The sequence below is a fragment of the Cohnella sp. genome, assembly GCF_041641335.1.
Classification (GTDB): domain Bacteria; phylum Bacillota; class Bacilli; order Paenibacillales; family Paenibacillaceae; genus Cohnella.
This window is the reverse complement of the sequence record NZ_JBEPYQ010000005.1, coordinates 51,246-108,916: the sequence shown is the minus strand read 5'-3', so window position 1 is coordinate 108,916 and position 57,671 is coordinate 51,246. Positions and strand designations below refer to the sequence as shown.

Here is a 57,671-nt window from a genome sequence, read left to right as displayed (position 1 = left end):
TCAATTCCCGGCACCCGGTGCCGAAAGGGGCGAAGCTGCCCGACGTCGTTAATCTGTTCGAACGGCCGGATTTAATGGAAGGAATCGGCGTGTTGGACAACAGCGTCGAGCTGCCGCCGGATCTGCTGCGCAAGTTCGCCGCGATGATCGAGGCGGCCAGAGCGGACGGCGTCGATCAGTTTCTGATTACGAGCGGCTACAGAGACGAGGAGAAACAAGCCGAGCTGTACGAGAGGATGGGGGCGGACTACGCCAATCCGCCGGGCTACAGCGAGCATAATCTGGGGCTGTCGCTCGACGTCGGTTCTTCGCTCGGGCTGATGAAGGACGCCCCGGAGGGCAAGTGGCTGGAGAAGAACGCCTGGAAGCACGGCTTCGTGCTGCGTTATCCGGAGGATAAGACGGAAATAACGGGCGTTAAGCACGAGCCTTGGCATTTTCGCTACGTCGGGCTCCCGCACAGCGCGATCATGCAGAAGCAGGGCGTGGTGTTGGAAGAGTATTTGGACTACTTAAAAGAACAAGGACGGATTCAGGCGGAAGTGAACGGAACGGCGTATACCGTGTCCTACTACTCCGTGAAGGCGGGGAAGCCGCTCTCCATTCCGATCGAAGGCAGCTACGAGCTTTCTGGGGACAACATGGGCGGGGTTATCGTCACGACTTGCGAGGCCGGCTCGCCGGGCGCGAAGGAGGCCGGACCTTCATGAAACTGCGAATCGTCGTGCTGCAAGCGGTTCTCGCCATTTATTTGTACATTTTAGTCAAAATTATTCTGTTCAAGGGCCATTCCGCCAATGTCGCCTATATGACGGAGCAGTTGAAGATCAGCTTCCAGGAACCGGCGCGCATCCTGATGAGGATCAAGCAGGGAAACCTGATCCCAATGCATGAAATAACGAGCGCGTTGAACGCCGGCACGGGACACAGCTCGGTGAACTTATATGGCAATTTCGCGATTTTCGTGCCGCTTGGGCTGCTGCTGTCAGCGCTCGGAGCCCGCAAGGGAGCGAGGGCCGCCAACGTTTGGGCGATCTCATTCTTTCTCAGCTTGGCGCTGGAAATGTCCCAGGCGATTTTCTCCATAGGCAACTTTGACGTGGACGATCTGATTTTGAATACGGCGGGTGGAATGGCTGGCAACGCGCTGTACGTTCTGTTTGCCAAAGCAGGGAGGAAAAAAGCCGGTGAACCGGATTACGATACTGATCGCGGACGACGACGCGGAAATCGCCGACCTGGTGGAGCTGCATCTGGTCAAGCAGGGCTACCGCTGCATCAAGGCGAGGGATGGCCGGGAGGCAGTGGACGCGCTATTGAAATATCCGGTCGAGCTGGCGATTCTCGATATTATGATGCCGAAGCTCGACGGGTACGAAGCGACTCGGCAAATCAGGGACAAGCACCGTATGCCGATCATTTTTCTGAGCGCGAAGAGCTCCGACCTCGATAAAATCACAGGTCTGATCCAGGGAGCCGACGACTACATGACCAAACCGTTTAACCCAATGGAACTGGTCGCCCGGGTGAATGCCCAACTCAGGCGTTCCCTGCAGTTCAACCGTTCCGCCGGGACGGACAAGATGACGATCGAAGCCGGGGGGCTTGTCATCTATCCGGAGGATCGGACGGTCCTCGTCGACGGTCAGCCCGTGAGCTTGACTCCCAAGGAATTCGATATTTTGCATCTGTTGGCCGCTCATCCCAAGAAGGTGTTCAGCACGGAAAATATTTTCCGGCGCGTATGGGAGGAGACGTATTATGCGGGCAACAATACGGTGATGGTTCACATCCGTACGCTGCGCAAAAAACTCGGCGAAGATCTGAACAAGAATAAGCGGATCAAAACCGTATGGGGAGTCGGGTATTCCTTCGATGGCTAATCTATTCCGAAGCTTCAGATTCAACATGGTCGCACTGTTCGGTCTCAGCATGCTGCTTGCCGCCGCGGTTACGTTCGGCCTGTACAAAGCCGCCCAAGCGTACTACTACACGACCAAGCTGGAGGATCCGTCGACGCAGGTTCGCCATTTCATCAGACAGATCGGGGACGTCAACTTTTTTCTTATCTTTTTTATTCCGCTGGCCGTCTGGATCTTTTTCCTGCTTACGAAGCGGTATGCCCGGTATTTCCGCGACATCTCGGACGGGATCAACCAGCTTGCCTCCGGCCATTTTGATACGAGGATCGACATAACGTCCCGCGACGAATTCGGCGATATTGCCCGAGACATCCGCTTGGCCGGCGAGAAGCTGCGCCAGGCGTTGGAAAGAGGCGATTTCGCCGAGAACAGCAAGGAGCAGCTGATGCTGAACCTGGCGCACGATCTTCGCACGCCGCTGACTTCGGTCATCGGTTATTTGGATTTTATTCTGAAGAACGAACCGCTGCCTCCGGAGCAGGCCAAGCATTACACGGCCATTGCCTATACGAAGTCGAGGCGCCTGGAACGGCTGATCGACGAATTGTTCGACGTGGCCCGGATGAATTACGGGAGGCAGAAAATCGACCTCATGCCGGTCGATGTTAGCGAGCTGCTGGTGCAGCTAAACGAAGAACTGTATCCGATGCTCGAAGCCCGGCATTTGACCTCCCGAATGCACGTCACCCCGTCTGTGACGGTACGAGGAGATGGGGAGCAGTTGGCCCGCGTGTTCGAAAATTTGTTCGGCAACGCGGCACGTTACGGCAGCGACGGCGAGTTTATCGACATCCATTGTCTGCCCGACGGCGACCAGGCGATTGTCCGCATCGTCAATTACGGGGACAGCATTCCTCCTGAGGATCTCCCGCATATCTTCGATATATTCTACACCGGGGACAAAGCCCGCACCTACCAGGAGGGCGGCACGGGACTAGGCTTGTTCATCGCCAAAAATATCGTGGAGCGGCATCGGGGCTCCATCTCCGCCCAAAGCGACGTCGTTCGCACCGTTTTCGAGGTTCGCCTGCCCCGTGAAATCTCTCCCGGAGCGGCAGAGTGAACGGTTGGGCGGGCGGCAAACCGGTAGAAGATCTTAAAAAAGGAGCATAAGACGCTTAAAAAGCCGCATACCCCATCCGCGTCATATGCTCTAGAATGGACACACAACCTTGCGGTCCGATGGCCATTCAAGTCAAGATCGACTGTTGTTTCGCTCGCATTTTGTCGACTAACCGGACGGGACGCATTATACTTGGTATATCAACGAGAAAGACATTGCAGGATATTGAATAATGGGAGCTGGAACGGGGGCACGAGAACATTCGCGTCCCTGTTTTGGCGTTACGGACGAGACGATCCGGAAAAAGGGGGCGCGACCGCATGAAAATAACCGTAGTGCTCGCCGACGACGAACCGATTATTTTGAAGGGGCTGGGCAAGCTGATTCCGTGGGACGAGTACGGACTCGAAATCGTCGGTTACGCCTATGACGGGAAGGAGCTGCTGGAGACGATCGAGGCGCTCCAGCCCGATATCGTCATTAGCGACATCAGCATGCCTCACTATAGCGGCATCGACATCATTAAAGAAATCAAGAGGCGCGAGCTGCCGATCAAAACCGTGTTTATTAGCGCCTATCAGGAATTTTCATACGCGAGGGACGCCGTCGCCTTCGGGGCCGTCGATTGTTTGGTCAAGCCCGTCAAGAAGTCGGAGCTCGAAGCGGTCATTGCCAAGACGTTGTCCCTGATCCATGAGGAAAACGAAGAGGATCGCCGCAGACGCAAGCTGGATCAGCTCGAGAGGAAAAACCGCGACGGCGAGGTGGACGTGTGGCTGGAGCAGTTGGCGGAGGGGACGTTGCCGGAGAATTCCGAAGGCTACGCGCACCTTCGGAATAAGCTTGCCGGACCTCTGTATGCGGCAGGCATTGTCGGGATCGATCCGGAGGGCAACGATAACGAACGCTGGCCCGCGCCTACGCAGAAGCTGGTCGAGTTCGCCGTCCGCAATATCGTGCAAGAGAGCGTCGAAGCTTTCGGCAGAGGGTATTCGTTCGTTCGTGCGGGAAATCATGTTTTCGTACTGAGTTGCGAGGAACCGGACATGCCGCTGGAGCTGGCGACGGCGATCAGGGACAACATCCTTAACTTCCTCAAGCTGAAGGTGTCCGTCGGAGTCGGCGACCCGGTCAACGTCCTGTCCGGATTGCCCGTCTCGCGCGAACAAGCGGAACAGGCCCTGGAAATGACCTATTTTACCGGACTGAATCGGGCCATCGCTTATCGCGTTCGCGAACAGCGCAAAGACAGCGAGAACGAATGGTTTACGCTCCAATCCGAAATTATTAGAGGACTGACCGAAGGCGCCTGGGATAACGCGCTGTCCACGATGAAGGCGCTGCTGCAGGTCATCCAAGCCGCGACGATCGGCAATCGCCAACTGGCCGTGTCCACCTGCTTCTCCTCGCTTCTGTACATCGTGCAGGAAGTGAAGAAGTCCGACGTGCCGATGTCCGATTGGGGCTTCGACATTCAGCATCTGCAAAGCCGCTTGAGGCAGTACGAGACGTACGAAGCGATGTGCGACGGCATTGTCGACATGCTTCAGGAGCTGTTCAACCGGATCGGGGACAAGCCGGCCGGCAAGGAACAAACCTTGGTCGAGCGCATCGTTCGGTATATCGAAGCTCATTACGCGGAGGACATTTCGCTGGAATCGGTCGCCGCGATCGCTTTTATGAACCCTTATTATTTCAGCAGCTTCTTCAAGAAGCATACGAAGCGCAATTTCAAGCAGTACGTCACCGACTTGCGAATGGAGCAGGCCGTTCTGCTGCTCAAGACGACCGACCTGATGGTGTACGAGATCGCGGAGAAGGTCGGCTACAATAATGCCAGGCATTTCAGCGACATGTTCAAGAAGCACACGGGCAAGCTGCCGCAGGAATTCAAGCAATCTCTCAAGGCCTGAGCAAGAGGGATAGCGGAACGACCGCTTGTCACCCAGATTGTCGGAGGGGACGCCATGTCTTTCGTTCGAAAATGGTGGAACAGCGTATTCGTCAAATTTTCGGCCGCGTTTTTGCTGGTTGGCCTGATTCCGCTCATCGCGCTGAGCGTCTTTTCTTTGCAAGCGTTCACAGGTCACGTCCAGCAGTTTACGGTTAATAATTTGAAGCAGATGTCGCTTTATTTGAGCTACAACGTTAACAACTTCTTTTCCGACTACGACGAAATCACCCGCCTGATGTATACGGGAAGATACGAGGGCTATTCGCATACGATCTCCGTCAACCAGACCGCCAACGTCAACGAGTACGAGCAGATCAACAGCATTCCGATCGCCGCTTTTTTAAGAACGGTGCTCTACAGCGATAAGCACATCCGCAGCGTCTATTTCGTTCGCTCGATGGACGGCAAGCTGTATTTTCAAACGAGGCAGAGCAAGCCGCTGCAGGAGGAGCGGCTGCCTGTCGCCGATTGGCTGCAGCCGCTCGCGGAGAAACCGAATCATCTGTCGATCTATCCGACCCACGGCGAACACTACTACAATTCCCTCGAAAGAAACGTCATTACGTTCGGACGCAACTTGATCGACATCTCCGGCACGTTGACGGCGGAGCCGAAAGTGGTGGGCAGCCTGTTTATCGACGTCGACGCGGGGGTGCTGGACAGCTTCTTCCAGGAGATGAATCTGAACAAGGACGACGAGCTGTACGTGCTGGACGGAGCCAATCGGATTTACTACAGCAATCGAACCGAGGAAAAAGCGAACGCGGAGTCGTCCGAGGCGGCGTTCGACCGCTTCGACGACGATGGCTATCTGGTGTTCAGCGACGAGATTCCCTACTTGTCGGGGCGCGTGCTCCTGCGCGTGTCCGAGCGAAATCTGTTCGCCCAGCTGACCTCCACGCAATCGGCCGTCTATATCGCCATCGTCGTCTGCGCGATCGCGCTGCTGGCGATGGGCACGCTGCTGTCCAAGCGGCTGGCATCCCCGATCCGGGATGTGCTGCAGCATATGAACAAAGTCGAGATGGGCAATCTGGATACGCAGATCCATTCTTACGGCAAGGACGAACTGGGCCGTCTGGCGTTCGGCTTCAACCGGATGGTGGAGCGGCTCAAAATTTTCATCAACGACGCTTACGTCGCGGAAATCAAACAAAAGCAAGCGGAGCTGAACGCGCTGAAAAGCCAGATCCGCCCGCATTATTTGTACAACACGCTGGAAGTGATTCGCATGAACGCGGTCTACAACGACGACGGCGAAGTGGCCGACATGATTCTTGCCTTATCCAATCAGTTGAAGTACGTCATCGATTACGGCGAGGACTGGGTGTCCATTCGGGAGGAACTCGATCATCTGAACGATTATTTTCATATTATCCGCGTCCGCTACGAGAATCGGATCGATTTTCGGTTGAACGTCGCCGACGACGTACGCATGGACTATCCGATCTTGAAGCTGTCGCTGCAGCCGGTCGTAGAGAATGCGATCCAGCACGGCATTCGGCCCAAAGGCGGCAAGGGCAGCGTGCTCGTCACGATCGAGCGGACCGGCGATACGTTGTCCGCGACCGTATACGACGACGGCGTCGGCATGGGCGAAGTTCAGCTGCAGCTGTTGAAGGACCAGCTCGCGGAGCCGAATGCCCCAGCCAAAAACGTAGGCCTGAAAAACGTATACGACCGGATCAAAACGGTATGCGGCGACGGCTACGGGCTGGAGATCAGCAGCATGGAGCATGTCGGCACATCCGTCCGTCTGAGCTTCCCGATCGTCGACAAACCTCTTAAATAACCGCATATGCCGCTAAAAAAACTTCATTTATCGCGAGGTGGAGCGATGTTAACCTTGTAACAAGGACAACGAACATCCTTACGCAAGCGCAGCACACCTAATAGGGAGGTTAACAAACAGATGACTCCAAAATCGCTATTCAAGCTGTCTTCCGCCGTATTGGCGGCGTCGCTGGTCTTAACGGCCTGCGGCGGAAACAACGGCAATTCCGGTTCGCCGAGCAGCGCTCCGTCCGGTTCGCCGGCAGGCTCAGCTTCGGCGGACAACAAGCCGAATCCGGTAACGATCTCGATCGCCTACGCGACAGGGGACCCGGCGACGAAGCAGGCGATCGAGACGACGATCGACGCCTTCACGCAAGCCCACCCGCACATTACGATCAAAAACATCAGCGAAACGACAAGCGATTCCTACCTCGATTGGCTGAAGACGAAAGACGCCGTCGGCGAGTTCCCGGATCTGGTGGAGATGCGCGACACGAAGGTGTTCGCGGACGCGGGCAAGCTGGCCGAGCTGCCGGCGGAGCTGCACGACCTGTTCACCTTCCTGCCGGAGTATCAAGGAAAAATTTATAACGCTCCGCTGACGGGCAACGCGCCCAACGGCATCATGTACAGCAAAAAAGCGTACGCCGACGCGGGCGTCACGGAGCTGCCGAAGACGTACGACGAATTTATCGCGATCCAGGAGAAGCTGCTCGCAAGCGGCATTTCGCCGATCGTGGCCGGCGGCAAAGACTTGTTCCATATGGGCTTCTGGGTGAACTACTTCCTGATCAACAACGTGTACAAGGACGATCCGGACTGGAACTCCAAGCGCACGGCGCAAACGGCCAGCTTCACGGACGCAAGCATGGTGCAGGCGATTACGGACTACAAGGAGCTGTTCACGAAATACGTGGACAAGGGCTGGCTGAGCACGGCGGACAACCAAACGGCGTCGATGCTCGTCACGGGCAAGGCGGCGCAGCTCTACTCCGGTCCTTGGATGTTCGGCCAGATTACCGAAGCCGATCCGAGCTTCGAATACGGCTTCTACGCGCTGCCGAACCGCGACGGCTCGATCGTCGTCAACGGCTTGCCAACGCTCGCCGGATGGGCTCTGTCGGCGGAAGCGGCCAAAGATCCGAACAAGGTGGAAGCGGTTAAGGAGTTCGTGAAGTTTTTCTTCGATCCGGCCCAATACAGCCCTTATCTCGCGACGGTTAACGGCATTCCGACGACCAAAGCCGAAGCGAGCTACGAGACGAACGAGCAGATGAAGGAAGTGCTCCGGCTGATGGCCGACTCCTCGATTCCGAAGTCGATGATGATCAATCAATGGTTTGGCGACAACGCGATTCCGCCGCAATTCCGCAACTGGTTCTACAAGCTTCTGCAGGAGCTTGTCGTGGGCAACGGAGACGTGACCGATTACATGAAGCAATCCGATACCGAGTACGACAACAACGTGAAGGCGAACCAGCAGTAAGGCAGGCCGATTCAGGCATACGACCGCGGGACGGGGCTGTCCCATAAGCCAGGGCAACCAAAATGATCGCAAAAAGAATGGGCTTGTCCCGTAAGCCGGGGTAACTAAAATGATCGAAAAAGAATGGGGATATATCTCCTGGAGAGCAAAGAGTCTGCCTCATACGATCATGAAATTACCCTGTTACGGGTTACGGGACCCTCCTGTTCACGAACCGATCATTTTATATCGTTGGCCCATTAATGACTTATGGGACAGCCCTGTCTTGCATCAGAGGCAGGAGGTACGAACATGAACGCCACGGCGACGGGAAGAAAAAAGAAATCAGGGTGGCGCGGTTATGCGATTTGGTTTATTTTGCCGGCCTTCCTGCTGTACAGCTTGTTTGTCATGACGCCCACTCTGAGCAGCATTTATCTCAGCTTCACCTCGTGGGACGGCATCAGCGAAAATATCCGCTACATCGGTTGGGACAATTTCAAAGAAATCGGGGAAAGCCCCCGGGTTCATAACGCCTTGAAAAATACGATTCTAGTGGCGATCGCGCTCGTGCTGCTGGAGAACGTCGTCGCGCTGGCGCTGGCGATCTTGGTCGATCAGGTGCGCTGGTTTCGCAACTTGTTTCGGAGCATCTTCTATTTTCCGGTGCTAATGAGCGGCATCATTATGGGCTTTATTTGGATGATTATTTTGAACTACAACTTCGGGGTCGTTAATCAACTGCTCGATACCGTCGGTTTAAGCTCCTTGAAGACGGACTGGCTCGGAAATCCGGATTACGCGCTGCTATCGATTATATTGTCAACGGTTTGGAAGGCGTCGGGCTACTATATGATCATCTATCTGGCCGGTCTGCAAGGGATTCCGCAAGAGCTGCTCGAAGCGGCGAGCATCGACGGGGCAGGGAAATGGAAGCAATTCCGGCACGTGACGTTCCCGCTGCTGGCAGGCGCGACGACCGTATGCGTCATGCTGTCGATGATCAATTCCTTGAAGCTGTTCGACCAGATCGCCGTCATGACGAACGGCGGGCCGGGCTTTGCGACCGAAACGTTGACTTACATTATATACAGGGTAGCGTTCGGCGAAGGCCGTCAAGGCTTCGGAACCGCGCTCGCGATGGTGCTGTTCGCGCTGATCCTGATCATCTCGCTCGTTCAGATTCGGTTGCTTCGCAAGAGGGAGGTGCAGATGTAAGATGGGCAAAACCGCCAAAAAGCCGGTTACGACCGGCAACGTCGTCCTGTTCGCGATCACGCTGGCCATCGCGCTCGTATTCGTATTTCCGATTGCATTCAACATGATGTCCGCCTTCAAGTCCAACGCGGAAATTTTGCGCGACGCGATCGCGCTGCCGAGCGGGTTCTATACGGAGAGCTTTAAGTATTTGCTCACGAAGACCGACTATCCCAGGGCGATGCTTAACAGCGGAATTCTGACCGTCGGCTCGATCGCCGCGATGGTCGTCGTCATTCCGATGGCGGCGTACGCGATCGAACGGACGAACCGGAAATGGACGAACGCGATCTATATTTATTTCCTGTTCGGAATGATGGTGCCGTTCCAGGTGTACATGATCCCGCTGTTCAAGCAACTGAACATGATGGGCTTGTTCGGGAATTTGCTCGGGCCGATTATGATTTACATTGCCGGATCGGTAGGCTTCGGCGTCCTGCTGTACACGAGCTTTCTGAAGGGCGTGCCGCGCGAGATCGAGGAATCGGCGGAGATCGACGGCAGTACGCGATTGAGAATGTTCTGGACGATCGTCTTTCCGCTGCTCGGGCCCGTGACGGCCAGCATGGTCGTGCTGCAGGGGCTTGGCATCTGGAACGACTTTCTGATGCCGATGCTCGTGCTGCCGTCGGGGGAGACGAAGACGATGATCGTCGAGCTGTTCTATTACGTCGGCGAATTCTCGTCGCGGTGGGACATGATTTTCGCGGGTACGACGATGTCGCTTGTTCCGGTGCTGATCGCGTTCCTGTCGCTGCAAAAGTATTTCGTCAAAGGCGTGTCGTCGGGAGCGATCAAAGGTTGATTCAACAAGCCGTGAGGCTGATTCGATAGGCGAAGAGGCCGGGTCAACAAACGGAGAGGCTGATTCAACTAGTGGAGAGGCCGGTTTAGCAAACGGAGAGAGGGTTTATTCATGGCGCTGATAACGGGTGAGAACAGGGGTTGGCTTGACGGCGTAATCGGGAAAATCACGCAAAAAATGGATGGGGTCAGCGAAAAATCGCGGCACAAAATTCCTTACACGACGATAGACGGAACTTACGACGATCGCTCCTCCAGCAACCCGTCCGGCGACGTCGCGGACGGCATCTGCTGGTGGACGAACGGCTTCTGGGGCGGGATGATGTGGCTGATGCATCACGAGACCGGCAAGGAGAAGTACAAAGAAATCGCCCAAATCTCCGAGGTCAAGCTGGACCGCTGCTTTCAGGAGTTCTACGGCCTGCATCACGACGTCGGCTTTATGTGGCTGCCGACCAGCGTGGCCAACTATCGGGTCACGAAAAATCCGGAGTCGCGAAAGCGCGCGCTGCATGCCGCCAACTTGCTGGCCGGCCGGTTTAACCTGGCCGGAGGCTTCATCCGCGCGTGGAACGACCTGGAGGACAAGGATACGCGGGGCTGGGCGATCATCGACTGCATGCTCAACATTCCGCTCCTGTACTGGGCCTCGGAGGAGACAGGCGATCCGCGCTTTAAGCAAATCGCCATGAAGCACGCCGATACGTCGAGGGAAGCTTTCGTCCGGCCGGACGGCTCGGTCAATCATATCGTCGAGTTCGATCCGCATCACGGCGGCGTGGTGAAAACGTACGGCGGACAGGGCTACGAGGAGGGATCGTCCTGGACGAGAGGACAGACGTGGGCGCTGTACGGCTTTATGATGAGCTATATTCATACCGGCAAAGCGGACTACCTGCATACGGCGAAGCGGATCGCGCATTATTTCATCGCCAACATTCCGGACAGCGGCGTCATTCCGGTCGACTTCCGGCAGCCGGCGGAGCCTAGGCGCGAAGACGACACGGCCGCGGCGATCGCGGCGTGCGGTCTGATCGAAATCGCCAAAGCCGTCGGCCCCTACGAGAAGGACGTCTACCTGAACGCGGCGCTTAAGCTGCTGCGAACTTTGGACGAGTCTCGCAGCGACTGGTCGGAGAGCTCCGACGCCATCCTGCAGAACGGCTCCGGGGCCTATCACGCCTCCTCGCATCATCATGCCATCATTTACGGCGACTATTACTTTATGGAAGCCGTCTTCAAATTGAAAGGCGACGATCTTTATTTGTGGTAGACAAGAGCCCGAGGAACGGATGAAGCCCATGTGCCTTGCTTTAACCGATCATTCCCGCCAAGCGCGATTAGCGGGGCTCTGCTCCCTTCGGTCCCTGGCCGGAGGCTTGCCGTACATCCGGGCGTATTCCCGGCTGAACTGGGACGGACTTTCATAGCCGACCCGGAAGGCGGCGTCGGAGGCGGGGACGGCCTCCGACAGCATCAGTCTTCTGGCCTCCTGAAGGCGCACCGTTTTCTGGTATTGCAGCGGACTCATCGCCGTGGTGCGCTTGAAATGCTTATGGAAGGCGGAAGAGCTCATATTCGCCGTTTTGGCCAAGTGCTCCACCGACAGCGGCCGATCGAACTGTCGGTTGATCAGACGGATCGCTTGCGCGATGCCGTGCGCATGGCTGCCGATCGCCGTAAACGGGTAAAGGATCGCACCTTGATCGTCCTGGAAAGTGCGGTAGACGATCTCGCGAAGAATCAGCGGCGCCATAAACGGAATTTCCCCGGGAGCGTCGAGCAGCCGCATCAGCCGAACCAGCGCTTCTAGCAAGTCCGGGGACGTCCGGTTTACAGCGATGCCGCGACCTGCCGGGGGAGCGCCGACGGGGGGCATGTCGGCGTGCTTCGCGACTTCCAGAACGAGGTCGGCTTCGAAGCCAAGCTTAAGGCTTAAGTACGGAACCTCGCGGGAGGCCTCGACGATGCTGCCGAAGACGGGCAGCTCCACGCCTGTCACCAGGTAGGTCGAAGGATCGTAGCGATACGTCTCGCCGGCTGCGGTTGCCGTTTTGGCGCCCTGCGCCACGACGCAAATCGAGGGCTTATATACGGAGTCCAGCCGCTGGGTCGAATCGATGGCGCGCAGCAGGGCAAGGGACGGAACGTCAGTCGGATGCGTTCCGTTCGAGGGGGCGTGACGGCCGATCAGATCGGCCAATTGCCGCAATGCTTTTTCCGTGCGTATAGATTCGTTCGGGTTGTCCATCCAGAGAGTCTCCGTTTCCGAAAAAGTAGTTCCATTATAGAAAGAAAGAAGAGGATTAGGCAAGAACGGGAAAGGATCGATCTAACTGGCCGGCTGACGTTCGCGTTAAAATGAGACCGTAAGGTTCAAACTAATGCGGCAAGCCGTAAAGGAGAGAGATTGATGAGCATGCAAGGAAAAGCAGCGATCGTTACGGGAGCCTCGCGCGGGATCGGCAGGCAGGTCGCCTTGCAATTGGCGGCGTCCGGCGTCATGGTTGCGATTAACTATTCCTCGAATCCCGACAAAGCGCACGAGGCCGTACGGATGATCGAGCAAGCCGGAGGGCAGGCAGCGGCGATTCGCGCCGACATCGGCAACACCAAGGAGATCGAGAGCTTGTTCGAGGCGACGCTGGAACGTTTCGGAAAAATCGACATTCTCGTCAACAATGCGGGAATCATGGTGACGGAAGCGATAGATGATGTAACGGAGGAGACGTTCGACCGCCTTTTCGCGATCAACGTCAAAGGAACCTACTTCGCCTGCCAGCAAGCGATGATGCATATGGAGCGGGGAGGCACCATTGTTAACTTCTCGACATCGGTTTCGGGAGCGATGCTGCCGGCCTACAGCGTGTACGCCGCGACTAAGGGGGCGGTCGAACAGATGACCCGCCAGCTGGCCAAGGAATTCGGTCCCCGGGACATCACGATTAACTGCATCGCTCCCGGGCAGGTGGCTACGGACCTGTTCTTGAACGGCAAGTCGCCGGAGCTGGTCGATTCCTTCCGCAGGATGAACGCCTTCGGCCGACTCGGAGAACCGGATGACATCGCCAATGCCGTGGAGCTGCTGGTCAGCGGCAAAGCCCGCTGGATCACGGGACAGACGATCAGGGTCAATGGGGGCTTCAACTAAGCTATCTAAATCGTGCTCACCGACCGACGAACGATCATGTCGGCGGGGAGCACGATTTTTTTCCATGGCAGGCCGGTAACGTCGCGCTCCTGGATGCGATCGATGAGCATTTGCGTGCCGAGATAGCCGAATTGATACGCCTGCTGGGCGATGACGGTCAGGAACGGGTCGATCTCGGAATACGGACCGAGATCGTCGAAGCAGACGACCGATACCTGCTCCGGAACCCGGATGCCCCGCGCGTGCAGGGTACGGATGACCTCGACGGCGAGCACGTTATTGCCGGCGACGATGGCGGTCGGAGGCGGGGACATGCGGTCGAACCAGCTCTCGATCTCGCTCAGGTCGCTTCTAGGCTCGAACGCGGTTTCCAATACGTCGTTCTGATCGAAGGGGATATCGTTCAGCTTCAGCGCTTCCCGGTAGCCTTCCAGCCGAAGCCGGGCGCTTGAAATAAGCGGAGAGCCGTTGATGAGCGCGATTCGCCGATGACCGCGCGACGTCAGATGGTCGACCAGCTTGCGCGCGCCTTCCTTGCTGTCGCCGAGCACGACGTCGCTGTCCATGCCCGGCACCTCGCGGTCGAGCAGCACGAACGGAACGCGGTGCCTTCTCAGCGTCTCCAAGTGCGGCAGCGACAGATCGCCGGTCGGGGCGACGAGCACGCCGTCCGCTCTTGTAGCCAGAATGGTGTCGATATAATCCTTTTCCTTCTCGACGCTCTCGTCCGAGTTACCAAACAGCAGGCGGTAGCCGTGCTTCTTGGCCGCATCCTCCGCGCCTCTCGCGACCGTCGTATAGAAGGGGTTTGTAATGTCCGTAATGAGCAGGAACAGCACGTTGCTCTGCTGCAGCACCAGACTGCGGGCCATATGGTTGGGAACGTAGTTCAGCTCCTCCATGACGCGGCGAACTTTGTTCCGGGTTTTGTCGCTGATTTTGCCAGTGTTATTGATAACCCTGGACACGGTCATCGCGGAAACTCCGGCTTTGGCGGCGATATCGTAGATCGTAACCATGGAGATAAGCTCCTTGTCGTCATTATGTTCTTTTATCTTACAAAATTAAAGAATTGACAGCAAGCGTTTTCCTTGGTAACTTGAGGTTATCGGTAACATTATTTAATTCCATTGGAGGCTAATCACATGGCAGACCAACAGTTCAGGTGGAAAGGCGAATTCCCGAAGATCGGCATTCGTCCGACGATTGACGGCCGGCGCAGAGGCGTCCGCGAGTCTCTGGAAGAGCAGACGATGAACATGGCCAAAGGCGTTGCCAAGCTTCTCTCCGATCATCTTCGCTATCCGGACGGCACGCCGGTCGAGTGCGTGATCGCCGACTCGACGATCGGCGGAGTCGCGGAATCCGCGGCCGCGGCGAGCAAGTTCGCCAAGGAAAACGTCGGCGTCTCGATCACGGTTACGCCTTGCTGGTGTTACGGCACGGAGACGATGGACATGGACCCGGCCATCCCGAAGGCGGTATGGGGCTTTAACGGCACGGAGCGTCCGGGCGCGGTCTACTTGGCGGCCGTATTGTCGGCTTACGCGCAAAAAGGGCTGCCGGCATTCGGCATCTACGGCAACGACGTTCAAGACGCAGGCTCGACGGACATCCCGGAGGACGTGAAAGGCAAGCTGCTCGGCTTTGCGAAAGCTGGATTGGCGGTCGCGCTGATGAAGGGCAAGTCGTATCTGTCGATGGGCTCCGTATCGATGGGAATTGCGGGCTCGATCGTCAACGACGCCTTCTTCCAGGAGTACCTCGGCCTGCGCACGGAATACGTCGACATGAGCGAATTCGTGCGCCGCTTCGACGAGAAGATCTACGATCCGGTCGAGTTCGAGAAAGCGCTTGCCTGGGTGAAGGAGAACTGCATCGAAGGCCCGGACAACAATCCGCCTCACCTGCAAACTTCCCGCGAACAGAAGGACAAGGATTGGGAGACGGTCGTCAAAATGACGCTGATCGCGCGCGATCTGATGGTCGGCAACCCGCGTCTGGCCGAGCTCGGCTTCGGCGAAGAGGCGCAGGGCCACAACGCGATCGTGGGCGGCTTCCAAGGCCAGCGCCATTGGACGGACCACTTCCCGAACGGCGACTTCCTGGAGACGATTCTGAACTCTTCGTTCGACTGGAACGGCATTCGCGCTCCGTACATGATAGCGACCGAGAACGACAGCTTGAATGGCGCGGTGATGCTGTTCGGCAACCTGCTGACGAACACGGCGCAAATTTTCGCGGACGTCCGCACGTACTGGAGCCCCGATTCCGTCGAGCGCGTAACGGGCCACAAGCTGTCCGGCGCGGCCGAGGGCGGCATCCTGCACTTGATCAACTCCGGCTCGGCGACGATGGACGGCACGGGCGAGCAGACGAAGGACGGCAAGCCAGTCATGAAGCCGTTCTGGGAAATTACGGAAGAGGAAGCGCAGAAATGTCTCGACGCCACTTCCTGGCGTCCGGCGTCGGTCGAATATTTCCGCGGGGGCGGCTATTCCTCGGACTTCCTGACTCGCGGAGGCATGCCGATGACGATGTCGCGCTTGAACATGGTCAAAGGCATCGGACCGGTGCTCCAGATCGCGGAAGGCTATTCGGTCGATCTGCCGCCGGAAGTGCACGACGCTCTGGACAAGCGGACCGACCCGACATGGCCAACGACCTGGTTCGCCCCGATTTTGACGGGCAAGGGCTCGTTCAAGAACGTGTACGACGTTATGGACAACTGGGGCGCGAACCACGGATCGATCAGCTATGGCCACATCGGCGCCGACCTGATCACGCTCGCGTCGATGCTGCGCATTCCGGTCAGCATGCATAACGTCCCGGATGAGAAAGTTTTCCGTCCGCGGGCATGGGGCCTGTTCGGAACCGACAACCCGGAGAGCGCCGACTACCGCGCGTGCGGCAACTTCGGACCGCTGTACAAATAATAAATCCGACGACGCTGTCGCTTGCTCCTTTCGGAGACAGGCGGCAGCCGTTTGTCCGTAGAATGGAGCCAAGCGATTATGAGCAGCCAGGAAATTCGCCAAGAGTTATGCAAATACGCGCAGAAGACGGTCGCCAACAAGCTGGTCGTCGGACCGGGGGGCAATCTCAGCGCGCGCTACGAAGGCAAAATGTATTTGTCCCCGAGCGGCTTCGCTCTGGATGAAATCCAGCCGGAGCAATGGGTGGAGGTCGACATCGAGACCGGCGATATAACCGATATCGGACTTCGCCCGTCCTCGGAAGTTCTGATGCACTTGTACGCTTATCGCCAAAACCCGAACATCGGCGCGATGGTGCATACGCATCCGCCATACTGCATCGCTTTTACGCTCGTGGAGAAGGATCTGCCGATCATGTTCCCGGACCAGGCCGCGCTCGTCGGCAAAACGGTGTACGTCGATTACGTGCTGCCGACAACCGATCGGCTTGCCGACGCGGTCGTGGAGAAAATCGAGCACTCGTCGATTCTGCTCGGCAACCACGGTCTCGTGACGACCGGACGCAACCTGCGCGAGGCGTACTACCGGACGGAAGTCGTCGAGGAGAGCGCGAAAATTTTCCTGATCGCCAAAGCGATCAAGGAGCCTAAAGTGTTGACGAAGGAAGAGTTCGAAGAAATCGCCTCCCTGGAGAGCGAGGCTTACCGGATTCAACTGCTGCAGAAAATGAAATAAGGCGGACGCCGCGAGAAGAGAAGGAGTGAACCGCGATGACCAAAGGAGCTGCCGTGCTGGCGTTCGACATGGGCGCGAGCAGCGGCCGCGCGCTTGTCGGGCGGCTGACGGAAGGGGATAACGGCAGAAGCAGGCTGGAAGTGACGGAAGTTCATCGTTTTCCCAATCACGCGATCCAGGTCGGCAAGCATCTGCATTGGGATACGCTCCGGCTGCTGCACGAGATGAAGAAGAGCATCCGCTTCGCCTTCCAGAAGGGCTATGAGCCGGCGACGTTCGGCATCGATACGTGGGGCGTCGACTTCGGGCTGCTTGACGCCAACGGAGAGCTGCTCGGCAATCCCTACCACTATCGCGATCCGCATACGGAGGGGCTCATCGAGGAGGTGAGCGGCCTGGTCGGCCAGCGCGCGCTGTTCGAACAGAGCGGCTTGCAGTTTATGCCGTTCAACACGCTGTACCAGCTCTACGCGATGGTGAAGGCCGCTTCTCCGAAACTGGAGGTCGCCAAGACGCTGCTCTTGACGCCCGACTTGCTGGCGTACCTGCTGACCGGAGTCAAGTCGTGCGAATTCACGATGGCGACGACGACGCAGCTGTTCGATCCGGGCAAGCAAGCTTGGAACGTCGAGCTGATGGATCGGCTCGGCATTCCGTCCCATCTGTTCCTGGAGCCGGTTCAGCCCGGCACGATCGTTGGTCCGCTCTCCCCGGAAGTGCAGGAGGAGCTTGGCGTGCCCGCGATCCGGGCGGTGGCGGTCGGCACGCACGACACCGAATCGGCGATCGCCGCCGTTCCGGCCGGCGACGAGCCGTTCGCCTTCCTCGTGTGCGGAACGTGGTCGCTGCTCGGAACCGAGATGGACGGACCGCTGCTCAGCCCGGAGACGATGAAACTGGAATTCTCCAACGAAGGCGGAGTGGGCGGCACGTACCAGTTGCTGAAAAACATCATGGGCCTGTGGCTGCTGCAGGAGTGCAAGCGGGAATGGGACGAACAGGGCAAGGAGATCGGCTTCCCGGAATTGGTTCGTCTGGCCAGGCAAGCCGCGCCGTTCCGCAGTCTCGTCCATCCCGACGATCCGCGGTTTTTCTCTCCCGGCGGCATGGCCGACAAGATCCGCTCGTTCTGCGCGGAGACGAATCAGCCGATTCCGCAGAGCGAAGGCGAGATCGTCCGCTGCATCCTCGAAAGCTTGGCGCTGCGTTACCGCCAGGCGCTGGAACAGGCGGAGCAGCTCACCGGGCGCGTCTACGGCGGCCTTCATATGGTCGGAGGCGGCATCCAGAACGAGCTGCTGTGCGGGTTTACCGCTAACGCGATCGGCAAGCCGGTATGGGCCGGCCCGGTCGAGGCGAGCGCGATCGGCAACATGCTGATGCAGCTCGTCGCGCTCGGAGAGTGCAAGGACCTGAAGGAGGCGCGTGAGCTCGTCGCCGCGTCGTTCCCAGTGGACGTCTACGAGCCGGAGGCGGATGCCGGATGGGCAGAAGCTTACGGGACGTTCCTGGGCTTCGGACGAGTATGATCGAGTCGAGAGGGGTTGGCTTCGGATGTTAAAAGGGATATCGAGCCTGATTTCGCCGGAATTGCTGAAAATATTGATGGAGATGGGCCACAGCGACGAGATCGTGCTGGCGGACGGCAATTTTCCGGCGGCCAGCCATGCGCAGCGTCTCGTTCGCGCCGACGGGCATGGCGCGCCGGAGCTGCTGGACGCGATCCTGCGGCTGTTCCCGTTAGACCAATATGTAGACAAACCTGTCGCGCTAATGCAAGTCATGCCGGGAGACCCGGTCGAGACGCCGATCTGGAACACGTACGGAGAGATTATCGAGGCCCGGACCGGTCTTGCCGCGCCGTTCGAGGAAGTCGAACGGTTCGCCTTCTACGAGCGCGCCAAGAAAGCTTATGCGATCGTCGCTACGGGAGAGAGCGCGCTGTACGCCAACCTGATCCTCAAGAAGGGCGTTATCGCGGAATAGCCGGAATAGTCGGCGGCGCTCTCGACCGGAGAAGCCGAATGAGCGAGGCGCCAAGCGAGATTATAAAGCCGGGAAGCAAGTTCCGCTTGCAATTCCGGCTTTTTTTCGTTAAGATACTGAATAAATGTTCAGTATTGTAGGCGGTGATCGGATCGGGATGAACAAGAAGAAGCTGCAAAGCGAGCAGACGAAGAAGAAGGTAGCCGACGCGGCGAAAGCGTTGTTCGTTCAGAAAGGGTACAAAGCAACGTCAATCGAGGATATCGTGAACGCGACCGGCAGCAGCGCGGGCAACATCTATTATCATTTCAAGAGCAAGGAAGGGCTCTTCCTGTACCTGCTGCAGGAATGGGACCGCGAGTGGGAGAGTCGCTGGGCCGAGAAGGAACGGCTTTACTCGACGACGAAGGAGAGGCTCTTCGGAATGGCCGAGCAGCTTGTGCTTGAAAATTTGAACCACCCGCTGACGAAAGCTTCGGACGAGTTCTACAACAATTCGGAAAAGGCGAGCGACGTCGAAGAGCGAATCGCGGAGATGATCGCAGGGTATGTTAGCTTTAACCGCAAATTGCTTCAGGAAGGGATCGATAGCGGAGAGTTCGAGCCGTTCGATGCCGACCGGCTGGCCATCGTATTGGATAGTCTGGTATACGGACTGAGCCAGCATTCGCGAAGATTGAACCAACAGGAGGCGCTCTCCCTGTATCGCTTGGCGATGGAGACGTTTCTCTATGGGATTGCCAAGCGGGAAGGGTGAAGCGGGCGGAGTCGCCCTTTTTTTACGTCATTATCTAGAATGAATATTCAGTATAAATGTTGGAGGATTTTTCATCATGGAACTGCTTCTTAGGAAAAGAGGGGCTATCCTGCTCCTTATGTTAAACCTGTTTCTTATTTTCATGGGGATCGGACTTGTCATTCCGGTTATGCCGAAGTATATGACGCTGCTGGACATCAGCGGCAGCGTCGTAGGGTTGCTGGTAGCGGCTTTCTCGCTGACCCAGCTGCTGTTCTCGCCCCTCGCGGGCCGCTTGTCCGATTCGCTGGGACGGAAGAAGATCATCGTCGCCGGCATGCTCGTGTTCGCCTTGTCGGAATGGTTGTTCGGAATCGCGAACTCGACCGTACTGCTCTTCGCGGCCCGTTTTCTCGGCGGGCTGGGCGCGGCGCTGATCATGCCCGCGGTCATGGCGTATACGGCGGACATGACGACGAACGAGGAACGGGCGCGGGGCATGGGGCTCATTAACGCGGCGATTACGACCGGGTTTATTATCGGGCCCGGGATCGGAGGCTATCTGGCGGAGTACGGCCTTCGCGTGCCGTTCTATGCGGCGGCAGTGGCGGGACTCGCGGCGGCGGCACTGACGGCGTTCATTTTGCCCGAATCTCTCTCGTCCGCAGCGGCTGGGAAGAAGGCGGCACCGCAAAAGCGGCAGAGTCTGTGGAGCATGCTGATCCGCTCTTACCGGGAGCCGTATTTCCTCAGCCTTATTCTCGTCTTCGTCATGTCGTTCGGACTGGCCAACTACGAGACGATCTTCGGCCTGTTCGTCGATCACAAGTTCGGATTCACGCCGAAGGACATCGCCTTTATTTTGACGTTCGGCTCCATCTCGGGGGCCGTCGTGCAGCTTACCGTGTTCGGATGGATTCTGAACAAGTTCGGGGAGAGAAACGTCATTACGTTCTGCCTGCTCTCGTGCGGGTTGTTTATTTTGCTGACGATTTTCGTCGGCGGCTTCTGGATGGTGTTCGCGGTGACGTTCATCGTCTTCCTGTCGATCGATATTTTGCGTCCGGCGATCGGCACGCAGATGTCGAGAATGGCGGAAGAGCGGCAGGGCTACGTCGCGGGTCTTAACTCGGCGTTTACGAGCCTAGGGAACATTGCCGGCCCGGTCATCGCGGGACTGCTGTTCGACGTGGACGTCAACTATCCTTATGTGCTGGCCGCGGTCGTGCTGATGATCAGCTTTGTTTTGGCCGCAAGGGCGGGGGCTCGGGAGAAGACGGCCTCGGCGGCAGCATGATCGCCTAAGGCGCTCCGGCCTGTTAAGATAGGAGAAGAAAACAATAGGCCGAAAACGGAGCTGGAAATCCATGAAGCTGGACCGCCTTCTATCTATCGTGATTTTGCTCGTCAATCGAAGATTCGTTCAAGCCAAGGAGCTCGCGGAGCTGTTCGAAGTGTCCGTTCGGACGATCTATCGGGACATCGACGTTCTTAATCAAGCGGGCATTCCCGTAATTTCCTATCAAGGGGCGGGAGGCGGAATCGGCCTGTCCGAAGGCTACCGGCTGGATCGCAGCGTGCTGACGGATGGGGAACTGGTCGAAATCGTGAACGCGCTTCAGAGCGTCTCGACGATCTACCCGGACCGAAACCGCAAGCTGCTGCTGGAGAAAATGAAAAGCGTCGTTCCGCCGTCGCAATCGGAACAATTCCAGCTGCGGACGAGGCAGCTTATCGTGGATTTGTCTCCGTGGGGAGGAAGCGGCCATCTGGAGGAAAAGGCGGCGCTGCTGAAGAAGGCGGCGGAAGAGGAGCGATTGGTCGAATTCGCTTATTGCGACGCGCAGGGCAACGAATCGGCCCGCGTCGTCGAGCCGTATACGCTGGTGCTTAAGCGGCAGTCCTGGTACTTGTACGCCTATTGCCGGACGAGGAAGGGATTCCGCTTGTTCAAGCTGTTTCGGATGAAATCGATCGCGGTCGGGGAGCGGTTTGCCGTGCGAAGGCCGATCGAACCGGAGCGTCTGCCCTGGAACGAACAATGGCAAGCCCCTGGCAAGACGACCCGGCTGAAGCTCCGGTTCAGCCGCAGGGCGAGGCATCTTGCCGAGGAGTGGTTCGGCGTCGAGGCGATCGTCGCGGAGACGGCAGGCGAGGACGGAGAGGAACGCTACGTCGTCTGGGCCGAATTTCCCGAGGATCGTTGGCTGTACGGTTTTATTCTGAGCTTTGGTCCCGATGCGGAAGTGCTGGAGCCGGAATCGATTCGCGAAGAGATTCGGCGACAGGCGGCAGGCATTTTGCGGAAGTATGATACACAAACCTGACAGTCTATTGTCCAGTTTACTTCGGTATAGTGGAACTAGATCGCGATCGAAGGGAGATGGGCCATGAGCAGGAAGGTTGAATATAAAAAGGACTTCAAGACGCTCTACTTACCGGGGACGACGCCGGAAGTCGTGGAGGTGCCGAGCATGCCGTTCATTGCGGTCGACGGCTCCGGGGACCCGAACGGCGAAGCGTTCGCCAAGGCGACGGAAGCTTTGTACAGCCTGACTTATGCGGTGAAAATGTCTTACCGAAGCGGCGATGTGCCGGAGGGCTACTACGAGTATACGGTTTTCCCGCTTGAGGGCGTATGGGACTTGCTTGATCGGTCGAAGCCCGCAACGGACAAAAACAACCTGAAGTACACGATCATGATCCGCCAGCCCGATTTTCTGACCGTACAAGGATTCGAGCGTTTCCTGGAAGGGACGAAGAGGAAGAAGCCGAATCCGTTTCTGGAGCAAGCCCGGTTCGAACAAATCGCGGACGGACTGAGCTGTCAGATGATGCATATCGGAAGCTTCGACGACGAACCGGCAAGCTTCGCGCGAATGGAAGTGTTCTGTACGGAACAGGGTTTGATCCGCGCAAGCAAGCTCCATCGGGAAATCTATTTGTCGGATCCCCGCAGGACCGAATCGGCCAAGCTGAAGACGGTGCTAAGATTTTCTGTAATAAAAGGCCTCAGCCGGACGGAGGAGAACGAGTGATGCAACTGACGACGATGCAATGCCAGAGCTGCGGAATGCCGCTGACGGGGTCGGACCTTCAAGGGACGGACGCTTCCGGCGGCCACGTGGAGGACTACTGCATTTACTGTTACGAAAATGGAGCGTTTACTCAGCCGGAGTTTAAGGTGGAGGATATGATCGAGTTTTGCGTGCCTTTTCTGGTTGAGCAGGGGATGGAGGATAAGGCGGCCAGAGGGATTCTCGCCGGGTCTCTTCCAGGACTGAAGCGATGGGCGACCGAAGCGGACGAGCCTGTCTTCGCGATCGTAAATCTGGAACCGTTCAAGCTGGCCGGTATCGGCGAGCGGACGACCAATGTGGCGGAGATGAGCGGACACGGGAAGATCGGCGCGCTATGGGAGCGTTTCTGGAGCGGCGGCGTTCAAGGTGCTCTGGCCGGAGCGGCGCTGGAAGGAGACTCGCGTATCTACGGCTGCTACGCGGATTACGTCGACGGGGCCGCCGGAGAGTACACGATTCTGATCGGCCGCAGGGCGGAGCCGTCCGCGGATCTCCCGGAAGGGCTGGCGACGTTAGACGTCCCCGCGGCGAAATACGCCGTCTTCACGACGAGGCGCGGACCGATCGGGACCGTCGTCCCGGAAGCGTGGCAGCGCATCTGGAGATGGGCGTCGTCCTCCGCGGGGCCGGAGCGAGCGTACACGGGCGACTTCGAGCTCTACGACGAGCGCAGCGCCAACCCGGAAGACGCCGTAGTCGATATCTACATCGCCGTGAAATAGTTTGACCCGAAGGGGCTGTCGATTCGAGAACATCGGTCGGTGGCCCCTTTTTCGGCATAGCACCCATCTTTTCGTTGGAATGCGCAGCGGTTCTCTCTCGTTTTTTTGACGATGTAAGCGTTGTTAGGTAGGTATTTCCATGCGGATGTCGAATAAACAGGATGAACCTATCCTCAGGGAGGAACAACGATGGAAAACCAACCAATCTACAAGGACAACAATTTCACTATCACGAGAGAGCTGTTCATTAGCGGCAATACCCGGTTTGCCATCCAACACCTGTGTTCGATCAAGCTGGTCAAGTCTAGGCGGGAGATTCCGTACACGTTGCTCGTCCTAGAACTGCTGCTGATCGCGACCGGCCTGCTATGGGATTTCCGCTTCCACGAGCTCGTATCTCTGCTCGGCGGAGCGGGGCTGCTCGCCAACGTTCTGGTTTATATTTTGGTCAAACCGGTCCATAAGCTGACGCTCGTGTTTTCCTCCGGGGAGAAGGAAGTTATCGGCGTCACCGACTATATGTATTTGGAAGGGCTCGCGAACGCGTTCAGCCGCTCGATCGTGGAAACGAGGCACAAGAGTCTGATGGTCGGCTAGACGAATTCTGGGCCGCAGATGAGCTCCGGGCTTCCCTTTACGGGAACGCCCGGGGCTTTTTTGCCGTGTGTGCCTGACGCGGTCGATAACCGTGCGGTGAAAATCGGAGAAATATACCCTCTTTTAGGTATGGAAATTTCGGGAGAACGGGCTTAGTCTATTCCAAGGAAATTCGGAAAGCAAGGGAGACGAGCTGCGTGAGTGGTCAAAGAAAAGCTAAACAATGGATAAGAAAGCTGAGCCTCCTGAGCATCGCGTTGTGTATGGCGTGCGCGGGTTGGTTTGCAGTCCCGGCGCATGCAGCGGATGTATGGAGTCAATACGGCCGGCTGACGGCGGTCGACAGTTCGCTTCCTGGAGGGTTTAATACGCCGACTGGCGTAGCCGTGGATAGCAGCGGGAATGTGTATGTTGCGGACTACGCTAATCACCGGATTCAGAAGCTGACCCGAGCCACGAACACCTGGAGCGAGTGGGGAAAAGCCGGCGGCGGAGCAGGAAGCGGCTTGGGAGAATTTAATGTGCCGATCGGGGTGGCGGTAGACGGCAGCGGAAACGTGTATGTCGCGGAATTCGGCAACCATCGAATCCAGAAGCTGACCGTATCCACGAATACCTGGAATGAGTGGGGGGCGACCGGCGGAGCAGGAAGCGGCTTGGGAGAATTTAATGTGCCGATCGGGGTGGCGGTAGACCGTGACGGGAACGTATATGTCGCGGATTTTTCCAACCACCGGGTCCAGAAGCTGACCGTGTCCACGAACGCCTGGAGTGAGTGGAAAAAGAGCGACGGAGGCTCAGGAAGCGATCTAGGCGAGTTCGATCGTCCAAGCGGGGTGGCGGTAGACGGCAACGGGAATGTGTACGTGGCGGACAGCGGCAACCATCGGGTCCAGAAGCTGACTCTGTCCGGGAACGCCTGGAGCGAGTGGAAAAAGAGCGGCGGAGGCCCGGGAGTCGGTCTGGGCGAGTTTCTTACGCCAACCGGCATAGCCGTAGACGGCAGCGGGAATGTGTATGTGACGGATAGCGTCAACCATCGGGTCCAGAAGTTGACTGTATCCACGAACGCCTGGAGCGAGTGGAAAAAGAGCGGCGGAGGTGCGGGAACCGGCCCCGGCGAGTTCGATTCGCCGTTTGGCATAGCGGTAGACGGCAGCGGAGACGTGTATGTGGCAGATAGTATGAACCATCGCATTCAGAAGCTGGATGCAGCTTCTCATACATGGAGCGAGTGGTCTGCAGTGGTTTCCGGTTCGGGCAGTCTGCCGGGCGAGTTTCATTCGCCGTTTGGCATAGCGGTAGGCGGCAACGGGGATGTGTATGTGGCGGATGGCGGCAACAATCGCGTTCAGAAGCTGGCTCTGTCCGCGAACACCTGGAATGAGTGGGGAAAAGCGGGCGGCGATTCAGGGACTGAGTTGGGAGAGTTTGTTGCGCCGCTCGGAGTGGCGGTAGACGGCGACGGGAACATGTATGTCGCGGATTTCGGCAATCATCGGATACAGAAGCTGACCCGTTCGACGAACGCTTGGAGCGAGTGGGGAACGGGTCACGGCGGCGCAGGGGGAGGTTTGGGCGAGTTTTTCATGCCGGCCGGCGTAGCCGTAGACGGCAGCGGGAACGTGTATGTCGCGGATTTAGCCAACCAGCGGATACAGAAACTGACCGCATCCACGAATACCTGGAGCGAGTGGGGGAAGAGCGGCGGGGGTTCGGGGAACGGTCCGGGCGAGTTTAACGATCCAAGCGGGGTGGCGGTAGACGGCAGCGGAAATGTGTATGTGGCGGACAGTGGCAACCATCGGATACAGAAGCTGACGCTGTCCACGAACAGCTGGAGCGAGTGGGGAAAGCTTGGCGGAGGTCAGGGAAACGGCCCGGGAGAGTTCTTCGCGCCGACTGGCGTAGTCGTAGACGGCAGCGGAAACGTGTATGTGGCGGACAGCGGCAACCATCGGGTACAGAAGCTTACGCTGTCCACGAATACTTGGAGCGAGTGGGGAAAGCTTGACGGAGGTCCGGGAGGCGGCCTGGGCGAGTTTAAAAAGCCGTTTGCAATTGCCGTGGACGGTAGCGGGAACGTCTATATCTCGGATAATGAAAACCATCGCATTCAGAAGCTGAGCGTGCCGGCAACCCCGATTGCCGACTTTGCAACCATAGCGAAGACAAGTACGACCGCAGCATTCAACTGGACGGCAGCGAGTGGAGCGACGGCCATCCTCATCGAGCAGTCGCCGGCAGGGGCGGACGTATGGACAACGGCGGCGACAGGTACGATCGCGGCCAACGCGACTGGCGCTGCGGTAACGGGATTAAACGCGTCAACCGCCTATGATTTCCGTTTGGTCGTTACCGGCGGGGCGAACGCAGGTATCTCGAATACGGCAGGCGTCACGACCGATGGCGTCGTCCCGGGCGCTCCGGTATTGCAGCCGCCCGTAGCCGGCAACGCTCAAGTCGAGCTGGGCTGGAGCCCTGTAGCGGGGGCCGCGGGCTACAAAGTGCTTCAAAGCGCGACTCCCGGCAATCTCGGAACCGAAATAACGACCGTGAGCGGCTCGGTTTACCGTTATACCGTGACGGGGTTGACTAACGGCACAACGTACTATTTTACCGTGATGGCGACCAACTCCTTGGGGGACAGCGAAGCTTCCTCGCAGGTAGGCGCCACTCCGGCCACCGTTCCGGGAGCGCCGGAGAATGTGACGGCCGTTGCCGGCAACGGCCAAGCGTCCGTCAGCTTTACCGCCCCGGCAGATCACGGAGGAAGCGCGATTACCGAGTATGAAGTAACGGCTTTGCCGGAAAACGTCACCGTAACCGGAACGGCCAGCCCGATTACCGTGATCGGCTTGACGAACGGGACGAGCTATATGTTTACCGTGAAGGCGATCAACCGGGTCGGCAGCAGCGCACCTTCCGTGAGGTCCGATGCGGTCATTCCGAGATCGCCGATCGACGGCAGTGAAACGCCATCTCAGCCGACAACGCCGTCTCAGCCGACAGCGCCATCCCAGCCGACGGGGCCATCGTCTCCATCGGAGTCCGGCTTTTCTCAGGGCGTTATTCTGGTTAATGGTCAAGCGGTAAATGCGGGAACGGCAACAACAAGCAAACGGAATGGTCAAACCGTCATCACGATCGTTCTTGATCCGAACAAGCTGGGCGACATTCTCGCAACGGAAGGCCGACATGCGGTCGTGACGATTGCGGTGAATATCGCGTTCGATGTCGTCGTGATCGAGCTGAACGGCAAAATCGTGAAACAGATGGAAGACAAGCAAGCGGTTCTGGAAATCAAGAAGGATCGGGCCGCGTATACGGTTCCGGCGGAACAAATCAACCTGGATTCCGTACGCGATCGGATCGGTCAAGCGACAGCATTGCAGGACATCAAGGTACAGATGGAGGTTGCGGAGTCGTCAGCCGATCGGGTGAAAGCCGCGGAGAACGCGGCGGTCATAGGGTCGTTCGAACTGGCTGCGCCGCCCATTGATTTTACGATCAGAGCGTTGCACGGGTATTCCGCGATTCAAGTATCGAGGTTCAACGCATATGTGGAGCGTACGATTGCCCTTCCGGACAGAGCGGAGCCAAATCGGATTTCGACGGGCGTTATCGTCGACCCGGACGGAACGGCGCGTCACGTGCCGACGAAGATCGTCGTGAAGGATGGCGGCACTTACGCCTTCATCAACAGCTTGACCAACAGCACGTACTCGCTCGTCCGGAAGCAGGTTGAGTTCCGCGATATGGCGAACCATTGGGCGGAGGACGCGGTTAACGATATGGGCAGGCGATTGATTCTCGAGGGGACGGGAGGCGGCAAGTTCAGTCCGGACCGCGAAATTACCCGCGCCGAATTTGCGGCCATTATCGTACGTGGACTGGGGCTCGAGCCGGTGTATGAAGCGGCCCCGTTTACGGATGCGACGCCGTCGGATTGGTTCGGCGGTGCGATGAGCACGGCCTATGCGTACCAATTGATCAATGGTTCCAAGGAGGGGGCCGTCCGGCCGCATGACCGCATTACCCGGGAAGAAGCGATGGCGATCATCGCCAGAGCGATGAAGATTACAGAACTGAAAGCCAAGCTTCCCGTTCGGACGACGGAGTCGGTACTTCGGCCGTACGCAGATGCGGCGGACGCATCCGCTTGGGCGCAAAGCGGCATAGCGGACTGTATCCAGGCGGGCATCGTATCGGGCCGAGGACCAACCCATCTTGCACCGCAGGCGTACATGACGAGGGCGGAGGTTGCGGCGATCGTACAGCGACTGCTTCAAAAGTCCGATTTGATATAAGGAACATTGCGACGACAAGAAGGCGTACAAGATGATCTATCCATCTTGTACGCCTTTTTTTCTACCACTGCTCAATTGACATACAGCCTTCTGCAGAGACTAGTCTGAGTACCGATGTGCATTTTTTTAGAACAACGCCTCTCGATTGAGCGCCAATCGGGAGACGGTACTCGATTTCTTAGAACAACACCCTCCGTTCGAGCTCCAATCGGGAGACGTTGCTCGATTTCTTAGAACAACGTCCTTCGTTTGAGCGTCATTGGGGAGGAATTACACGACTTCTTAGAACAACTCGCTTTGCGAAGAACTTTAATGTTATCAGTCCATGTAGGCGAATTGATCAGCCGCAGTTTTTTGACTGAAGGCACAGCCTTCTATCCGATTGCGATTATTTCGATTCGCCTTGCAAGTAGTTGTAGAAAGGTCCGTCGACCCAGAAATCGTAAGTGACGATGTTCGCGGACGGGGCGATCTTCTTGAAGCCTTCGGTTACGCCTGCGGACTGCTCCTTAAGCGAGAACGATTGGGCGTAATACTTGCCGGCGGAAATTTTGTTGTTGGAAATTTCCTTATAGTTGCTCAGCTCGGTAAGCGAATAATAGAGCGGCTGCCACCAGGAACCGTAGATCAGGCCCGGCTGCTTGTCTTCATTCTTCTTCGCGTACGTCAGAATGATCCGGTCGAAGCGGGCTTTATCGTATTCAGATGCGAATTCGAGCGCCAGATCGTATTCCTTGGCATACTCGATATAGTTGCCGTTCTCGATCTGCACGACCTCGTACAGCTCGGATTCGCCCGGGTCGCCCCATTCCTTCAAATAAATAAAGGCGGACGTCTTCGGCTCGAATTGGACTTTCGCTTTGATGTTCTCGCTGCGGAGCAGGCCGACGAGCTGCAGCGCGTGCTTGAAGTCCGAATGGCCGTACACGATCGACAATGAATCAAGGAAGTTGGCGTCGTAGCGGCTGTCCTTCAGATTGTAGCCGGTGACGAGGTTTTGCTTCAGTGCTTCATCGACGACTTTGCGCAGTTCCGGAGCCTGGATGATATCCGAAGTCCGGTAAGCGTCGCCGAGCTTGATGAGAATGTCGGCGTCCGTCGTGTAGCCGATATAGCGCTTGTACAGGCCTTTCGCTTCCAGCGTCTTGCCGAGAAGCACTGCGGCTAAAGACGGGGACGCGGTTGCGTCGTTGCGGATTTCCGGATAATAGCTGGAGACGAGGAAGCCGGTGTTGACCGCGGCGGCGAGAATTTTCGCCTGGTCGGCAGCGTACTGTTCGGACGTCCAGCCCAGCTTGACCCACGCCAGGGCGGTTTTCGCTTTGGTTGCCGGATAAGTATAAGCGAGTTCTTCGAGATCGGCCGCTTTTAGCGCGAGCGCTACGGCCTCGATCGCTTTCAGGGGCTCCGACGCGTCGCCGGTCAGGACGACGGCCTTTTCCGGAGCCGCGATGGCGTTCAGAGCGTCCGCGAATTGTCCCCGCGTCCAGGAATCTCCGACGGAGACGCTGTACTTCTCTTGCAGGTAGGCTGCGTACTCTTGCGCCTGCGGCGACAAAACGGAAATGGCGGCCGTAGTGGAAGCCGCAGCGGCATGCTGAGGAAGCGCGACAGCCGGAGCGGTCCAGACCAGAGCCGCTGCCAAGGACAACGCGATCACAGCTTTTGAGCGATGCTTCATAATCATGTAAAACCTCCTATGTAGATCGGGATACAAAATGTAAAATCGATCATATCACCCGGTCCTAATGCTGTCAATCCATTGACAGCGCCTATCGTTGAATTGTCGGAATCGTCGTCTTCGGCCAGAAGGGGCGCGCTGGCGGTCTCGGTGGAATCCCGCGGCTATAAAGGAGAAGAAGGACGCACGCCGATACGCGAGTACCGGGTGCGCCCTTCGGATGCGGCTGTATTGGCGGTCAGCGCAGCGCTGCTGATCGCCGCCTTGCTCGTCTGAGACCGCCTGGCGCGGGGGCCTGGCGGCTACAACGGCTCGCCGCTTAAGATTGAAGCTCGCGGCCGACTTCGGCGACGATCTCGTAGGAACGAAGCCGCGCGCCGTGATCGAAGATCTGCGAGGCGATGATTAGCTCATCGGCTCCGGTGGATTCGATCACGCCTTTAAGCCGCTCGCGGACCTGCTCCTTGTCGCCGACGACGGCGAAGCCGAACTGCCGGTTCAGCGCAGCTTCCTCGTGTGGCGTCCAGAGGCCGTCCATGCTGTCGACCGGAGGAGGAAGCTGGCCGAAACGTCCGCGAATCATATTCAGGAAGGCTTGCTGCTGAGAAGTGGCAAGCCTTCTTGCTTCCCGCTCGGAATCGGCGGCGGTCACCCCGACTCCGACCATCGCGTAAGGCTTATCGAGCGTCGCGGACGGCCTGAAGTTCGAGCGGTACAGCTCGAGCGCGGGCATCAAGTAGTCCGGCGCGAAATGGCTGGCGAACGCGAACGGGAGGCCGAGCTTGGCGGCAAGCTGCGCGCTGAAGCCGCTGGAGCCGAGCAGCCAGATCGGCACGTTCAGCCCTTCGCCCGGAATGGCGCGCACGATGCCGTTGGCCGGAGCGGAGTCCGGCTGGAAGTAGGCGCGCAGCTCCGCAAGCAGCTCGGGGAAATTCTCGCCGCCGGCGCCGAGGCCTCGCCGCAGTACCCGCGATACCGCCTGGTCGGAGCCCGGCGCGCGGCCCAGTCCGAGGTCGATCCGGCCCGGATAGAGCGATTCGAGCGTGCCGAACTGCTCGGCGATGACGAGCGGGGCGTGATTGGGCAGCATGATGCCGCCCGAGCCTACGCGAATTTTGGACGTGCCGCCGGCGACGTGGCCGATGAGCACGGAGGTTGCCGAGCTGGCGATGCCGGGCATGCCGTGATGCTCGGCGAGCCAGAAGCGATGATAGCCCCATTGCTCGGAGCGGCGGGCGAGATCGAGCGTATTGCGGAAGGAAACGGCGGCCGAACTGCCTTGCGTGATCGATGCGAGATCCAGAACGGAGAAGAGAGGGGCGTTAGATCGGGTCATCGTGGGAAAGCCTCCTTGCCGACGGCAGTCAGCCGTCGTTCATATTGTCGATCAGCCGCTGCAAGCAGCGGTTAAAGGAAGACAAATCTTCAGTGCACAGATGCTTCAGGTTCGTTTCCTGGCCGAAGGCGTCGAACGAATCGAGCCGGGTCAGCACTTGCCTGCCGTTGTCGGTCAGGCGGACCATCGTGACGCGGCGGTCCTCCGGGTCCTCATAGGTAGAGACAAGCTCGCCCTGCTTCAGCCGTTCGATCATGCCGGTCATATTCTGCTTCGTGACGTGCGCATTCTGCTTTAGCTGCTTCAGCGACAAGTCGCCGTCCGACAGAGCGGACAAAATAAACCATTGGTGAACGCTCGTCAAGCCGGCCTCGGCGACGAGCTTGCGGCCGATGCGTTCGAGCAGATTGGAGCAGCGGAAAAGGTTGACGACAATTTTCCCGTGCAGCTGTTCGTCTTGGTTCAAGGCGGACGCTCCATTAGTCAATTTATTGACTATATCCTAAAGCAAATGAAATCCGATGTCAAACCGGCGGTTAAGTGGCCGAGCGGGAACCGCGGAACTGTTCCGGACTTATACCTTCGATCTTCTTGAAGACGGAGCTGAAGTAGCTGGGACTGTCGAAGCCGACGCGAAGCGCCACTTCCCGAAGCTTGAGCTGCGGTTCGTTCAGCATCAGCTCCTTGCTCCGGTTGATTCGTTCGCGATTGACGTATTCCATCGGACGGAGCTGGAAAGCATTTTTGAACAGGGAGCACAAATATTGGGCGCTGACGCCGATCTGCGCAGCCATCTCGTCGATCGACAGCACTCGATGGCAGTTGTCCTCGATGAATCGGATGACGGGCTGCAGCTTCAGGGAATGATGAGGAGCGGCGGCGGAACCGATCTTCACGTTGCGGGATAAGTCCAGAAGCAGCGCGTACAGCAGCTTGGAGCATTCCGATCCGAGGAAGGGGCGGCCGGTGAGCGACATGGCGTAGATCGCCTTCATCTGCCCGATCAGGCTGTCGGGATCGGACAGGCCGTACACGCCGGACCGGCGGATTCCCGAGATGCTCATCCAAGAGGGCATCAGGCTGCCGTTAAAGGCAATCCAATGGAGGCCCCACGGCTCCGAAGTCGGATAATACAGATGCGCCTCCTCGGGAAGCAGGAAGAAGCCTTGGCCGGGCTTCACGTGCCAGCGCGTTCCGTCCACTTCCAGTTCCCCCGTGCCCGAAACGGACTGAAGCCACTGATAGTCCGGAAATCCGCCTGGCCTTCTCGTGCGTTCTTGATACTCCCAATGGCCGATGCTCGTCAGATAGAGCGGGAGGCGGGAATCGGATTCGGTCACGATCGGAAACGAAGGTTGAACCATCGGAATACCTTCTTTCATATTTTGATAGCGATATGAAAATATTAAAATAGGAATAGGGATAGAACGAATTTATAATACGAATATAGTTATATTATAAACGATAAGGCAAGCCGGCGTCCGCCGGTCGCAAAGGAGACAAGTCCCATGGGAATTCGATATCGCGAACAAGAGCGCGCCTTTCACCTGCAAGGGCCGGGCACGAGCTACATTATCCAATTAAATCCGAAAGGAGTTCCGGTGCACGCCTATTGGGGCCGGAAAATCCGCGAAGAAAACTTGAAAGGCATGCTCGTCTACACCGAACGGTCTTCGTTCTCGCCTAATCCGTATCCCGAGGACCGGACCGTATCGTTCGATACGCTACCGCAGGAGTATCCCGCTTACGGCGGCAGTGATTTCCGCCATCCGGCTTACCAGGTGCAACTGGACGACGGTACGACCGTAACGGAGTTCGCCTGTACGGCGCACCGCATTATTCCGGGCCAGCCGGGGCTCGAGGGACTGCCGTCCACTTATGCCGAGCGAGAAGAGGAAGCGCAGACGCTCGAGCTGACGCTGAAGGACGACCGCTCCGGCCTGGAAGCGGTGCTGCGCTACACCGTGTTCGCGGACCACGACGCGATCGCGCGCTCCGTCAGCCTGACGAACGCCGGGACGTCGCCGCTTCGCCTGCTTCGGGCGATGAGCGCGAGCTTGGATTTCAACCGCGATTCGTTCCGCATGCTCCAACTGTCCGGATCATGGGCCAGGGAAAGGGATCTCTACGGAAGGGAACTCGTCCCCGGCATCCAGTCCGTCGAGAGCCGGAGAGGCTCCAGCAGCCACCAGCACAATCCGTTCATTGCGCTGCTCTCGCCGGATGCCGGCGAAGATCGCGGAGATGCGTACGGCTTTAGCCTCGTCTACAGCGGCAGCTTCGTCGCTCAGGCGGAGGTCGATCAATTCAAAACGACCCGGGTATCGATCGGCATCAATCCGTTCGACTTCGAATGGCGCTTGGAGCCGGGTGAAAGCTTCCAAGCGCCCGAAGCGGTTCTGGCCTACTCGGCGGATGGACTCGGCGGCATGTCGAGAATCTATCACCGGCTCTACCGGAGCCGACTCTGCCGCGGCGTTCATCGCGACCGGGCGCGTCCGGTGCTCGTGAACAACTGGGAAGCGACGTATTTCCAATTCAACGCCGACAAAATCGAGAGCATCGCCCAAGTCGGTCAAGAGCTCGGCATCGAGCTGTTCGTGCTGGACGATGGCTGGTTCGGCCGCCGCGACAGCGACAATAGCTCGCTAGGCGACTGGAAGGTCGACTATCGCAAGCTGCCCGGAGGGCTGGAGGATCTGGCCGCCCGCGTCAACCGGCTGGACATGCAATTCGGTCTCTGGTTCGAGCCGGAGATGGTGTCGCCGGACAGCAACCTGTATCGCGCGCATCCGGACTGGTGCCTGCACGTTCCGGGACGCCGCAGGACGGAGGCGCGCCAGCAGCTCATCCTTGACCTGTCTCGCCAAGACGTGTGCGACTACTTGATCGAAGCGGTCGGAGCGGTGCTTCGCTCGGCGCCGATCTCCTACGTCAAATGGGACATGAACCGCAACATGACGGAGATCGGTTCGGCGCTGCTTCCGCCGCAGCGGCAGCGGGAAACCGCCCACCGCTACATGCTCGGACTGTACCGGGTGCTGGAGACGATTACGTCGCAGTTCCCCGACATTCTGTTCGAGAGCTGCTCGGGCGGCGGCGGACGCTTCGATCCCGGCATGCTCTATTACATGCCGCAGACGTGGACGAGCGACAACACGGACGCCGTTCACCGGCTGCGCATTCAGTACGGAACGAGCCTCGTCTATCCGGTCAGCGCGATGGGCGCCCACGTGTCCGCGGTGCCAAACCATCAGACCGGACGGATCACGTCGCTCAAGACGCGCGGTGACGTCGCGATGTCGGGCAACTTCGGCTACGAGCTGGATTTGACCCAGATGACCGACGAAGAAAAAGCGGAAGTCAAGCAACAGGTCAAGCAGTACAAGGAAATCCGTCACGTCGTCCAATTCGGGGAATTCTATCGTCTTCGCAGCCCGTTCGAGGGCAACGACGCTGCCTGGATGTCGGTGGCGGAAGACGGATCTGAAGCGTTCGCCGTGCACGTCGGCGTGTTGGCCGAGCCGAACGCTCCTCTGGACTGGCTCAGACTCAAGGGGCTCGATCCGGAAGCTCGCTATCGCGTTGAGGGCAGCGATGACGTCTACGGAGGCGACCAACTCATGTACGTCGGCCTGCCGATTCCCCGCGCGAACGGCGACTACGAGAGCCATGTGTGGAGGCTCGTTCGCCTGTAATCAGGTAGTAGACTGGCTGCAAGTCGTCCGTAGATCGGCTGTAATCAGGCCGTAGACTGGCTGTAATCCGTCAGTAGATTGGCTGCAAGTCGGCCCGAGTCTGCATAATATTCCCACGTTCCGCGGAGACTATCTACCGGAGGTGGTCTCTCATGGAACAGGAACAACAAGGCGGCAAGCCGCACGTCAAGGCCGTCCGTAAAAACGGAGACGGCGACATCGTGGAGCTGCAGCTTTCTTCCGGACAGGTCGTCGGTTACGAGGAAGCGCAGCAGATGGCCAAAAACGATCAAATCGCCAACGTCAACGTGTTCAAAGGGCGCGACGGGGACGAGCATCTTCGCTCGGATCCCGACGGCCGAGAGGACAACAATCTGGACAATCTGCCGACGTTCTAAGCTTGCCGGCGGAGCCCGGGCGCATCTTCTTCCTGATTAAGCGGGAGACGATGCGCCTTTTCTCGCATATGGGGCGTGAGCGGGCAAGGAGTGGAGAGGCGCTTTCTGGATTGATCCGCACCCAGTTCAGCTTGGCCGGAGAGTCCCGTGTCCCCTTCGCACGTATGTACAACCTCAGTCCCATTTTCGGGCATCGTGCCAAAGAAACAGTTGTATTCTATGAAGAATTCCCCTAAAATAAAATGGCAAACATGTACGTACAAGTTAATCAACACCATTTCCTAATAGGGGGATTCGCGCAATGTTAAAGCTGCAATCTTATGAATTTTGGTTCGTGACCGGCAGTCAGCACTTGTACGGACCGGAGACGCTGGAGGAGGTGGCCGCCCATTCCCGGGAAATCGCGGAGGCGCTGACCGGCGATGCGGGCATTCCTTATCCGATCGTGTTCAAACCGGTTGTGAAGACGCCGGAGGAGATCCGCCAGCTGTGCGCGGATGCGAATGCGGACAATGCCTGCGCAGGCATTATTACGTGGATGCACACGTTCTCTCCCGCGAAGATGTGGATCGCGGGCTTGTCCGAGCTGCGCAAGCCGCTGCTTCATTTGCATACGCAGTACAACCGCGACATTCCGTGGGATGCGATCGATATGGACTTCATGAACACGAACCAGGCCGCTCACGGCGATCGCGAGTACGGCTTCATCGGCGCGCGCCTGGGCATCTCGCGCAAGGTGGTCGTCGGCTACTGGGAGGACCCGCAGGTCAGGAAACGGATTGCCGGCTGGGAACGGACGGCGGTCGCGAGCGTCGAGAGCCGGAAGCTCAAGGTCGCCCGGTTCGGGGACAATATGAGGCAGGTTGCCGTTACGGAAGGCGACAAGGTCGAGGCGCAAATCCGCTTCGGCTGGTCGGTGAACGGCTACGGCGTCGGCGATCTCGTCGAGCGAGTGAACGCGGTGTCCGCGGAAGCGGTCGAACGGCTGCTGGAGGAGTACGACGCGGCCTACGAGATCGCCGAAGAAGGGTGCAAGCCGGGTCCGGTCAGAGACGCGATCGCCTATCAGGCGAAGCTTGAGATCGCGTTGAAGTCGTTTCTGGAAGAAGGCGGATTCACCGCTTTCACGACGACATTCGAGGATTTGCACGGACTGGAGCAGCTTCCGGGACTCGCCGTGCAGCGGCTGATGGAGCAGGGCTACGGATTCGCCGGAGAAGGGGACTGGAAGACCGCCGCGCTGACGAGGCTCGTGAAGATTATCGCGGGCGGCGTCGATACGTCCTTCATGGAGGATTACACGTATCATTTCGAGCCGGGCAACGAGCTGGTGCTCGGAGCGCACATGCTGGAGGTGTGCCCTACGCTCGCAGCCTCGAAGCCGCGCATCGAGGTGCATCCGCTTGGCATTGGCGGCAAAGCCGACCCGGCGCGGATCGTATTCGACGGCAAAGGAGGCTCGGCGATCAATGTGTCGGTCGTCGATATGGGAAGCCGCTTCCGCATGATCGTCAACGAGGTGGAAGGGGTTGCCGTGAACAAGGCGATGCCGAAGCTTCCGGTCGCCCGCGTGCTGTGGAAGCCGCAGCCTTCGCTGCAGATCGGCGCCGAGGCTTGGATCTTGGCCGGCGGCGCGCATCACACCGTTTATTCGTTCGCGGCGACGACCGAGCAGATGCTCGACTTCGCCGACATCTTCGGCATCGAATGCGTCGTCATCGACGAGCAGACGAGCCCGGTTCGGCTTCGCAGCGAGCTTCGCTGGAGCCAGGCCGCCTGGAAATAAACGCTATCGATTGCCATGAGAGGCCTTCCCTTGAGGAGTCGGGGGGAAGGCCTCTTCGGCATCTTCGTTAGGTTGCTTCGGGATTGCTTCAGTTACTTCGGGGTTGCTTTACTGGGTGGCTGCTGCAGAAATTCCGGCGCGCCGTCGATCCGGTTTTCCCTATTGTAGCGGTAGACGCGAAGCGCGACGATCTTGACGATCGCGTACGCCGGCACGACGATGATCATGCCGACCGGACCGATGACGGCTCCGGCTCCGATAATCAGCAGCATGATCGTCAGCGGATGGACGTTCATCTGCCTGCCCATGATTTTGGGGGCGACAAGATTCGATTCGATCTGGTTGGAAATGACGATGACGACGCACACTTCCAGCGCGGCGACGGGAGAGATCGTCAAGGCGACGATGACGGCCGGAATGCCGGCGAGCAGCGGGCCCAGGTAGGGGACGACGTTCGTGACCGCTGCGACCAACCCGAGCAGAAGCGGATAGGGAAGGTCTATGATCAAGTAGCCGCAGAACGTCAGCGTTCCCATGACGAGCGACGTAATGACCTTGCCGAGAATGAACGAGCCGATGGAGGCGTCGATTTCCCGTATCGCCTCCAGCGCTTCGCGGTGATATCGGGCGGGCATGAACCGCGTCGCCAGCGCGGGAAACTTGTGATCCTCTTTCAGCATGTAGTAGATAATGAAAGGCACAAGTCCGAGCAGCAGGAAAAAGTTCATGACGACGTTGAACAGGCCGCGGACGCTTCCGACGACGGAGTTCAGCAAGTCGCCCAAGGCGGAGGACAGCTGGGAGGCGATGTTTGCCGTCGAGAACGAATCCTCTCTGCCGATGTTTCGAATCCACGGATTCTCCTGCAGCGACATGAGCCAGCGGCGGATTTGCTCCAGAATGTCCGGGAAGTTATGTACGAGCGTATAGGATTGCTGGCGGATCGGAGGCCATACGAGCCAGGAAAACAGGAAGATCAGCCCGACGACGAGCAGGAAGACGATCAGAATCGAAGGCGCCAGAGGCAGACGTTTTGCCAGCAGCCTTACCGCGGGACGCAGCGCGTAGTAGAACATCCCGGACAAGACGACGGGCACGAACAAGGCGGCCAAAATATCCCCGATCGGATCGAACAGGAAATCGACTTTGGATGCCAGATAAGCGATGAGCAGGACGACGATGATCCCGTAACCGATGCGAAACCATTTTCCTTGCGGCATAAGATAACCTCTTTCTGCGATTTCGAATGTTCGACTAAGCTTATTATAAAATTAACTTTTCCCGATGGAAAATAAACGTCGGCAGGAAACGGAAGCGCGGAATGCGAATTACTCAATAGGCATAAATATATAGTTCGACGTGGGGACAGAACCGCGATCTCTCCTACGACTTTTTTGAAAATGGGGTGATAATTTTCAGGTTTTTCGTTATAATGAATGTAATTTTCGTGTGAGTTGTGAGGAAAGTTGACAGAAAATTAACAAAACTTGATGTCGAATTTACGTTTCGGTTCCGAAAAGCCCTTAGGGAGGTGACGTTGCATGCAGGCATCGCCGGCTCTTGTGTCATCGGACGACCTGTACCTGTTCAATACCGGGCAGCTATTTCGAGCATACCTTACCTTTGGCGCACATGTGATGGAAGTAGAAGGTCAATGGGGAGTTCGCTTCGTCCTCTGGGCGCCGAACGCGCGCGAAGCGTTCGTCATCGGGGACTTCTGCGATTGGAGCAGCGCCGATCGTTCCCGCGCCATCGTGCTGGAGAGGATCGGAACGACCGGAGTGTGGGCCGGCTTCGGCCGCAACCTGGGCGAAGGGCTTCGCTACAAGTACGAGATCGTCGATTCCCGGGGGGAACGGCGTCTGAAGAGCGATCCGTTCGGCTTCTCCTCCGAGCTGCGTCCGAACACGGCTTCCGTCGTGAGTTCGCTCTTCCGCTACGAATGGCGGGACGGGGGCTGGACGGAGCGGAAAAAAAGCAATCCCCCGTACGACAAACCGATGCTCATCTACGAGGCGCATCTTGGCGCCTGGAGGATGGATGCGCCGGAGCAATTCCGCAGCTATCCGCAATTGGCCCGCGAGCTCGTCGACTACGTTCGCGACATGGGCTACACGCACATCGAGGTGTTGCCGCTCGCCGAGCATCCGCTCGATCGCTCATGGGGGTATCAGACGACCGGCTACTACGCCGCCACGAGCCGTTACGGGCCTCCGGAAGGGCTGATGGAACTCGTCGATTGCGCCCACCGCAGCGGCATCGGCGTGCTGCTTGATTGGGTCGGCGGCCATTTCTGCAAGGACGAACACGGGCTCAGGCTGTTCGACGGAACGCCGCTCTACGAGCCGTCCGATTACCGCCGCGCGGAGAAGCCGCTCTGGGGGACGCTCGCCTTCGACTTCGGCAAGCCCCAGGTGCAGAGCTTCCTGATCTCCAACGCGCTGTTCTGGCTGGATAAGTATCATATCGACGGCTTGCGCGTGGACGCGGTGGCCAGCATGATCGACCTGAATTTCGATAAACCCGATTCGATGCGCACGGTGAACCGCTATGGGGGCACCGAGGACGTCGAAGCGCTCGCCTTTTTGCGCAAGCTGAACGAAACCGTCTTTCTCTATTATCCCGAGACTCTCATGATGGCAGAAGATTCTTCCTCCTATCCGGCCGTTACCTCGCCTACCTATCTGGGAGGCCTCGGATTCAATTACAAGTGGAATATGGGCTGGATGAACGATATGCTCCGCTACATGGAGACCGATCCCGCCCGCAGACCCGACCGCCATTCTCTCATCACGTTTTCCATGCATTACGCCTATTCCGAAAACTACGTTCTGCCTCTGTCGCACGACGAAGTCGTTCACGGCAAACGCTCCCTGCTGAACAAGATGCCGGGAAGCTACGAGGAGAAATTTTCGAATCTCAGATTATTTTACGGCTATTGGATGACCCATCCCGGCAAGAAGCTGCTCTTCATGGGCGGCGAATTCGGGCAATTCGACGAATGGAAGGACGACGCCGGGCTCGACTGGAGCCTGCTGCAATATCCGCTGCACGACAGCATGCGCCGATACGTTCGCGACTTGAACCGCGTCTACCTGGATCGGCCCGCGCTTTGGGAGAACGATCATCGTCCGGACGGCTTCGAGTGGATCGACGTCAACAACGCCGCCCAGTGCATGCTGTCGTTCCAGCGCACGAGCAAGTCGGGCGAACACCCTGTCGTCGTCGCGTGCAATTTTTCCCGGCAGAGCTATCCCGCCTATCGAATCGGCGTACACCGGCCTGGGACGTATCGGCTGCTGCTCAGCAGCGACCGCTCCGACTATGGGGGGACCGGCGCTCCGATGCCCGATCGGGTCCAGGCGAAGGACGTTCCCATGCACGGCAAAGCGTTCAGCATCGAAATCCCGATGCCCGCTCTGACCGTCCTGCTGTGGGAGGCGGAGAGCGATCGTCCGGACGCCGGCTAGAAAGCTAGTCAACTAACCAGAGAGGATTGATGCGCATGCGCAAAAATGAATGCATCGCCATGCTGCTCGCCGGAGGCGAAGGCCGCCGGTTGGGCGTTCTCACGAAGGATTTGGCCAAACCCGCCGTGCCTTTCGGTGGAAAATACCGGATCATCGACTTTACGCTCAGCAACTGCGTGCATTCCGGCATCGAGACGGTCGGGGTGCTGACGCAATATCAGCCGCTCGTGCTGACCCAGCATCTGGGAATCGGTTCCCCTTGGGGGCTCGACCGGCGCGAGGGAGGCATGCACGTCCTGCCGCCTTACGTCCGCCAGAAGGGCGGCACGTGGTACAAGGGCACGGCCAACGCCATCTATCAGAACCTCGGCTTCATTGAAAGCTACGATCCCGAATACGTGCTGATCATTTCGGGAGATCACATTTATAAAATGAACTACGACCTGCTGCTGGATGCTCATAAGAAAAACAACGCGGACGCCACGATCGCCGTCATCAGCGTGCCGTGGGCGGACGCGAGCCGATTCGGCATTTTGAGCGTGGACGAGGACGGACGGGTCGTCGAATTCGCGGAGAAGCCGAAAAATCCGACCAGCAACCTGGCGTCGATGGGCGTCTACATGTTCACCTGGTCGGTGCTGAAGGAGGCGCTCATCCGGGACGAGGCGGACCGGCAGTCGTCGGGCGACTTCGGCAAGGACGTCATCCCGACGCTGCTGGAGGACGGTGCGCGGCTGTTTTCCTATCAATTCAGCGACTATTGGAAGGACGTCGGTACGATCGACAGCCTGTGGGAGGCGAACATGGATTTGCTGGAGGAGCGTCCGTCGCTGCAGCTGAACGACCGTTCGTGGCGAATCTTTACGGCAAGCCCGAACCAGCCCGCGCAATACGTGGCGCCGACCGCCAGAGTGCAAGGTTCCCTCATTAACGAAGGATGCGTCGTCGAAGGCGCGGTTAACCGTTCGGTGCTGTTCAACGGCGCGCAGGTCGGCGAAGGCAGTCTGGTGGAGGATTCGATTCTGATGCCCGGCGCGGTCGTAGGCAAGAACGCGAAGATCATTCGCGCGATCGTCGGCGAAGGAGCCGTCGTCGGGGACGGCTGCCGGGTCGGCAGCGTCGATGCGGCGGAAATCGCGGTCGTAGGAAGCGGAGAGACGATTCGTCTGCCCGAGGAGCAAAAGGAGGCTGAACCGGTATGAAGCTGCCCTTGACGGGAGTCATCAACCTGATTCACGAAGCGGACGAGATGGAAGCCTTGACGGCCAACCGCTGCCTGGCGACGGTGCCGTTCGGCGGCAGATACCGCCTGATCGATTTCGTGCTGTCCTCGATGGTCAATTCCGGCATTCCGAAGGTAGCCGTGTTCGCGCACCGGAAATTCCGGTCGCTGATGGACCATCTTGGCTCCGGAGCGAACTGGGATCTGCACCGGAAGCAGAGCGGATTGTTCGTGCTGCCTCCGTCGATGGAGGATCAGACGGATTTCGGCAAAGGGGATCTGTACCATTTCTACCGGCATCGCGACTACTTCGCCCGCAGCGCCTCGGATCACGTCGTTATCGCTCGCAGCCACATGGTATGCAACGTCGATTTCGCCAAGGTGCTCGACCAGCACCGCGAATCGGGGGCGGACATTACCGTCGTCTGCAAGCAAACCCCGGAAGGGACGCCCGGCCTCGCCAGGAAGGCGAGAGTCGACGAGACCGGACGGATCGTCGAAATGCAGGATCACTTCGGACGTCTAGACAGCGACATCGTCTCGATGGAGATGTACGTGCTCGGCAAGGAGCTGCTGCTTGATCTGGTGGAGACGTCGCTGGCCCAAGGGCGCGATCATTTCGTCAGGCATTCAATCTTGTCCCGGCTGAACCAATTGCGCGTGCACGCGTACATGCACGAGGGCGTGCTCGGCGTCGTCAACAACATCGCCGCTTATTACCGGCACAGCATGGAACTGCTACAGCCGGAAGTGTGGCGTGAGCTGTTTTTCAAGCCGAGCGCGATCTACACGAAGGTCAAGGACGAACCGCCTACGCATTACCGGAGCGGGGCCGACGTCACGCATTCCTTGATCGCCAACGGCTGCGACATCGAAGGAACGGTCACGGGGAGCATTCTGTTTCGCGGGGTCAAAGTCTCCAAGGGCGCGGTCGTCCGCAACAGCATCGTCATGCAGAACGGCGTCATCGGGGAGAACGGCGCGCTCGACAGCTGCATTCTGGATAAGGACGTGGAGATTCGCCCGCAGACGCAGCTCAGAGGTTCGTCGGAAGTGCCGTTCATCGCGCTCAAGCGCAAGGTGATTTAAGAGAGTTTGTTCACAGACGAAGAGGGGGCGGGCGAATGAGAGTGATGTTCGCGGCATCGGAAGCGATGCCGCTCGTGAAAACGGGCGGGCTGGCCGACGTCGCCGGCGCCCTTCCCAAGGCGCTGGCGAAGCAGGGGGCGGAGGTGACGGTCGTCCTGCCCAAGTACGGGGAAATTCCGCAGGCGATCGCGGACGCCGTGACGACGATCGCCGTCATGGAAGTCCGGCTCGGGTGGCGAACGCAGTATTGCGGCGTTCAGGAGGTAACGGTCGACGGAGTCCGCTTCATTCTGATCGACAACGAGTTCTACTTCAAGCGGGGGTATTTGTACGGATACGGCGACGAAGCGGAACGGTTCGCGTTCTTCAGCTTCGCCGTGCTGGAGATGCTGGACAAGCTTGATCGGCTGCCGGACATTCTGCACTGCCACGACTGGCAGACGGGTCTCATTCCGTTCCTGTTGAAGACGAGATACGCCAACCGGCCGGGCTATCGGGACATTCGGACGGTGTTCACGATTCACAACCTGCAGTATCAAGGCGTCTTCTCCAGAGAGCTGCTCCAGGATCTGCTGTCGACGGGAGACGATTCGTTTACGCAGGACAGCCTGGAATTTTACGGGGCGGCCAGCTGCATGAAGGCGGGGCTGCGCTTCGCGGACAAGCTGTCCACGGTGAGCTACACGTACGCGCACGAGATCCAGTCCGAGGAGTACGGGGAGAAGCTGGACGGCGTCATCCGCCAACGCGCGCAAGATTTGTGGGGCATCCTGAACGGGATCGACACCGACGTGTACGATCCGATGAGCGATCCTCACCTGGCGGTCAACTACCGCAACTCCTTGGAGAAGAAGCTCCAGAACAAGCTTGCGCTGCAGCGGGAGCTTGGCCTGCCGGAGCGGGAGGACGTTCCGCTCGTCGGCATCGTCTCCCGGCTAACGCAGCAGAAGGGCTTCGACCTGATCGCGGAGGCGCTGCCGGAGTTGATGGAGCTGGACGTTCAGCTCGTCGTCCTCGGCTCCGGCGAGCCCGGCATCGAAGCGATGCTGAGGGACGCGCTGCTGGCCAATCGGGACAAGATGGCGCTCTGGTTCGGCTTTAACGAAGGCTTGGCGAGGCGGATCTACGCGGCCTCCGACATGTACTTGATGCCTTCGCGCTTCGAGCCGTGCGGACTCAGCCAGCTGATCGCCCTGCGCTACCGGTCGGTGCCGATCGTGCGCGAGACGGGCGGGCTGAAAGACACGGTTGCGCCGTATAACGAATATACCGGTACGGGAAACGGTTTTACGTTTGGCCCGCCGACGGCGCACGACATGCTGTACACGATTCGCCGCGCTCTGGCGTTCTACGGGGACCGCGAGCATTGGGAGCGGATCGTGGCTAACGGCGCTAAAAAGGATTACGGATGGGAGTCATCGGCTAAGCTTTATTGCAAATTATACCGCGAGCTCGTCAGCTGAGAAGGAGAGGATAGCATGGCACGTCATCTGGTCATCGGAAACGGAAAAATGCTCGTCAATTTGGACAGCAGCTGTTTTATACGGGACGTTTATTTCCCGTACGTGGGACAGCTCAATCACGTCGGGGGGCACGCTTGCCGGTTCGGCATTTGGTGCGACGGAGCTTTCGCCTGGCTGGACGATCCGGATTGGGTCATCGAGCTCGGATACATCGAGGATTCGCTCGTCACGAACGTCACGGCGCGTCATGATCGGCTGGGGCTGGAGCTGCAGCTGAACGACGGCATTCATCAGCGGGAGAGCATCTATCTGAAGCGCGTCGTCGTGCGGAATTTGCGGGAACACGAACGGGACGTCCGGGTATTTTTCCACCATGACCTGATGATCGACGGCAACGAAGTCGGGGATACAGCCGCTTTCTATCCGACTAACCGCACCATTTTCCATTATAAGAGATCGTCGTATTTCATGTTTAACGGCAAGTCGGACCAGGGCGGCATCTTTCAGTTTTCTACCGGTATCAAAAGGTTCCATTCGGCCGAAGGGACATGGCGGGACGCCGAAGACGGAGAGCTGATGGGCAACGCCATCTCGCAGGGGTCGGTGGACAGCACGATCAGCTTCCGCACGTCGGTGCCTGCGGGGAGCGAACGCACCGTCTACTATTGGATGTCCGTCGGGGACAACATGGAGGAGGTCAAGCGGCTCGATCAGTACGTGCAGGAGAGCCATCCCGAGAAGCTGCTCAGCCGCATCGTCATCTACTGGAACCACTGGCTGTCGCGCGTCGGCAGCAGCTTCGGGGACTTGCCGTCCGCCGTCGTCCGCCAGTTCAAGCACAGTCTGCTCATCGTCAAGACGCAGACCGACGAGCGCGGCGCGATTATCGCGGCGAACGACACGGACATTCTGCAGTACAATCGGGATCATTACAGCTACATGTGGCCGCGTGACGGCGCGCTGATCGCGGACGCAATGTCGCTGGCCGGCTATCACGGCACGATCGCCTCCTTCTTCCGCTTCTGCGGACGCAACCTGTCTCCGGAAGGTTATCTGCACCACAAGTACAACCCGGACGGGACGGTCGGGTCGAGCTGGCATCCTTACGTGGTGAACGGCGTGCCGCGGCTGCCGATCCAGGAGGACGAGACGGCGCTCGTGCTGTACGCGCTCTGGAAAGATTACGCGCGGCACGGCGAGATCGAGCTGGCGCAGTCGCTGTACGGCACGCTCATCCGCAAGGCGTCCGCTTTCCTGTGCGACTACATGGAGCCGGGGCTGGATCTGCCGAAGCCGAGCTACGACTTGTGGGAGGAGCGCTACGGTATCTGGACGTACACGGTCGCTTCGGTGTACGGCGGGCTGATGGCGGCCGCGTATTTCGCCGACCTGTTCGGCGACTACGACCGCAGCGACCAGTATCGCGAAGTGGCCGAGCGCGTCAAGCGCGGCATCGAGGAGCGGCTGTGGGACGAGGAGTCGGGGCGGTACGCGCGCGGGCTCGTGCACCAGGACGGCGAGTGGGTGAAGGACATGACGGTGGAGAGCAGCATGTTCGGCCTGTTCGAGTTCGGCGTGTTCCCGGCGGACGACGAGCGGGTCGCGAAGACGATGGGCGCGATCTCGGAGAGGCTGCGGATCAACACCGACATCGGCGGCATCGCCCGCTACACGAACGACTACTATTTCCGCCAGTCGGATGACATCGAACGCGTGCCAGGCAATCCGTGGATCATCTGCACGCTGTGGGTGGCGAACTTCCAGATCGAGACCGCAAGGGACCCGTCGGGTTTGGAGGAGCCGCGCCGTACGTTGGAGAGGGTAGCCGGCTTCGCGCTCGCGGGCGGCAATCTGCCGGAACAGCTTCACCCGGAGACGGGCGAGCCGCTGTCGGTCGCTCCGCTCACCTGGTCGCACGCCACCTACGTGTCGACGGTGTGCAAGTACGTGCGCAAGCTGGAGCAGCTTCAGGCCGGCGGGGCTGGCGGATAAACGCATTCGATAAGCGAGGAGGAAGTTGACGGTATTGAAAAGTCCGACCGCCAACAGGAAATGGATACGGTCTTTATCCATGTAACCGATCTAGTAAAATCGTCGCAGGAGGTCCACCTATGCGAGTTGCGAGTGCCGGCGGAAACGTCGGCACTCGCTGCATTTTCCGGAAAATCTAAAATAAAACAAATCGCACCTAAAAATAGTCCCTTTCTTCTGTTGCGGATTCGATGCTACCCTTAAAAATGAAGCGCTTTCATGCATGGCGATCATCATTTATCCGTGAAGGGAGAAAGGGATGATGAGCTTGACGAGAAGGTCGAATTTTAAGGTGTTCATGATCTTTCTATGCGTTTGCTTGGGAGGGATAGGGCCGTTTCCATCGCATGCTCCGAACCTGTACGCAGCGGAGGGAGCAGCATGGACGATTTTCAGCGACGGGATGGAGACGCTGGACAATTGGCTTCAGGAGGGAGGCGCCAGTCAAGCGGGACTCTCGCCGACGCGATATGCCGGGGAGCACAGCGCCAAGCTGGACAACACCGACGCGTTGCGATTGTCGATCAGCACGGAGGGGTACGAGGATATTCGTTTCGGCTTTTACTACAAGACGGGAAGTAACTACGCAGGACAACTGGCCGTGCAATTTTCGACCGACGGCGGGACGCAATGGCAGAATCTAGAGGTCATCCAAAGTCCGCTAGGTACATTCATGAAGAAGCAATTCGACCTGCCGGCGATAGCCGGAAATCTGGCTGATCTGCGCTTGCGCTTTGCCGCAAATTCCGGGAGCCATGCGGTCTACATCGACGAAGTCGAGGTGAACGGCAGACCGGTATCCGGACCGGTCGAACCGATCCCGGATCCGGAAGGACCGGAGCTCGAGATCTATGCGGAGACGTTCGACGACCCGGATGTGTTCGGGTCGGGCGGCGGAGTGACGGTGCCGCCTCCATGGATTCAGGAGGGCAGCGGCGGCAGCGCAGCTCGGACATCGGCGTCGGCCTCGGCGCCCTCCGTCCCGAATATGGTCAAGATCGACGGCGCGGACGCGCTGGCATTGCCGATGAATCTGGCCGGGTACGGGAATATAAGCGTGAGGTATTATACGCGGGCGTCGTCGTACAGCTCCGGCAGCATCGTAGTCGAGTGGTCCGGCAACGGAGGGGCCGACTGGACGTCGCTTGAGGAGTTTAAGCTTCCGGCCGGTACGACGAGTCAGGGAAATACGTTGAAGTCATGGTCTCTGGACAGCAGCGCAAACAACAATCCGAATATTAAAATTCGTTTTCGGGTCGGGGAGACGATGATGGGGAATATGTATGTCGACAGTTTTTCGGTGAGCGGACAGCGAATCCCTGGAATAGAGCCGGCACCGACACCCGTGCCGATTCCGGATCCGGTAGAGACGCCGCCGTTCGTTCCGCCTGCCGGAGTCACGTTGTACGAGGACGTCGAGATCGGCATGGCCGGCGGCCGCAAGCTTTACACGTCCATCGCCGTGCCGGAGACGCCCCCAAATGAGCCGATGCCGGTAGTAGTATATATTCACGGCGGCGGATGGAATCACGGCGATCGGAAATCTGCGTTGCCAGCCATTTGCAACTACGTTGCCAAAGGCTATATCGGAGTGACGCTCAGCTATCGGCTCACGCCGGAAGCGCCTTATCCCGCGCAGATTCAGGACGTGAAGCTGGCAATCCGCTACCTGCGGGCGAATGCCGAACAGTACCATATCGATCCGAGCCGAATCGGAGTCTGGGGTTCGTCGGCGGGAGGCCATTTGGCAGCGCTGCTCGGCACGACAGCCGATCTGCCGGCTGGTCAGCCGATCTTGCTGGACAACGGCAACACGGTGCCGGTTCCCGATCTGGAGGGCACGGGGGGGTATCCGGAATACTCCACACGCGTGCAGGCTGTTGTCGATTGGTTCGGTCCGGCGGACTTTACGACGGAATTCGCAAATGGGAACGGGTCCGTTACGAAACTGCTTGGCGGCCATCCGGCACTGTCGGTGCCCAACGAGGCACGGCTGGCGATGCCCGGAACCTACGCATCCTCCGACGATCCGCCGTTTTGGATTCGCCACGGGACGGCGGACGGAACCGTACCCTATGATCAAAGCATCGTCTTAAAAAACCAGTTAACGGCAGGCGGCGTGCAACCGGTCGATTTCCAACTCGTCGAGGGGCAAGGCCATGGCTTCACCGGCGTGGCCAAAACGATCGCCACTGCCGAGGCGTGGGCGTTCTTGGACCAGCATGTAAAGAACCGGGTCGTGACGGAGCCGATCGTGTATAAGCCGGGATACGGCCCGAACCCGAATCCGGATCCGGAACCCTCGCCCGATCCGGAGCCTGACCCTGATCCGAATCCGGAACCGCCGCAGAAGATCGTTACCGAGGTGGCGACCCTGATGCCGACGGACGATGCGGCCATCGACAGCACGGCGGCCAATGCCGGTACGAACTTCAACGAGAAAACGGGATCCAGCGTCGGCTTATTCAGCATCTCTTCCGATTCCTCCAAGTCGAAGATCGTCTATTTCAAGTACGACATCACTTCGGCATCGTCAGCCGACTACACGTATAAGATGTATGTCTCGGCGAAAACGGGCTCCTCGGGACTCGGCGTGGAACTGTCCGTATTCGGTTTGGACGATCTTTCCTGGTCCGAAACGGAGCTGACCTGGAACAACGCCCCGGTTACGAGCCTCGATCCGACGGCGCTGATCGGCTCATTTACTGTCGATTCCGGCACGACGAGGCTCTATGAGGTCGACGTGACGGATTATATCCAAAGCCGGATTGCGCAGGGACGGAGCCAAGTTGCCTTCATCGTTGGCGATGCGGGGCAAAGCGGCATATCGGTAAACGTCTATTCCAAGGAAACGACGAGCAGCAGCAATCCGAAGCCGCGGCTGGTCGTCAGCGAGGAAATCGATTATGGGAATGATTCGGATCCGCCCATATGGCCGGAGGGCGGAAAGTTGTCCGCAGCCAACCTGGGTACGGACTTCGTCGAACTGAGTTGGCCTCAGGCGGCTGACAATACGGTCGTCGCGCATTACCGCATTTACAGAGACGGCGTGCTGCAGGGCACCACGGATACCGGATCTTACCGGGTGCAGGAACTGACGCCGGCGACGGCGTATACGTTCACGGTGACGGCAATCGATGTCGCCGGCAATGTGAGCCAGCCGCTCACCCTTGAGCGTGCGTCGTTAGCCGCTCCGATCGAGCCGCTTCCGGTCGTTGATGTCGTCGCTAGCGGCAGCGACGGGAATCCCGAATTCAACACGCTGGACAATAATCTATATACGCGGTGGTCGGCCGCCGGGGCAGGGCAGTGGATCCGATTCGATCTGGGCGAGATCCGGCGGATCGGCTACGTCGGGATCGCCTTCTACAAGGGAGATATGCGAACGACGTCCATCCGGATCGAGACGTCCTCCGACGGTTCGGTATGGACTGCGGGCTTCGAGGGATCGAGCAATGGCCGTACGACAGCGATGCAGCCGTTCGATATCCCCGATGCGGATGCCCGTTATGTACGGATTACAGGCTACGGGAATTCGGACGGATCCGTATTTACGAGCCTGACGGCTGTCCATCTTTACCCGCCTTTTGCGCATGGAGATACGCCGGTAGCCCTCATTCCGTATACGGAGCCCGGCCGCCCCGATGGAGCGGTGCCGTTCACCCAACCCGGCATGCGGGAGGCCGACGGGACCGTGCGGCCGCTCCACACGCCAAATCCGGTGACGGGACGTTCGATCAACGTGCTCGATTACGGCGCGGACCCGCTGGATAACAATCAGGACGACCGTCCGGCGATTCAAGCCGCGATTCAGGCCGCGGAAGCAGGAGACGAGGTCTATCTGCCCAATGGCGTGTACAATCTGCTTAGCGCGCCGGACGGCGTCACGAATCTCGCTCTGAAGTCGGGGGTCAACCTCCGCGGAGAAAGCGAGACCGGTACAATCCTGAAAACATCGCTCGACAAGGTGAGGAATAGCGCCGCCTTGAAGGCGTCGAGACAGCACGATCTCGTCATCTCCGATCTGACGCTAACTTCGACCTGGGACGGGGAATATTCAACCGACCACCGCAACAATAATCCCGCGGCGGGCGGACCCGACAGCCAGATCGTCATCGCGAATTTCGGCGAGGATCCGTCCTATCGCATTACGGTCGAACGCGTGACGGTCGAGAAATATATGCGAATGGGCGTACGAATCGACAACAGCCGAGACATCGTCATCCGCAACAGCGCGTTCCGGAATGCTACGGATGTAGGTGGCGGCGGAGCGGGCTATGGGGTCTCGATCCAGGGAATCGCCAAGGTCGACCGGCTCGGGTACGCTAATGATACGATCTGGAACGTAGTCGAAAATTCGGTTTTCGAGGGGCCATACTTGCGCCACGGGGTGTTGATCCAGTTTGTCGCGCATAACAACGTCGTCCGCAACAACCGGTTCGACCGGATCAAGCTGGACGCAATCGATCTGCATGGCGAATTGGAATATTTGAACGAAATTTACGGCAACCTCATTACGAATATCCTGACCGGCGGCGGCATCGGACTGGGCAACACCGGCGGCACGGCGCCGAGCAACCATAGCAAGTCGGGGCCGGGAAATTATATCCACGACAATATCATCCGCAATAGCCGCGAGGGTATCGCGGTTACGATGGGAACGCCGGATACGGTGATCGAGCGAAATCGGATCGAACTGACCGATCAGGTCGAGGGTGCGAGCGGTATCCTGGTTATGAACGGTCCCGGAACGATCATTCGCGGCAATAGCATTCTCAACAATACGGCGGCAGACTTCTGGGGCATCCTGCTGAAGCGCGATCCCGGCGACCAGAACGCCAACAATGTCGGTGCCGGCGATCCGCATCAGGTACGGATTGAACGCAATACGATCATCGACAATACGAATGGTATCCAGATCGCGGCCGGAACGGAGATCGTTCTCCGCGGCAATGTGCTTAACAATACGGGATTGAACTATCATCAATCGGAAGGAACGTCGGTTACGATAGAAGAGCTGTCGGCTAACGCGGATCTTGAACAATTGTCGATCGTTCCCGGCGAGTTGAATCCGGCATTCGCTCCCTCAATCTCATCCTACACGGTGAGGGTGGCGCGCGGGGTGTCGAGCTTGGAATTGGCATTCCGCACCGCTCATCCGGAGGCGAGGGTTCGAATCGGGGGGGAGGCAGCCGACGGCATCTACATGGCTTCGCTGCCGATGGGGAAGTCGGCGATCGCGATTGAGGTGACGGCGGAGAATGGCGATACGAAAACCTATATGATCACGGTCATACGTGCCGCTGGCGATAAAGGCAAGGGCTGCGGCCAAGGCAATGGCAATGGATGCGGGAATGCATAAGCGACCGATTAATCTCGGCAGGCTTAGAGCAATGGCGTCCGGGCCAGATCGATCTCTGCTCGGCAAGGAAAGCCGCCAATGATGGCGGCTTTTTTACATAGACGATTCAGAAAGTATAAAATCCGCTATCCTTATCTGAATCGTCTCCGACAATCTTTCAAATTTCACGCGGATGGAGAGCGTTTCGGTCAGTGGGGCGATTGGGAAACGAGCTCCACTTTTGGTACAATTGTGGACAGATGCGCATTGATGCGCGCTCGCTTGCCTATTCGGGGCACTTGCTAGAGAAAGCCTTTCGGCTTATTTGGCAACAAGGAGGAGAGAAAATGGGGAAATCGAGAAAAGCAAGATTCGCTCCCGACATCGTCGAACCGCTGTTTTACGTGCTGGCTGCGACGTCGGTGTTATGCGCGGCTCTTATCGCGATAAGGGCGCTTCGGATGGAGGACGTGCAGTACAGGTTCCTGTTATGGAATCTGTTCCTCGCCTGGCTTCCGCTGATCGTATCGATGGCGGCCTTGACTCTTGTTCGCGTCGCCCGGGGCGCGGTTCTGGGAACGGGACTGGCGGTGCTAGGCGTCGCTTGGCTGCTTTTGTACCCGAATGCGCCCTACTTGACGACCGATTTTGTCCACCTCATTTTAGATACGTTCTACAATCGTTACGATAAGGACGGCTTGCTTCTATGGTACGACCTCATCATGTTTTTTTTGTTCTCCTGGTGCGGCTTGTTGCTCGGTTACTTGTCGATGCGGCATTTTCACGAGATCGTCAGCCATTACCTCGGTTTGATGGCGGGTTGGGCGTTCATCTTGACGGTATCATTCCTGGGAGGCTTCGGCGTCTATCTGGGCAGAGTTGTCCGGTTGAACAGCTGGGACGTACTGTTCAGCCCGTTCCGCCTGATTGAAGGCGTGCTGGAAGGAATCAACGCGCAGGCGGCCGGATTCACGCTTCTGTTCGGCTCGCTCATTCTGATCGTCTACGTGTCGCTGTTCCTCGGGTGGAACCGGAGACCCTCCTTTTCGTCCGCAACGATCGGCGAAGGGCCGTGAAGCCTGCGGTATTGCTCGGGCGTCAACCCTTCCTTCTGGCGAAAGGTGGCGACGAAATGGCTCGCGTCGCGAAACCCGACCGCCTCGCCGATTCGGCGCACGCTCCAGTCCGGCCGCGAGGGCAGCCACTCCTTCGCTTTGCGCAGGCGCAGCTGGATGAGGTAGGCGTAAGCGGTCTGCCCGAACGATTGCCGGAACCGCTCGTTCAGCTGACGCTCGCCGATGCCCAATCTTTCCGCCATAACCGCCAACCCCAAGTCGGGGTTGGCGTATTCTTTTTCCAGCCACTGGAGCAAGTCCTGAACCCTCTCCAAACGACGGTTCAGGGACGGCAGGTTGTTGCTTCTTCCGTTCGTCCGCAGCAGCGTCAGAAACCGGTACATCTCCGCCGAGCTTTGCCACCCCGACGCGTCCTGTCCCGATTCCGCCAGCCTCAGCATGTTCTCCGTTTGTTCCGTTATCGCATCGTCGCCGCCATCCCATTGGATCTTGCCAGGCAGCGAGCCGACCAGTTCCGAGACGAGCCCGTCGGCCATCGTTCCCGCGAACGTGACGTAGGCCGTTTTCCAGACGGGGCTTTTGGCGAAGTAGTAATGCCGCCGTCTCGGCGGCAGCAAAATGCCGGACCGCTCCGGCAGCTTAAAGCTCATGTCGTCCGCGCGAAGCTCCCCTTCTCCTTCGATCGTCTGCAGCCAGTGATAGCAGGGATACCCTTCGGGGCGCCGGATCGGCTCCTGATCGGGGTTGTTGCCGATGGTCTCCAGCTGCAAGGGCAGGGATTCCGCGGGAATAGGCGGAACGGCTCGGCGCATCATCTCTATACTACCTCCATATTCTTATATGTCTATACTATTTTATTATATGGGTTAAGGTTCTGTCCTGCCTATATAATCGAATTAGATACGACATTTTACAATATGATGGGGTGCCTTCGATGATCAATGCGCATAAGCCGAAAATATGGTACGGCGGGGATTACAATCCGGACCAGTGGGAGAAGTCGGTCTGGGACGAGGACTCGAGAATGTTCAAGCTGGCCGGCATCGACGTCGCGACGCTTAATGTATTCGCGTGGGCGCGCAACCAGCCGGACGAGGAGACTTACGAATTCGGCTGGCTGGACGAAATGATGGACAAGCTGCAAGCCGGCGGCGTCGGCGTCTGCCTGGCGACGAGCACGGCGGCGCATCCGGCCTGGATGGCGAGGAAGTATCCGGACGTGCTGCGGGTCGATTTCGACGGGCGCAAACGCAAGTTCGGCGGTCGCCACAATTCCTGCCCGAACAGTCCGACGTACCGCAAATATTCGGTGAGGATGGCGGAGAAGCTGGCCGAGCGGTACAAAAACCATCCGGCTTTGCTCATCTGGCACATCTCCAACGAATACGGCGGCTACTGCTATTGCGACAATTGCGCGGAAGCTTTCCGCAAATGGCTGCAGGGTCGGTACGCATCGATCGAGGCGGTTAACCGGGCGTGGAACTCGGCTTTCTGGGGCCATACGTTCTACGATTGGGAGGACATTGTGCCTCCGAGTGCGCTGAGTGAGGAATGGCGGGGACTGAACGGCCGGACGGCGTCCAACTTCCAGGGCATATCGCTCGATTACTGCCGGTTCCAATCGGACAGTCTGCTGGAATGCTACAAGCTGGAATACGACGCGGTGAAAAAGCATACCCCGGACATTCCGGTGACGACAAACCTGATGGGCGCGTTCAAGGAGCTGGATTACCACAAGTGGGCGAAGGAGCTGGACGTCGTCTCGTGGGACAACTACCCCGGCCTCGATACGCCGCATAGCTATACGGCAATGATGCACGACCTGATGCGCGGCTTGAAGGACGGCCAGCCGTTCATGCTGATGGAGCAGACGCCGAGTCAGCAGAACTGGCAGCCGTACAATTCGCTCAAGCGTCCCGGCGTCATGCGGCTGTGGAGCTACCAGGCGGTGGCGCGCGGCGCGGACACGGTTATGTTCTTCCAGCTGCGACGCTCGATCGGAGCGTGCGAGAAATACCACGGCGCGGTTATCGAGCACGTCGGCCACGAGCATACGCGTGTCTTCCGGGAGTGCGCTGAGTTGGGGCGAGAGCTGTTCGAGCTGGGAGATTCCTTGCTGGACGCGCGCGTGCAGGCGAAGGTTGCTATCCTGTTCGACTGGGAGAACTGGTGGGCGGTCGAGCTGTCCAGCGGTCCGACCGTGGCCTTGAAGTACGTCAACGAGGCGCACAAGATGTACGACGCGCTGTACAAATCGAACATCGCGGCGGACGTCGTGTCCGTCGAAGCGGATTTGAGCGGATACGATCTGGTCATCGCGCCGGTTCTCTATATGGTCAAGCCCGGAGTCGCAAAGCGGTTGGAAGATTACGTGCAAGGCGGCGGCGCTTTCGTCACGACGTTTTTCAGCGGCATCGTGAACGAGAACGATCTCGTCACGCTTGGCGGGTATCCGGGAGAGCTGCGCAAGCTGCTCGGTATCTGGGCTGAGGAGATCGACGCGCTGCTGCCTAGCCAGAGCAACACGATCGTCGTCCGAAATCCGGTAGATGGATTGCGGGCCTCGTATTCCTGCGGCATGCTGTGCGATCTCGTTCATTCGGAGGGAGCGGAAGTCGTCGCCGAGTACGGCGAAGATTTCTACCATGGCATGCCAGCGCTGACGGTGAACCGGTTCGGAAGCGGGGAGGCATGGTACTTGGCGACGAGTCCGGAGGAAGCGTTCCTGCAGGATTGGCTGCCGAAGCTGTGCGCCTCCCGCGGCATCGCGCCGCAGGTCGCCTCGGCCCCGGAAGGCGTCGAGACGACCGTGCGGGAGAAGGACGGAACGAGCTATTTGTTCGTCTTGAATCACAATGCTGAAGCCGCTTCGGTATCTCTGGGCGACCGGACGGGCGTCGATCTGCTGAGCGGCCGCACACTGAGCGGCGAGACCGAGCTGCCGGGCCGCGATTTGTGGATCGTGAAGCTGGACGGCTAAGCGACATAACGACATAACAAGCTAGCAACACAGTAATCTAGGTATACAGGAATATAGCGACATAGCAATCTAGCGATAGAGGAGTACAGGAGTACAGGAGTACAGGAGTACAGGAGTACAGGAGTACAGGAGTACAGGAATACAGGAATACAGGAATACAGGAATACAGCGATATAGGGAGTGCGGGCGTTTCGTGCCGATCGGCGGCGGAAAGCCTGTGCTCCTGTGCTGAGTTACCGTTCCCAGCCTCTTTTGCCGCTATCCCGTCCAGTCAGTTTTTCTGCACCGCATTCTGAATCTGTATGTAGTTTCTTTTTCCTCCTTTTGTCGGTATCCCGTCCAGTCAGTTTTTTGCGCCAGTTCTGAATACGTACGTAGCGCCTTTTCCGTTCTTTTGCCGGTATCCCGTCTGCTCAGGTTGTCTGCACCATATTTTGAATATGAATGTAGTGCCTTTTCTCTTAGAAGTTTGGAAGTAATTAGTAATTCCTGGTAGAATAAAGCGATGAAGATGATCAGGTAATAAATTTGTACAGATGAGGAGATAAAACTATGGCAAAAAACAAATTACTAAGAATGGACAATGTTGGTATCGTTGTAGAATCCCTTGATAACGCAATCTCTTTCTTCGAGGAGATTGGCTTGAAGCTTGAAGGGCGAGCTACTGTCGAAGGGGAATGGGCTGGTCGTGTAACCGGGCTGGGTTCACAGTGTGTAGAGATTGCTATGATGGTTACCCCAGATGGCCACAGCCGGCTTGAACTTTCGCGATTCCTCACCCCACCTATTATATCAGATCATCGGACCGCTCCTGTAAATGCCCTCGGTTATCTACGCGTCATGTTCACCGTTGAAGATATTGACGAAGTGGTATCCAGACTCACTAAACATGGTGCTCAGCTTGTTGGCGAAGTGGTTCAGTACGAGGACTCTTATCGGCTCTGCTACATCCGTGGAAATGAAGGACTTCTAATCGGTTTGGCGGAACAACTTGATAATAAATGAGTGACGTTTAAAGGGATAATTAACTGAAATATACATATAAACACTGCATTCACGCTCCGGGTCTAGGCGACCCTCGATCCCGAACGAGGAAGTACTCCCGCATCGACTACCCGTATCGCGCTCGCTGCAACCTGTTCTAACTCGGGGGACTTCGTGATAAATGAACTTTAACGGAAATCAATGCATAACCAAATTAGAGGAACTCAACTAACGGGTACGATAGCTCAATAAACCGTCTCTTCAACGAGGCGGTTTTCTTGTCGTAAAGATCAACATCAGGATATACATAGCCATTGAAAAAGAACGAGATTGTGGAGTGTGAGGGATTAGCCTCGTTCCGTTCGAAAAGGAGCAGATCATCCAAGCTTAAGCGATTGTTGTCGTGAAGCTCGCGTCAATCTGCCGGACCGGGAACGGCCACTGGACTTTGTGAGTTCAGCATAGGTGATTCTAGAAGAATGGATGCAATCCGCGAGTAATTGAACGTAGAGGGTGGATCTGCCGCGATTGTAATAATAGCAAAATTGATCAAGATACGCCTGCAGGTGCTTAGGACCGATGCCCAGAAACGTTCGGCCAATCCACCAAGTCACATCGTACC

General features: G+C 58.1%; 42 protein-coding genes and 1 pseudogene (1 of these 43 only partly in view). 35 read left to right on the top strand and 8 right to left on the bottom strand.

The genetic code is table 11. The annotated features are described in order from the left end of the window. The 10 genes and pseudogenes from ACESLM_RS02955 to ACESLM_RS02910 all read left to right on the top strand — a co-directional run. Nucleotides 1-710, top strand: partial view of a M15 family metallopeptidase gene (locus tag ACESLM_RS02955; RefSeq protein WP_372629853.1) — the 3' portion only. The gene continues 199 nt to the left of window position 1, outside the view; the window shows 710 of its 909 coding nt (coding positions 200-909); its start codon lies beyond the left edge, outside the window; it ends in the stop codon at nt 708-710. Next, nucleotides 707-1,150, top strand: a pseudogene (locus tag ACESLM_RS02950) (VanZ family protein); the annotation flags it as partial. The gene ACESLM_RS02955 and the pseudogene ACESLM_RS02950, both read left to right, overlap by 4 nt. A 37-nt stretch (nt 1,151-1,187) precedes the next feature. Beyond that, a complete protein-coding gene (locus ACESLM_RS02945) occupies nt 1,188-1,883 on the top strand; it encodes a response regulator transcription factor (protein WP_372629851.1) in 696 nt (231 codons plus the stop codon). Beyond that, the gene (locus ACESLM_RS02940; RefSeq protein ID WP_372629849.1) at nt 1,876-2,985 is read left to right on the top strand and encodes a sensor histidine kinase; all 1,110 of its coding nucleotides are present in this window, start codon (nt 1,876-1,878) and stop codon (nt 2,983-2,985) included. The genes ACESLM_RS02945 and ACESLM_RS02940 overlap by 8 nt, the downstream gene beginning before the upstream one ends. A 320-nt stretch (nt 2,986-3,305) precedes the next feature. Next, the gene (locus tag ACESLM_RS02935) at nt 3,306-4,898 is read left to right on the top strand and encodes a response regulator (protein WP_372629847.1); all 1,593 of its coding nucleotides are present in this window, start codon (nt 3,306-3,308) and stop codon (nt 4,896-4,898) included. A gap of 54 nt (nt 4,899-4,952) precedes the next feature. Further along, the gene (locus tag ACESLM_RS02930) at nt 4,953-6,731 is read left to right on the top strand and encodes a cache domain-containing sensor histidine kinase (RefSeq protein ID WP_372629845.1); all 1,779 of its coding nucleotides are present in this window, start codon (nt 4,953-4,955) and stop codon (nt 6,729-6,731) included. A gap of 120 nt (nt 6,732-6,851) precedes the next feature. Next, nucleotides 6,852-8,201, top strand: coding sequence for an ABC transporter substrate-binding protein (locus ACESLM_RS02925; RefSeq protein ID WP_372629843.1), 1,350 nt, complete (start codon nt 6,852-6,854; stop codon nt 8,199-8,201). 291 nt (nt 8,202-8,492) lie between these two features. Then, the gene (locus ACESLM_RS02920; protein WP_372629841.1) at nt 8,493-9,398 is read left to right on the top strand and encodes a carbohydrate ABC transporter permease; all 906 of its coding nucleotides are present in this window, start codon (nt 8,493-8,495) and stop codon (nt 9,396-9,398) included. 1 nt (nt 9,399) lies between these two features. After that, a complete protein-coding gene (locus tag ACESLM_RS02915) occupies nt 9,400-10,242 on the top strand; it encodes a carbohydrate ABC transporter permease (RefSeq protein ID WP_372629839.1) in 843 nt (280 codons plus the stop codon). A gap of 111 nt (nt 10,243-10,353) precedes the next feature. Continuing rightward, on the top strand, nt 10,354-11,514 hold the full coding sequence (locus ACESLM_RS02910) for a glycoside hydrolase family 88 protein (RefSeq protein WP_372629837.1): 1,161 nt from the start codon (nt 10,354-10,356) through the stop codon (nt 11,512-11,514). Between the two features lie 48 nt (nt 11,515-11,562). Here ACESLM_RS02910 and ACESLM_RS02905 read toward each other — a convergent pair whose 3' ends face one another. Beyond that, complete coding sequence (locus ACESLM_RS02905; RefSeq protein WP_372629835.1) at nt 11,563-12,492, bottom strand: AraC family transcriptional regulator; 930 nt, start codon at nt 12,490-12,492, stop codon at nt 11,563-11,565. Between the two features lie 162 nt (nt 12,493-12,654). Here ACESLM_RS02905 and ACESLM_RS02900 point away from each other — a divergent pair, with 162 nt between their 5' ends. Beyond that, a complete protein-coding gene (locus ACESLM_RS02900) occupies nt 12,655-13,392 on the top strand; it encodes an SDR family oxidoreductase (RefSeq protein WP_372629833.1) in 738 nt (245 codons plus the stop codon). Between the two features lie 5 nt (nt 13,393-13,397). On the opposite strand, the gene ACESLM_RS02895 is transcribed toward ACESLM_RS02900, so the two are convergent. After that, a complete protein-coding gene (locus tag ACESLM_RS02895; protein WP_372629831.1) occupies nt 13,398-14,411 on the bottom strand; it encodes a LacI family DNA-binding transcriptional regulator in 1,014 nt (337 codons plus the stop codon). 126 nt (nt 14,412-14,537) lie between these two features. Here ACESLM_RS02895 and ACESLM_RS02890 point away from each other — a divergent pair, with 126 nt between their 5' ends. The 11 genes from ACESLM_RS02890 (at nt 14,538) to ACESLM_RS02840 (ending at nt 28,494) form a co-directional block, all read left to right on the top strand. Next, on the top strand, nt 14,538-16,328 hold the full coding sequence (locus tag ACESLM_RS02890) for an L-fucose isomerase (RefSeq protein ID WP_372629829.1): 1,791 nt from the start codon (nt 14,538-14,540) through the stop codon (nt 16,326-16,328). A 78-nt stretch (nt 16,329-16,406) separates the two neighbouring features. Then, nucleotides 16,407-17,063 (top strand): class II aldolase/adducin family protein, encoded by a 657-nt coding sequence (locus ACESLM_RS02885; protein WP_372629871.1) that lies wholly within the window; start codon nt 16,407-16,409, stop codon nt 17,061-17,063. 35 nt (nt 17,064-17,098) lie between these two features. After that, nucleotides 17,099-18,592, top strand: coding sequence for a rhamnulokinase (locus tag ACESLM_RS02880; protein WP_372629827.1), 1,494 nt, complete (start codon nt 17,099-17,101; stop codon nt 18,590-18,592). Between the two features lie 25 nt (nt 18,593-18,617). Beyond that, nucleotides 18,618-19,049 (top strand): L-fucose mutarotase, encoded by a 432-nt coding sequence (gene fucU / locus ACESLM_RS02875; protein WP_372629825.1) that lies wholly within the window; start codon nt 18,618-18,620, stop codon nt 19,047-19,049. A gap of 157 nt (nt 19,050-19,206) precedes the next feature. Then, nucleotides 19,207-19,806: a TetR/AcrR family transcriptional regulator gene (locus ACESLM_RS02870; protein WP_372629869.1), complete on the top strand. Its 600-nt coding sequence runs from the start codon at nt 19,207-19,209 to the stop codon at nt 19,804-19,806. Between the two features lie 76 nt (nt 19,807-19,882). Beyond that, on the top strand, nt 19,883-21,082 hold the full coding sequence (locus tag ACESLM_RS02865) for an MFS transporter (RefSeq protein WP_372629823.1): 1,200 nt from the start codon (nt 19,883-19,885) through the stop codon (nt 21,080-21,082). 70 nt (nt 21,083-21,152) lie between these two features. Further along, complete coding sequence (locus ACESLM_RS02860) at nt 21,153-22,112, top strand: helix-turn-helix transcriptional regulator (RefSeq protein WP_372629821.1); 960 nt, start codon at nt 21,153-21,155, stop codon at nt 22,110-22,112. A gap of 63 nt (nt 22,113-22,175) precedes the next feature. Continuing rightward, entirely contained in the window at nt 22,176-22,823 is a 648-nt protein-coding gene (locus tag ACESLM_RS02855; RefSeq protein WP_372629819.1) for a GyrI-like domain-containing protein, read from the top strand. After that, entirely contained in the window at nt 22,823-23,587 is a 765-nt protein-coding gene (locus ACESLM_RS02850; RefSeq protein WP_372629817.1) for an effector binding domain-containing protein, read from the top strand. Before ACESLM_RS02855 ends, ACESLM_RS02850 begins: the two co-directional genes overlap by 1 nt. Nucleotides 23,588-23,776: 189 nt before the next feature. Then, on the top strand, nt 23,777-24,184 hold the full coding sequence (locus ACESLM_RS02845) for a DUF6232 family protein (protein WP_372629815.1): 408 nt from the start codon (nt 23,777-23,779) through the stop codon (nt 24,182-24,184). A gap of 197 nt (nt 24,185-24,381) precedes the next feature. Next, entirely contained in the window at nt 24,382-28,494 is a 4,113-nt protein-coding gene (locus ACESLM_RS02840; protein ID WP_372629813.1) for an S-layer homology domain-containing protein, read from the top strand. Nucleotides 28,495-28,882: 388 nt separating this feature from the next. On the opposite strand, the gene ACESLM_RS02835 is transcribed toward ACESLM_RS02840, so the two are convergent. Further along, the gene (locus tag ACESLM_RS02835; RefSeq protein WP_372629811.1) at nt 28,883-30,175 is read right to left on the bottom strand and encodes a hypothetical protein; all 1,293 of its coding nucleotides are present in this window, start codon (nt 30,173-30,175) and stop codon (nt 28,883-28,885) included. 81 nt (nt 30,176-30,256) lie between these two features. On the opposite strand from ACESLM_RS02835, the gene ACESLM_RS02830 reads away from it, so the two are divergent. Further along, nucleotides 30,257-30,451 (top strand): hypothetical protein, encoded by a 195-nt coding sequence (locus ACESLM_RS02830; protein WP_372629810.1) that lies wholly within the window; start codon nt 30,257-30,259, stop codon nt 30,449-30,451. A gap of 43 nt (nt 30,452-30,494) precedes the next feature. On the opposite strand, the gene ACESLM_RS02825 is transcribed toward ACESLM_RS02830, so the two are convergent. The 3 genes from ACESLM_RS02825 to ACESLM_RS02815 all read right to left on the bottom strand — a co-directional run bounded on the left by ACESLM_RS02825 (nt 30,495) and on the right by ACESLM_RS02815 (nt 32,875). Beyond that, nucleotides 30,495-31,511 carry an LLM class flavin-dependent oxidoreductase gene (locus ACESLM_RS02825; RefSeq protein ID WP_372629808.1) on the bottom strand — a complete coding sequence of 339 codons (1,017 nt, stop codon included), beginning with the start codon at nt 31,509-31,511 and terminating at the stop codon, nt 30,495-30,497. Between the two features lie 28 nt (nt 31,512-31,539). Further along, nucleotides 31,540-31,977: a MarR family winged helix-turn-helix transcriptional regulator gene (locus tag ACESLM_RS02820; protein WP_372629806.1), complete on the bottom strand. Its 438-nt coding sequence runs from the start codon at nt 31,975-31,977 to the stop codon at nt 31,540-31,542. A 70-nt stretch (nt 31,978-32,047) separates the two neighbouring features. Next, nucleotides 32,048-32,875 carry an AraC family transcriptional regulator gene (locus tag ACESLM_RS02815; protein WP_372629803.1) on the bottom strand — a complete coding sequence of 276 codons (828 nt, stop codon included), beginning with the start codon at nt 32,873-32,875 and terminating at the stop codon, nt 32,048-32,050. 144 nt (nt 32,876-33,019) lie between these two features. Here ACESLM_RS02815 and ACESLM_RS02810 point away from each other — a divergent pair, with 144 nt between their 5' ends. The 3 genes from ACESLM_RS02810 (at nt 33,020) to araA (ending at nt 37,393) form a co-directional block, all read left to right on the top strand. Further along, nucleotides 33,020-35,209 carry an alpha-galactosidase gene (locus ACESLM_RS02810; protein WP_372629801.1) on the top strand — a complete coding sequence of 730 codons (2,190 nt, stop codon included), beginning with the start codon at nt 33,020-33,022 and terminating at the stop codon, nt 35,207-35,209. Nucleotides 35,210-35,361: 152 nt separating this feature from the next. Continuing rightward, nucleotides 35,362-35,607, top strand: coding sequence for a DUF3892 domain-containing protein (locus ACESLM_RS02805; protein WP_372629799.1), 246 nt, complete (start codon nt 35,362-35,364; stop codon nt 35,605-35,607). A gap of 301 nt (nt 35,608-35,908) precedes the next feature. Beyond that, nucleotides 35,909-37,393 carry an L-arabinose isomerase gene (araA, locus tag ACESLM_RS02800; protein WP_372629798.1) on the top strand — a complete coding sequence of 495 codons (1,485 nt, stop codon included), beginning with the start codon at nt 35,909-35,911 and terminating at the stop codon, nt 37,391-37,393. 92 nt (nt 37,394-37,485) lie between these two features. Here the strand turns inward: araA and ACESLM_RS02795 are convergent, their stop codons facing one another. Then, the gene (locus tag ACESLM_RS02795) at nt 37,486-38,613 is read right to left on the bottom strand and encodes an AI-2E family transporter (RefSeq protein ID WP_372629796.1); all 1,128 of its coding nucleotides are present in this window, start codon (nt 38,611-38,613) and stop codon (nt 37,486-37,488) included. A 321-nt stretch (nt 38,614-38,934) separates the two neighbouring features. On the opposite strand from ACESLM_RS02795, the gene glgB reads away from it, so the two are divergent. The 7 genes from glgB (at nt 38,935) to ACESLM_RS02760 (ending at nt 53,085) form a co-directional block, all read left to right on the top strand. After that, nucleotides 38,935-40,863, top strand: a complete 1,929-nt coding sequence (gene glgB, locus ACESLM_RS02790; RefSeq protein WP_372629794.1) for a 1,4-alpha-glucan branching protein GlgB — start codon at nt 38,935-38,937, stop codon at nt 40,861-40,863. Nucleotides 40,864-40,898: 35 nt separating this feature from the next. After that, nucleotides 40,899-42,065 carry a glucose-1-phosphate adenylyltransferase gene (locus tag ACESLM_RS02785; protein ID WP_372629792.1) on the top strand — a complete coding sequence of 389 codons (1,167 nt, stop codon included), beginning with the start codon at nt 40,899-40,901 and terminating at the stop codon, nt 42,063-42,065. Continuing rightward, nucleotides 42,062-43,174 (top strand): glucose-1-phosphate adenylyltransferase subunit GlgD, encoded by a 1,113-nt coding sequence (gene glgD / locus ACESLM_RS02780; protein WP_372629791.1) that lies wholly within the window; start codon nt 42,062-42,064, stop codon nt 43,172-43,174. Before ACESLM_RS02785 ends, glgD begins: the two co-directional genes overlap by 4 nt. Before the next feature lie 35 nt (nt 43,175-43,209). Next, nucleotides 43,210-44,637 carry a glycogen synthase GlgA gene (gene glgA, locus ACESLM_RS02775; protein ID WP_372629789.1) on the top strand — a complete coding sequence of 476 codons (1,428 nt, stop codon included), beginning with the start codon at nt 43,210-43,212 and terminating at the stop codon, nt 44,635-44,637. 15 nt (nt 44,638-44,652) lie between these two features. Further along, a complete protein-coding gene (locus ACESLM_RS02770) occupies nt 44,653-46,629 on the top strand; it encodes a glycoside hydrolase family 15 protein (RefSeq protein ID WP_372629787.1) in 1,977 nt (658 codons plus the stop codon). A 301-nt stretch (nt 46,630-46,930) separates the two neighbouring features. After that, complete coding sequence (locus tag ACESLM_RS02765) at nt 46,931-52,030, top strand: CBM96 family carbohydrate-binding protein (protein WP_372629785.1); 5,100 nt, start codon at nt 46,931-46,933, stop codon at nt 52,028-52,030. 326 nt (nt 52,031-52,356) lie between these two features. Further along, the gene (locus ACESLM_RS02760) at nt 52,357-53,085 is read left to right on the top strand and encodes a DUF1361 domain-containing protein (protein ID WP_372629783.1); all 729 of its coding nucleotides are present in this window, start codon (nt 52,357-52,359) and stop codon (nt 53,083-53,085) included. On the opposite strand, the gene ACESLM_RS02755 is transcribed toward ACESLM_RS02760, so the two are convergent. Beyond that, nucleotides 53,013-53,900, bottom strand: coding sequence for an AraC family transcriptional regulator (locus ACESLM_RS02755; RefSeq protein WP_372629781.1), 888 nt, complete (start codon nt 53,898-53,900; stop codon nt 53,013-53,015). The genes ACESLM_RS02760 and ACESLM_RS02755 overlap by 73 nt on opposite strands. 119 nt (nt 53,901-54,019) lie before the next feature. Between ACESLM_RS02755 and ACESLM_RS02750 the strand changes: the two genes are divergently transcribed. After that, on the top strand, nt 54,020-56,065 hold the full coding sequence (locus ACESLM_RS02750; RefSeq protein WP_372629779.1) for a beta-galactosidase: 2,046 nt from the start codon (nt 54,020-54,022) through the stop codon (nt 56,063-56,065). Between the two features lie 552 nt (nt 56,066-56,617). After that, the gene (locus ACESLM_RS02745; protein WP_372629777.1) at nt 56,618-57,070 is read left to right on the top strand and encodes a VOC family protein; all 453 of its coding nucleotides are present in this window, start codon (nt 56,618-56,620) and stop codon (nt 57,068-57,070) included. The last annotated feature ends 601 nt before the right edge of the window (nt 57,071-57,671 follow it).

Coding starts and splice junctions, on each gene's coding strand:
- ACESLM_RS02940 (WP_372629849.1), top strand. CDS start 1,876: ATGGCTAATCTATTCCGAAGCTTCAGATTCAACATGGTCGCACTGTTC.
- ACESLM_RS02935 (WP_372629847.1), top strand. CDS start 3,306: ATGAAAATAACCGTAGTGCTCGCCGACGACGAACCGATTATTTTGAAG.
- ACESLM_RS02930 (WP_372629845.1), top strand. CDS start 4,953: ATGTCTTTCGTTCGAAAATGGTGGAACAGCGTATTCGTCAAATTTTCG.
- ACESLM_RS02925 (WP_372629843.1), top strand. CDS start 6,852: ATGACTCCAAAATCGCTATTCAAGCTGTCTTCCGCCGTATTGGCGGCG.
- ACESLM_RS02920 (WP_372629841.1), top strand. CDS start 8,493: ATGAACGCCACGGCGACGGGAAGAAAAAAGAAATCAGGGTGGCGCGGT.
- ACESLM_RS02915 (WP_372629839.1), top strand. CDS start 9,400: ATGGGCAAAACCGCCAAAAAGCCGGTTACGACCGGCAACGTCGTCCTG.
- ACESLM_RS02910 (WP_372629837.1), top strand. CDS start 10,354: ATGGCGCTGATAACGGGTGAGAACAGGGGTTGGCTTGACGGCGTAATC.
- ACESLM_RS02905 (WP_372629835.1), bottom strand. CDS start 12,492: ATGGACAACCCGAACGAATCTATACGCACGGAAAAAGCATTGCGGCAA.
- ACESLM_RS02900 (WP_372629833.1), top strand. CDS start 12,655: ATGAGCATGCAAGGAAAAGCAGCGATCGTTACGGGAGCCTCGCGCGGG.
- ACESLM_RS02895 (WP_372629831.1), bottom strand. CDS start 14,411: ATGGTTACGATCTACGATATCGCCGCCAAAGCCGGAGTTTCCGCGATG.
- ACESLM_RS02890 (WP_372629829.1), top strand. CDS start 14,538: ATGGCAGACCAACAGTTCAGGTGGAAAGGCGAATTCCCGAAGATCGGC.
- ACESLM_RS02885 (WP_372629871.1), top strand. CDS start 16,407: ATGAGCAGCCAGGAAATTCGCCAAGAGTTATGCAAATACGCGCAGAAG.
- ACESLM_RS02880 (WP_372629827.1), top strand. CDS start 17,099: ATGACCAAAGGAGCTGCCGTGCTGGCGTTCGACATGGGCGCGAGCAGC.
- fucU (WP_372629825.1), top strand. CDS start 18,618: ATGTTAAAAGGGATATCGAGCCTGATTTCGCCGGAATTGCTGAAAATA.
- ACESLM_RS02870 (WP_372629869.1), top strand. CDS start 19,207: ATGAACAAGAAGAAGCTGCAAAGCGAGCAGACGAAGAAGAAGGTAGCC.
- ACESLM_RS02865 (WP_372629823.1), top strand. CDS start 19,883: ATGGAACTGCTTCTTAGGAAAAGAGGGGCTATCCTGCTCCTTATGTTA.
- ACESLM_RS02860 (WP_372629821.1), top strand. CDS start 21,153: ATGAAGCTGGACCGCCTTCTATCTATCGTGATTTTGCTCGTCAATCGA.
- ACESLM_RS02855 (WP_372629819.1), top strand. CDS start 22,176: ATGAGCAGGAAGGTTGAATATAAAAAGGACTTCAAGACGCTCTACTTA.
- ACESLM_RS02850 (WP_372629817.1), top strand. CDS start 22,823: ATGCAACTGACGACGATGCAATGCCAGAGCTGCGGAATGCCGCTGACG.
- ACESLM_RS02845 (WP_372629815.1), top strand. CDS start 23,777: ATGGAAAACCAACCAATCTACAAGGACAACAATTTCACTATCACGAGA.
- ACESLM_RS02835 (WP_372629811.1), bottom strand. CDS start 30,175: ATGAAGCATCGCTCAAAAGCTGTGATCGCGTTGTCCTTGGCAGCGGCT.
- ACESLM_RS02825 (WP_372629808.1), bottom strand. CDS start 31,511: ATGACCCGATCTAACGCCCCTCTCTTCTCCGTTCTGGATCTCGCATCG.
- ACESLM_RS02815 (WP_372629803.1), bottom strand. CDS start 32,875: ATGGTTCAACCTTCGTTTCCGATCGTGACCGAATCCGATTCCCGCCTC.
- ACESLM_RS02810 (WP_372629801.1), top strand. CDS start 33,020: ATGGGAATTCGATATCGCGAACAAGAGCGCGCCTTTCACCTGCAAGGG.
- ACESLM_RS02805 (WP_372629799.1), top strand. CDS start 35,362: ATGGAACAGGAACAACAAGGCGGCAAGCCGCACGTCAAGGCCGTCCGT.
- araA (WP_372629798.1), top strand. CDS start 35,909: ATGTTAAAGCTGCAATCTTATGAATTTTGGTTCGTGACCGGCAGTCAG.
- ACESLM_RS02795 (WP_372629796.1), bottom strand. CDS start 38,613: ATGCCGCAAGGAAAATGGTTTCGCATCGGTTACGGGATCATCGTCGTC.
- glgB (WP_372629794.1), top strand. CDS start 38,935: ATGCAGGCATCGCCGGCTCTTGTGTCATCGGACGACCTGTACCTGTTC.
- ACESLM_RS02785 (WP_372629792.1), top strand. CDS start 40,899: ATGCGCAAAAATGAATGCATCGCCATGCTGCTCGCCGGAGGCGAAGGC.
- glgD (WP_372629791.1), top strand. CDS start 42,062: ATGAAGCTGCCCTTGACGGGAGTCATCAACCTGATTCACGAAGCGGAC.
- glgA (WP_372629789.1), top strand. CDS start 43,210: ATGAGAGTGATGTTCGCGGCATCGGAAGCGATGCCGCTCGTGAAAACG.
- ACESLM_RS02770 (WP_372629787.1), top strand. CDS start 44,653: ATGGCACGTCATCTGGTCATCGGAAACGGAAAAATGCTCGTCAATTTG.
- ACESLM_RS02765 (WP_372629785.1), top strand. CDS start 46,931: ATGAGCTTGACGAGAAGGTCGAATTTTAAGGTGTTCATGATCTTTCTA.
- ACESLM_RS02760 (WP_372629783.1), top strand. CDS start 52,357: ATGGGGAAATCGAGAAAAGCAAGATTCGCTCCCGACATCGTCGAACCG.
- ACESLM_RS02755 (WP_372629781.1), bottom strand. CDS start 53,900: ATGATGCGCCGAGCCGTTCCGCCTATTCCCGCGGAATCCCTGCCCTTG.
- ACESLM_RS02750 (WP_372629779.1), top strand. CDS start 54,020: ATGATCAATGCGCATAAGCCGAAAATATGGTACGGCGGGGATTACAAT.
- ACESLM_RS02745 (WP_372629777.1), top strand. CDS start 56,618: ATGGCAAAAAACAAATTACTAAGAATGGACAATGTTGGTATCGTTGTA.